This window comes from Micromonospora sp. SL4-19, assembly GCF_047921475.1.
Classification (GTDB): Bacteria; Actinomycetota; Actinomycetes; order Mycobacteriales; family Micromonosporaceae; genus Micromonospora.
In genome coordinates this window covers 1-56,406 of sequence record NZ_JBLROB010000035.1, presented here as the reverse complement: position 1 = coordinate 56,406, position 56,406 = coordinate 1, and the positions used below count along the sequence as shown (strand labels likewise).

The window sequence follows — 56,406 nt, the reverse complement described above, 5'->3', positions numbered from 1 at the left end:
GTCTGATGCGGGTGGATCGTTCACTGCTCGTTCCTCTGTGGAGCACGGTGATGCCCTCGTTCGTTGGTTGATCGCTTGCACGCTCGCCTCCGACACCCCAGTCGGCAGAAGGAGCAAGTACGACGACGGCACGCACGTGGCGTTCCTCAACCGATATCCGACCCTGCGCGGCTGTGCGCTCGTCGTTCCGCGCCGGCACGTCGAAGACGTGGTACGTGATCTCACGTCCGAGGAGTATCTGCGGCTGCAGGCCGTGGTGCACAGGGTCGCCCGCGCGATCGGCGAGGTGACCCGACCCGAGCGCACGTACCTGCTCTCGCTGGGCAGCATGCAGGGCAATTCGCATGTGCACTGGCACATCGCGCCGCTGCCGCCAGGCGTGCCGTACGAGGAGCAGCAGTACCGTGCCCTCATGGCCGAGCACGGCATCGTGCGGCAGACGCCGCAACAGATTGCCGACCTTGGCGCGCGGATCCGCTTCGCCCTGTCGCGGGTTGGCTGACGTTCGAGACGGGAAGCCGCTATCGGACCGGGCGAGCCTCGGGTTGGCAGGTGGTGCAGAACCGGGCCGACGGACGGCGCGCCAGGTCTTCGATGGGGATGTCGCACTGGCAGCCCTCGCAGGTCCCGTAGCGACCCTGTTCCAGGTAGTGCAACGCCCGGGCGATATCGCCCAGGGCCCGTCGTGACGCGGCGGTCAAGGCCGAAGCGGCCCCGAGGTCGGCCCCGTCAGCGGGCAGCTTGCGGGCCTGCCGGGCCAGCAGTGCCAGCTGGGTGCTGTGCCGCTCGTACTGCTCCTCCAGCACGATCCGCAGCACACCCAGCTCGTCCTGCCTGCTCACGACGTGCACGATCGGGGTTTCCTTCCTGCTCACAAAAGCCAGCGGGCGGAGCGCTGTCGCGCTCCGCCCGCTGGTGCCGCTCAGATGGATGTCGGCCGTTGTGACGGCGGGCGGCGCCGGCTGGGCTGCCGCCGGGTCGGCGCGGCGACAATCAGCGCGGCACGGCCCCGGCGACCGCGAGCGACCGCCGTCCCGACGAGGTGTTGCGTCAGCGCAGTGGGTTGAAGGGCTGCAGTTCCGCGGGCTGCCGGCCGGTGGTGATCTGCTCGGCGAGCAGGGTGCCGGTGAGCGGGCCGAGGGTGATGCCCCACATGCCGTGGCCGCCGGCCGCGAAGACCCGCGACGACCTGGTCGCGCCGATCAGCGGCAGACCGTCGGGGGTGCAGGGCCGCGACCCGACCCACTCGTCGACGCGGGCGTCCAGGTCCGCGCCCCGCAGCAGCGGTCGGGCGGCCTCGGCGATGGCCAGGATGCGGCGCCGGTCCAGCGGGGCCTCCGCGCTGCGGAACTCCATCATTCCGGCGACGCGCAGCCGGTCGCCCAGCGGCGTGCACGCGACGCGCTGCGCCGGGAAGTACACCGGGCCCGACGGCACGTGCTCCATCGCCACGCTGAAGCTGTATCCGCGCCCGGCCTGTACGACCGTCCGGACGCCGAAGCGCCGGCCCAGCTCACCGAGCCACGTGCCGGTCGCCAGCACCACCGCGTCGTAGCGCTCGTCCGCGCCGGCGGAGGTCACCACGCGCACGCCGGTCCCCTCGTCGCGGACATCCACGACGTCCGCCCCGGTCACCAGCGACGCTCCCCGGGCGAGCACGGCGTCCGCGAGCGAGTGCACGTACTCGCCAGGGTTGATGAACCGCTGACCGTGCAGGCGGATGGCCGCACCGATGTTGTCCGACAGCGAGGGCTCCACCCCGCGTGCCTCGGCCCCGGTGAGGACGTCGAACTCGATCTCCTGCCCGGCGGAGTGGATGTGCCCCAGCTCGTCCAGCAGGACCGACCGCTCGGCCTCGGTCCGGTACGCCGCGATGAACGACTTCGCCTCGTGCGTCATCGCCGAGACCCCACCGGCCCGCAACGCGTCGAACGCCTCGAAGGCGCGGCGGTTCATCGGGATGTAGGCCCGCATCGCGGTCCGCCACTTCGCGGCGGTGCTGTGCCGCGTGAAGCCCGCCAGGAACCGCAGCAGCCGAGCGTCCGCGCGCGGCGGCACGTACACCGGCGACGACGGGCTCAGGACGGCGCGCAGCCCGTAGCGGAGCACCGCCGGCTCCGGCAGGGGAGTGGTGATGCCGGGGGTGAGCCAGCCCGCGTTGCCCCACGACGCGCCCGCCGCCACGCCCGTGCGGTCGAGCACCGTGACCTGCACCCCCCGTTCCTGCAGGAACCAGGCGGTGGCCAGCCCCACCATCCCCGCGCCGATGACGGCGACGCGCTGGGGGGCGGGCACGGACTCGATGGCAGGCATCCGTTCTCTCCTTCAGAAGCAACTGAGATCGGGGCCAATCCTGTCCCCACCAGGCCGGGACGTCATTGTTCGGTCAGGCCAATCATGCTCTCTGCGATTGGTCGAACCGCACAACGTCGAGGCATAATCGGGGCATGATCACGGTGGCTGGAGTAGTGGACGCCGTCGGCGCCGCGCTGCTCAAGATCGTCGTCGCGGCCCAAGAGGCGGAGGTTCGCGATGTGACCCTCGCCGAACTCGACGAGGCATCGACCGGCCAGAGCGGGGACCTCGCCCTCGGCGCGGGCATCGCCACACCCGATCAGGCGCTCGCCGTCATCGAGCGCTGCGCGGATGCCGCGGCGGCCGGCCTCGTCCTCAAGCCTCCGCTGGCCTCGCATCCCGACGTGGCGGCGTCCGCCGCCGCCCGCGGCCTGACCCTGGTCGAGCTGCAGAGCCATGGGTCGTGGGCACAGCTTGTCTGGCTGCTCCGCGGCGTGATCGACAGGGCTGCCGCGCCCGGTTCGCCGGAGACCGGCGAGACCGGGGTGTACGACGAACTGTTCGCCCTCGCCGACGCGACCGCCACCATCGTCGACGCGCCGGTGACGATCGAGGATGCCCAGTACCGGGTGCTCGCCTACTCCTCGCGTCAGGACCGCACCGACCCGGCGCGCGTCTCGACGATCGTCGGACGACGCGTCCCCGGCGACGTGATCGCGCACTTCCGTTCCCGTGGCGTCTTCCGCAAGCTTGCGAAGGGCAGCGAGCTGGTCTTCGTGCCGCAGGGCCCGGACGGGACGTTGCCCCGGCTCGTGATCCCGATCCGTGCCGGAGGTGAGCTGCTCGGCTCGATCTGGGCCGTCGTCGAGGGGCCGGTGCCGGAGGGGCGCCTGCGGGACCTCCAGGGCGCGGCGTCCGTGCTGGCACTCCACCTGCTCCGCCTCCGGGTGCAGGCTGATGTCGCGCGGCGGGTGTCGGCCGACCGCCTGCGGGCCGCCCTGCGGGCCCCCGGCCGGACGGTCCCGGAGGAGCTGGGCCTACCCAAGGGTCCGTGGCGGGTGGTCGCCCTCGGGGCGCACGGTGGAACCGCGGAGATCGTGCACGACCTGGCCCTGTGGGAGTCGATCACCAGACGCCACGGCTGGCGCCAGCCGCTGATCGCGGACGTCGGAGACGTCCTGTTCGCCGTCGTGGTCGACGAGGGTGAACTGCCCGGCTCCTGGCTCTGGATGGAGCGGCTGATCCACGACATCGCCGTGCACGACCCGGGGCTGTGCGCCGCGTCCGGCGGTGTCGCCCTGGATCTGGCCGACCTGCCGCGATCGCGCGCCGAGGCGGCGGAGCTCCTCGCGCTGCAGAGCTCGGCCCGGCAGCGAGGTCCCGTGCTGCGGTTCGAGGACGTCTGGGCCGAGGTGGTCGTACACCGCGTGGTCACCGGGGTGCCGCAGATCGACCTGCTGGTCGGCGGACCGCTGCCCGAGCTCGTCGCCCATGACCGGACGCACGGCACCGACTACGTCGCCACGGTCGCCGCCTGGCTCGAGCAGCAGGGCGACCCGAGGCAGGCTGCCCGGCAGTTGCACGTGCACCCCAACACGCTCCGGCACCGCATGCGCCGCCTCGCCGAGGTCGTCCACATCGATCTCGAGTCGCCGCGAACACGGCTGGCGCTGCAGATCCAGCTCGCGGCGCTGCGTCCCGGGTCCTGACGTCTGACAGGCGCACCGCCGCCGCTCGCTGACCCGTGTCGGGCGCGCTTGGCGTCCAGCAGGTGCGCGGCCAGGCGGCAGGGGTCCGTTCCAGGAAACGGCCGGGTTCACCGCAGCCGAGGCTGCCGGGCGTGGCCGGTCGAGGGCGGGTCGGCGGGCGCTTCACATCCCGGCTCCCGGTTTAGGAGGAGCCAGCGGATCTTCAGACGTGGGAGCATTTCAATTCGGCACCAGAATGTTATCGTTAACGTCGCAACGGGGGAAAGGAGTTCTGTGGCCGACTCGACCATGAAGGTAGCCAGGCTGCACCGGCCGGGCGATGTCCGGCTGCACGATGAGCGCCGGCCCGTCGCGGATGGAGTCGACCACTCGCTGGTGGAGTTGACCTCCGTCGGCCTCTGCGGCTCCGACCTGCACTGGTTCGACGAGGGCTCGATCGGCGATGCCGTCCTGGATCGCCCGCTCGTGCTCGGCCACGAGATGGCCGGGGTGATCCGGGGCGGCCCGGCCGACGGCACCCGCGTGGCGATCGATCCCGCCATCCCCTGCGACGCGTGCGACGTCTGCCGCGCCGGCCATCGCAATCTGTGTCCCGAGGTGGTGTTCGCCGGCCACGGCGGCTGCGACGGCGGCCTGCGCGAGTTCATCTCGTATCCCACTCGCCTGCTCCACCCGTACCCTGATTCGCTCTCCGACGACGAGGGAGCGCTGCTCGAACCGCTCGGTGTGGCGCTGCACGCCGTCGACCTGGGGCATCTGCGCACCGGGTGGTCGGTGGGTGTCGTCGGATGCGGTCCGATCGGGCTCATGATCGTGCAGTTGGCCCGACTCTCCGGTGCCTCGCGGGTCGTCGTGCGCGAACCCTTGGCGCGTCGACTCGAGACGGCGGTCGAGTTCGGCGCCGAGGTGGCGGACGATCCGGGCGCGGCCGACTCGGCCGACGTCGTGTTCGAGGTCGCCGGGACCGACGACGGTGTGGACGAGGCGCTGCGAATGGCCAGGCCGGGTGCCCGGGTCGTGCTCGTCGGCATCCCGGCCGGCGACCGGACCACGTTCACCGCTTCCCTGGCCCGCCGCAAGGGGCTGACGCTGGTCATGTCCCGGCGGATGGGCGAGGTCTATCCGCGGGCCATCGAGCTGGCCGCCCGCCGGAAGGTCCACCTGGCGCCGCTCGTGTCGGCGGCCTTTCCGCTGGCCCGAGCGGGCGAGGCGATGGCGGCGGCAGCGGCGCGGGACGGGCTCAAGGTCGTTGTCCACCCGGGGCGAGGGGGACGATGAGCGCGCCGCGGCAATCGAGGATGATGAGTTCAAAAACGGTTAAGGAGCCATCGAGAGTGAGCGTGGCAAAGAGCCGCCGTTTGCCGGTCATGGGGGATGTCGCACGCCTGGCGGGCGTGTCGCACATGACCGTGTCCCGCGTCCTCAACGAGCCCGAGTCGGTGCGTCCGGAGACCCGCGAGCGGGTCCTCCTGGCCATCGAGCAGCTCGGCTACCGGCGGAACAGCGCCGCGCGGAGCCTGGTCACTCGACGTTCGCAGACGCTCGGCGTGGTCTGTTTCGACACCACGCTCTACGGGCCGGCATCGATGCTCAACGGCATCGAGCACGCCACCGAGGAGGCCGGCTACGCGGTCAGCGTGGCAAGCCTGCGTCGACCCACGGCCGAGGCGGCGACCCAGGCCGTCCAGCGCCTTGTCGACCAGTCGGTGGACGGGCTGGTCCTGATCGCTCCGCAGGCCGCCGAGGCAATGGCGTTCGTCCGCGCGCTGCCGACCAACGTGCCGGTGGTCGCCGTCGAGAACGCGCTGCCGAACGTCACCAGCGTGTCGGTCGACCAGGTGCTGGGTGCCCGGATGCTCACCGAGCACCTGCTGTCCCTGGGCCACGAGACCGTTCACCACGTGCGCGGGCGCTCGGACTGGAGCGAGGCGAACGGGCGCGTCGAAGGCTGGTTGGCCGCACTGGAGGAGAACGGCCGGACGGCGCCGCGCGAACTCGTCGGTGACTGGAGCGCCAAGTCCGGGTATCTTGCCGGTCAGAGGCTGGCCCGGGATCGCCGGGTCACGGCGGTGTTCGCGGCGAACGACTCGATGGCCCTGGGCGTGCTGCGGGCGCTGCACGAGGCCGGGGTGCGGGTGCCGGAGGACGTCAGCGTGGTGGGCTTTGACGACATCCCCGAAGCGGCGTTCATGACGCCGCCGCTGACCACTGCGTGCCAGCCGTTCCGGGATGTCGGGCGGCGCAGCATCGAGATCCTGCTGGGCGAGATCGAGGGGGGCGAGGAGCGCGGCGCTTCGTCGGTCATCCCCCCGGAGTTGGTAATTCGTAACAGCACGTCCGGCAGTCACCGGTAAGGGCACCCCGCGAGGACCTCGCGCAACCCGGCCGAAACAATCTCTTCTTCAAGTCTTGACGCCACTCTAGTTAACGCTAACATCGTCTGTGACTCCGCTAACACTCGCGCGCCGAGATCAGGCGCACCTGCTTGGAGGAACACTCGATGTCGCCGCGTTCCGTTACCGCTCACGCCTCCGGGTACGCGGTGGGTGTCGACTTTGGCACGTTGTCCGGCCGGGCCGTCGTGGTCCGCGTCTCCGACGGTGCGGTGATCGGCTCCGCCGTCCACGAGTACGCGCACGGCGTGATGGACGAGTTCCTGGCCGCCACCGGTGAGCGGCTGCCGCCCGACTGGGCGCTGCAGGTTCCCCAGGACTACGTCGACGTGCTGCGCCACGCCGTGCCCGAGGCGGTCGGCGCGGCCGGCATCGCCCCGGACGAGGTCATCGGCATCGGCACCGACTTCACGGCCTGCACGGTGCTGCCCACCCTCGCGGACGGCACGCCGCTGTGCGAGCTGCCTGAGCTGACGGGCCGGCCGCACGCGTACGTCAAGCTCTGGAAGCACCACGCGGCCCAGCGCCACGCCGACCGGATCAACCAGCTGGCCCATGAGCGCGGCGAGTCCTGGATCAGCCGCTACGGCGGCCGGATCTCCTCCGAGTGGGAGTTCGCCAAGGGCCTCCAACTCCTGGAGGAGGACCCCGAGGTCTACGGACGGACCGACCGCTGGGTCGAGGCCGCGGACTGGATCGTCTGGCAGCTGACCGGTACGTACGTCCGCAACGCCTGCGCGACCGGTTACAAGGCGATCTACCAGGACGGCCGGTATCCGTCGGAGGACTTCCTCGGGGCGCTCCACCCGGACTTCACCGACTTCGTGAGCCGCAGGCTCGCCGGCCCGATCGCGGCCCTCGGCACGCTGGCCGGCACCCTGACGCCCGCCGCCGCGGCGCTGACCGGCCTGCCGGCGGGAATCGCCGTCTGCGCCGGCAATGTCGACGCTCACGTGACGGTGCCCGCAACCGGTGCCGTCGATCCCGGCCAGCTCGTCGCCATCATGGGCACCTCGACCTGCCACGTGGTCAGCTCCGACGTGCTGACCGAGGTGCCCGGCATCTGCGGGGTGGTCCACGGCGGCATCCTCGAGGGCCTCTGGGGTTACGAGGCCGGCCAGAGCGGGGTCGGCGACATCTTCGCCTGGTTCACCGAGCGGAACACCCCGCCGGCCTACGTCGACGAGGCGCACGCCCGAGGCATCTCGGTCCACGACCTGCTCACCGAGAAGGCAGCCCTGCAGCCGGTCGGTGGGCACGGCCTGGTCGCGCTCGACTGGCACAGCGGGAACCGGTCCGTCCTCGTCGACCACGAGCTCTCCGGGCTCGTCGTCGGGCTGACGCTGGCGACCCGTCCGGAGGACATCTACCGGGCGCTGCTGGAGGCGACCGCGTTCGGCACCCGCGCCATCGTCGACGCGCTGCGCGGGGGACGGGTGCCGGTGACCGAGCTCGTCGTCGCGGGGGGCCTGGTCAAGAACCGGTTCCTGATGCAGCTCTACAGCGACGTGACCAGGCTGCCGATCAGCATCGTGGGTTCGAACCACGCACCCGCCGTCGGCTCGGCGATCCACGCCGCGGTCGCCGCCGGCGCGTACCCGAGCGTGCGGGACGCGGCGGCGGCCATGGGCCGGCGCGACGTCGCGGTCTACGAGCCCGACGAGAAGCGCGCCGCGGCCTACGACGCCCTCTACGCGCAGTACGTGACGCTGCATGACTACTTCGGTCGCGGCGGCAACGACGTGATGCACGAGCTGCGCCGGATCCGGCGGGAAGCGGAGACGCGATGACGACGTACGAGACGGGGCTCGCGGAAGCGGTGCGGACGATCCGGGAGGTGGTCGCCACGCTTCACGGGCACCTGACCACCTACCGCCTGGTGGCCTGGACGGCCGGCAACGTCTCCGGTCGGGTCCCGGGGCACGACCTGATGGTCATCAAGCCGAGCGGCGTGGACTACGCCGACCTGACCGCGGATTCGATCGTCGTCTGCGACCTGAACGGCAACGTGGTCGAGGGTGACTACCACCCGTCGAGCGACACCGCGGCGCACGCGTACGTCTACCGGCACCGGCCGGACGTCGGCGGCGTCGTGCACACCCACTCGACGTACGCCTCGGCGTGGGCGGCTCGCGGGGAGTCCATCCCGTGTGTGCTGACCGCGATGGCCGACGAGTTCGGTGGCGAGATCCCGGTCGGTCCGTTCGCCATGATCGGCGACGACTCCATCGGCCGGGGCATCGTGGAGACGCTCTCCGGGCACCGGTCGCCGGCGGTGCTCATGCGCAACCACGGCGTGTTCACGATCGGGGCGACGCCCCGCGACGCGGTGAAGGCCGCGGTCATGTGCGAGGACGTCGCGCGGACCGTGCACATCGCGCGGCAGCTCGGCACCCCGCTGACGATCGATCCCGTGGACGTGGACCGGCTCTACGCGCGCTACCAGAAGGTGTACGGCCAGCCTGGCCGGTCCGATGGAACGGAGTGACATTCGTGCCGACAGTAGATAAACCGGGAGAGATCTGGTTCCTGACGGGAAGCCAGGCGCTGTACGGCGAGGACGTACTCGAACAGGTCGCGGCGCAGTCGCGCGAGGTGTGCCAGACGCTCGCCAGCGGCCTGCGGGCCGGGCCGCGGCTGGTCTGGAAGCCGGTGCTGACGACCGCCGACGCGATCCGCCGGACCTGCCTGGACGCCACCTCGGACGACGCGGTGGTCGGCGTCATCGCCTGGATGCACACGTTCTCACCGGCGAAGGCATGGATCGCCGGTCTGTCCGCGCTCGGCAAGCCGCTGCTGCACCTGCACACCCAGGCCAACCGGTCGCTGCCCTGGGCCGAGCTGGACATGGACTTCATGAACCTCAACCAGGCCGCACACGGCGACCGCGAGTTCGGGTACGTGCAGTCGCGGCTGGGTGTGGCCCGCAAGACCGTCGCCGGTTTCGCCGGCGATCCGGTGGTGGCGGGCCGGGTCAGCGCCTGGGCCCGCGCGGCGAGCGGCTGGCGGGCGTCCCGGTCGCTCCGGATGGCTCGCTTCGGCGACAACATGCGTGACGTGGCCGTGACCGAAGGCGACAAGGTCGGTGCCCAGGCGACCCTGGGTATCTCGGTCAACGCCTACGGTGTGAACGCGCTCGTCGCGGCCGTCGACGAGACCGCGGACTCCGACGTCGACAAGCTCGTCGTCGAGTACGAGGAGCGCTACGCGGTGGCGCGCGAGCTGCGCCGCGGTGGCGACCGGCACGAGTCGCTGCGCTACGGCGCCCGGATCGAACTCGGCCTCCGTCACTTCCTCGAGGCGGGCAACTTCGACGCCTTCACCACGAACTTCGAGGACCTGGGCGGTCTGCGGCAGCTCCCCGGTCTGGCGGTGCAGCGGCTGATGGCCGACGGCTACGGGTTCGGGGGCGAGGGCGACTGGAAGACCGCGGCGCTCCTGCGCATCCTGAAGGTGGCGGCCGGGGAGGAGCCCGGCGGCACCTCGTTCATGGAGGACTACACCTACCACTGGGGTCCCGGCGAGCCGAAGACCCTCGGCGCGCACATGCTCGAGGTCTGCCCGAGCATCGCCGGCGGTCGACCGAGCCTCGAGATCCACCCGTTGTCGATCGGGAATCGCGAGGACCCGGTGCGCCTGGTCTTCACCGCGGCCCCCGGCCCGGGCCTGGTTGTCGGCCTCGCCGATCTGGGCGGCCGGCTCCGGCTGACCGCCAACGAGATCGACGTGGTGGAGCCGGACGAGCCGCTGCCCCGGCTGCCCGTCGCCCGGGCGGTCTGGAAGCCGCGACCCGATCTCGCCACGTCGGCCGAGTGCTGGCTGCTCGCGGGCGGGCCGCACCACACCGTGCTCAGCACCGCGGTCGGCCGCGAGGCGCTCGCCGACTTCGCCGACATGGCGGGCGTCGAGCTGCTCATGATCGACGCCGCGACCGACCCCCGGTTGTTCGCGAATCACATCCGCTGGAACAGCACCTACTACCGAATGGCGCAGCGACTGTAATCCTGCGCCGCGGTCAGAAGCGGCGCCCGCCTCGCCGGCGGTCGCCGATTCTGACGCCGGACGGCCGACCGGCCGGCCGGACAACGCCCGAGGAACCCCCGATGCCAAACGGGGCCCTCCTCGACAGGGCGTAAGTACACCCAACCCACCACCCGAGAAATTGCAGCTTCGCCGGGACCGCGGTGCGGATCCCTCCGAACGATGAGCCTAGGAGAAGATCATGAGACGAACCTCGCGCGGGCGACTCGGCCTGCGCTCGCTGGCCGGCGTCCTCGTAGCGGCTCTGGCCCTCAGCGCGGCCGCGTGCGGCAAGGACAGCTCGAAGGACAAGGCGACGGTCGAGGCCGGGCCCAACGGCACCGACGACGGCAGTGAGCTGACGCTGTGGACCCGGGCTCCGCTCGAGAAGCAGGCGAAGCTCCTCGTCGAGGCCTACAACGCCAGCCACAAGAACCAGGTCAAGCTGACCGTCGTCCCCAACGACGACTACGTGGCGAAGGTTGGCGCGGCGGCCGGCTCGGGCGGTCTTCCGGACCTCTTCGCCGCCGACATCGTCTACGTGCCGAACTGGGTGCAGCAGGGCCTGTTCAAGGACCTCAGCTCGAACATCAACGGCCTCGCCTACAAGGACTCCATCAACAAGGGGCACCTCGCGGCCGGCACGCGCGACGGCAAGGAGTACGTGCTGCCCTTCGTGCTCGACCTGTCGATGATGTTCTGGAACAAGCAGCTGTTCAAGGACGCCGGGCTGGACCCGGAGAAGGCCCCGGCGACGCTGGAGGAGTACGCCGACGCGGCCAAGAAGATCCAGGCCCTGAAGAAGGACGGCGTCTACGGCACGGCGACCGGTCTGAACTGCGGCGGGTGCCTGGTCTTCACCTGGTTCCCCACCATCTGGGCGAGCAACGGTGAGGTGCTGAGCGAGGACGGCGCCAAGTCCAAGCTCGGCGACGACACCGCCCAGAAGGTCTACAGCACCTGGCGGGACCTGTGGAAGTCCGGCGCGGTGCTCCCGTCCTCGAAGGACGAGGCGGGCCCCACCTGGACGGCCGGGTTCACCCAGGGCAAGGTCGGCCTGATGTTCTACCCGGCGACGCTGCTCTCCTCGACGCCGTTCGACGTCGGGGTGGCCGGTATCCCCGGCCCGGGCGGCGGCGCTTCCACCTTCGTCGGCGGCGACGGCATCGGTGTCTCGAAGGACTCGAAGAAGGCCGCGCAGGCCTGGAACTTCCTGAACTGGATGATGTCCGAGGACGCCCAGGTGGAGGTGCTCGCGAAGGACAAGGACGTGGTGTCGCGTTCCGACCTCGCGAACAACAAGTACGCCGCCCAGGACCCGCGGCTGGTCACCATCAACGAGGTGGCCGGCAAGGGCGACACCCCGGTCGCGTTGAACTTCCAGCAGGCCTTCAACGCGCCGAACAGCCCGTGGCTGACCCTGGTGCGCAACCAGGTGCTGGGTGACGGCGGCAATCTCCAGAAGGACAACGACGAGATCTCTGCCGTGCTCGGGCAGTAGACGTTCGCCGTAGGCGTGTGCCGGGCCGTCGGGCCCGGCACACGCTCGCGACACCACACCGACCCGGGACGCAGCAACGATCTGCCCGCCGGCCGATGAACGAGAGGTTCCCATGAGAGTCAACGCACCCCCACGCGGTGCGGCGATTCGGCGCGCCGCCCGTCGCAGCAGCCGTCGAGCCTGGCTCGGCTGGCTCTACGCAACACCGACCGCGGTCTTCGTGGTGGCGCTGTTCGCTGTTCCGCTGCTGCTCGTGGTCAGGATGTCGGCGTCGAGATGGCCGCTGCTGTCCGGCGACCAGGGAGTCAACTTCCCCGACAACTTCGTGAAGGCGGTGAACCACCGGTTCTTCACCTCCTCGGTGGTGTTCACCGTGAAGTACACGGTGCTCGCCACCGTGCTGCTGCTCCTGCTCGGCTTGGGCCTGGCCATGCTGGTGCAGGAGTCGAGCCGATGGAACAACCTGGTCCGCGCGTCGTTCCTGGTTCCCAGTGCGCTCGGGTTGGCCTCCGCGTCCCTGCTGTTCTACGTGCTCTACTCGCCGTACGCGAGCCCCCTGGCCCCCCTGATGGAGCGCTGGGGCTTCACCTTCCTCGGTTCACCGAACGCGGCGCTCTTCTCGACGCTGTTCCTCATCGTGTGGCGGTACGCCGGCTTCTACATGGTGCTCATGCTCGTCGGCCTGCAGGGAATCTCGGCGGACGTGTACGAGGCTGCCCGGATGGACGGCGCCAGTCGCTGGCAGACCTTCCGGAAGGTCACCCTGCCGCTCCTGCGCCCGACGCTGGCGTTGTGCACCGTGCTCTGCGTTACCGGCTCGCTGCTCGCCTTCGAGCAGTTCTACATCCTCACCAAGGGCGGCCCGGACAACAGCACGATCTCCGTGGTTCAGCTCATCTACTCGGTGGCGTTCCAGGGCCAGAACGACCTGGGCGTGGCGGCGGCCATCTCCATCATCGTGCTGGTGGCCCTGGTCATCATCAACGCGCTGCAGATGCGCGCCTTCCGGTCCGAGGAGAGCTGACGCGATGCCCACCGGTTCCCCGTCCACCTCCACCACGATCAGCGAGCGGCCGCCGACAACCCCGGCAGCCTCTGCCGCACCCGCCGGCTCGGCCGGTACCACCATTGCCGGCGTCGCGCTGCGGACCCCCTACTGGGTCCTCACCGGGGCGTTGGCGTTGATCTTCCTCTTCCCGCTCGTCTGGACGGCCGTCGCTTCGGTCGCGCCGCAGGCCGGCACGAACCAGACGGACGGCTGGGGGTTCGGCAACTACGAGACGCTGACCCACTACCAGGCCGGCATCTGGCGCTATCTCGCGAACTCGGCGTTCGTGTCCGGGCTGACGGTCGCCCTGACGCTGCTGATCTCCCTGCTCGGCGGCTACGCGTTCGCGCGGTTCCGCTTCCCCGGCAAGAACGTGCTGTTCCTGGTCACGCTGGCCATCCTCATGGTGCCGTACGCGACGTTGCTCATCCCGCTGTACGTGCTGCTCAACGAGGTGGGGCTGCAGAACTCCCTCGTCGGCGTGGCGTTCGTGCTCACGGTGTTCCAGCTGCCGTTCTCCACCTTCCTGATGCGGATCTCCTTCGAGGCGGTGCCGCGGGAGCTCGACGAGGCGGCGATGGTCGACGGATGCTCGTCGTTCGGCGCACTCTGGCGGGTGCTCGTGCCGGCGGTGAAGCCGGGCATGATCACCGTCGGGCTCTTCGCGTTCCTCGCCGCGTGGAACGACTTCATGGCGCCGCTGATCCTCATCAACGACTCCGAGCGCATGACCCTGCCCCTTGCCGTGTCCAACCTCCGCGGCCAGGTCCAGGGAGTCGTCGACTACGGCGCGACCGAAGCGGGCGTCGTCGTCCTCGCCCTGCCGTGCATGGTCCTGTTCCTGCTGCTCCAACGACACTACGTGCGCGGCTTCATGTCCGGCGCCCTGAAAGGATGACCATGATCGGCACCGTACCCACGGCCGCACCTGTCATGGCGAGCCGCGGCCGGCTCCGGCCGCTCGGATTGGGTGAAGTCCGGATCACGGACGGATTCTGGGCCGAGCGCCAGTCGGTCAACGCCGCGACGACTCTCGAGCACATCCAGCACTGGCTCGAGCGGGAGGGCTGGCTCGGAAACTTCGACCTTGCCGCCACGAAGGGCGACCTCGCCCGCGAGCGCCGCGGACGCGAGTTCTCCGACTCGGAGATCTACAAGTTCCTCGAGGCGATGGCGTGGGAGATCGGCCGGACGGGCGACGCAGACCTGGAGTCGCGGTTTCGAGCCGTCGTCCGACGGGTGGCCGACGCGCAGGAGCCCGACGGTTACCTCAACACCAAGTTCGGCCGCGCGGGCCAGGAACCCCGCTGGTCCGACCTCGAATGGGGCCACGAGCTCTACTGCCTGGGTCACCTCCTGCAAGCGGCGGTCGCCCGCGCCCGGACCCGTCCGGACGCCGACGACGGGCTGCTCGCCGTCGCCCGCCGCGCCGCCGACAACGCCTGCGAAACGTTCGGACCGGACGGCATCGACAGCGTCTGCGGGCACCCGGAGATCGAGACCGCGCTCGTGGAGCTCGCCCGGGTCACCGGCGACGACCGTTACCTCGCCCAGGCCGCCCTCTTCGTCGAGCGGCGGGGTCACGGCCGGCTCAGCGACATCGAATGGGGCCGCGAGTACTTCCAGGACGACATCCCCGTGCGCGAGGCGACGGTGCTGCGCGGGCACGCGGTGCGGGCGAACTACCTCTCGGCCGGCGCGGTCGACGTCGCCGTGGAGACGGACGACGCCAGCCTGTTGGCGGCGGTACGCCGGCAGTGGAAGAACACGGTGGCGCGGCGCACGTACGTCACCGGTGGGCAGGGCTCGCGCCACCAGGATGAGGCGTTCGGCGACGACTGGGTGCTGCCCCCTGACCGTGCCTACTCGGAGACCTGCGCCGGTGTCGGCTCGGTGATGCTCGCGTGGCGGCTGCTGCTCGCCCACGGCGACCCCGGGTACGCCGACCTCATCGAGCGGACGCTCTTCAACGTGGTGTCGACCTCGCCGTCGACCGACGGGCGAAGCTTCTTCTACACCAACACCCTGCACCGCCGCGAACTCGGCACCGTCCCGGATGCCGATCGGGCCAGCCTTCGCGCCGCGGCCTCGCTCCGGGCGCCGTGGTTCGAGGTGTCCTGCTGCCCGACCAACGTCGCACGCACCATGGCCAGCCTGGCGGCGTACGTCGCCACGGCCGACGACGAGGGCCTCCAGCTCCACCAGTACATGCCCGGCACCGTCGAGCACCGCCTCGCCGACGGACGTGACCTCTGCGTGACCGTCGCGACCGACTACCCCCACGACGGTCACATCCGGGTGCGGATCGACAGCGACGACGACCGCCCCTGGTCGCTGTCGTTGCGGGTGCCCGGCTGGGCGGTCGAGGGTGCGACGCTGACCGTCGACGGAACCACCCGGCCGGTCGGCCCGGGCGTCGTCACCGAGCGACGGACGTGGCGACGCGGCGACAAGGTCGTCCTGGTCCTGCCGATGGCGCCCCGGTTCACGTACCCGGATGCCCGCATCGACGCGGTTCGCGGCTGCGTCGCGGTGGAACGCGGCCCGCTCGTGCTGGCCCTGGAGTCCGTGGACGTCCCCGGCGTCGAGACCGTCGACGAACTCCGTGTCGACACCGGTCAGCCGCCCCGCGTGGTCGACGGCAGGGTCGTCGTGCGCTGCCGGAGCGTGTACCCGCAGGATCACGACTGGCCCTACCGGAGCACCGGGGCCGAGCCGGCACCCGGGACGGGGGAGGAGCTCGACGAGGTGGCCCTGGTGGAATACCACGCCTGGGCCAACCGCGGGCCGTCGACGATGCGCGTCTGGATCCCCACGAACTGACGAGCACCGGATGCCCGAGGGGGAGTCGCCCGCCAAGCGGAGGCTTGCGGACCGCGACGAAGCCGGCCGCGTCGCGACCGTCCCCCTCGGGCACGGCGTCCTCGATGGAAGGCGCGGCTGCGGCCGCGCGCAGGCTCGTGCCGCGAAGTGAACGCTAACGGCGGTGTGTCGGCCGCGCGCGCGTCAGACGGGAAGAGACCAGCGACTGGGCTGGCGAGGTTGGCTTGAGATACCCGTTCCTGCTCGTCCGTTCAGCCGATTCGGAGCGACAAGCGGATCGAGGGGTTGACCTACGTGATGTTAACGCTCACACTCATCACTCAGGTGACCTCGCTCACTGGATCGCAGTTCACCCGGCGGCCGCTACCGGCCGGCCTGATGACCGCCACGGTTCACACGGAGGAAGATCGGTGCTGAGGAGCATCCTGGCCGCAGCCCTGAGCGCGGCCGCGCATTCATCTCCCCCTCCCGCAGCCCCTGTCCCGGCGCCGTTCCCGGTTACCGCCCGCTCGCGCGGCACGTCGTCCGGCACCAGGACGGCTGCCGCTGGGCCGGCGTGACCGGGCAGGCCGGGACGCCCGTCACGTCCGCCGGCAACCGCGTGCAGTTCACACCGAAATCACCACCACCGCAAGGTGCGCTGGGCGCGCCCCCAAGCCCCAGCCGCACCGATATCAAGGAGGTCGAACATGAGCAGTAGACGCGTGAGGAGGGCGCCTGTCTGGGCCGCCCTTACTGCGCTGGTGGTGGGAGGGATGGTCGGCACGCCCTCCGCGGCCCATGCCGCCGGCCCGATCCTGCCGGGCAACGAGGGTGACGTAGGGGTCTACACCAACGGGCAGAACCACGTCATGGAGATCGGGGACCCGGTCTACAACAACGTGGCCGAGGTCGCGGCGCAGCTCAAGCCCGGGGTGCCGTTCACGGCCTCGAACATGCACCAGTCCATCTTCGACAAGGACCTCGCCGCCGGCGGCACGGACTACTACCTCGACCGCGTGCTGGGCGTCCGCGGGACGCTCGGGTCGGCGGTGCTGATGACCAGGGGCCGCTCCCTGTACATGCGCGGCGCGAGCACCAACAACTTCACCACCATGGGCTTCGCCGGCAGCACGTACGTCGGTGGCCCGAACAACCTCGGCAACCTGTACACCGTCACGGTGCCCGGGCAGACCGTCACCGAGGTCAGCGCGAACCGCTTCAACGCGCCGAGCCACGCCAAGGGCCGGTACACGATCGGCACCACCGGAGTCACCGCCGACCTGACGAAGTTCATCACCTACGACAACGTCGCGGTCACCGCCATCGACTTCACCAACCCCGGCGGCTCGCCGGCGACGTTCACCGTCCGCGCCGCGTCGCCGCTGGCCACCCAGGCCGGCAAGGGTGCGGGCGAGCTCACCGGCACCCGCACCATCACCAGCGGCGCCAACAACGGCCTCGTCGACACCCCGTGGAACAGCGTCACGATCGACCTCACCGGTGCGGGCTTCACCCGTAGCGGCACCAACCTCGACCGTGAGATCACGGTGCCCGCCGGCGGCACGGTGTCGCTGTCGGTCGTCGGCGCCGTCTCCTCGGCCACGCTGCCCAAGACGGTCGAGGGCTACAAGGAGTACGCCGCGATGCCGGCGGCCCAGGCCGTGCGTACCGGCATCACCGAGTTCAACCGCCGCTGGGCCCAGGACGTCCCCTACATCAACGTCCCCGACCCCGCGGTCGAGAAGGCCATCGTCTACCGCTGGTGGGGTGAGCGCTACAACAGCCTCGACGCCAACGCCCCCGGCTACGCCTACCAGTACCCGACCACGGTCGAGGGGTCGAACCTCTACCAGAACGCCATCGCGCTGACCCAGCCGATGCACCTGCAGGACACCAAGTGGCTGCGTACGCCCTACCTGCCGTACGGCCAGATCCTCAACATCGGCGAGCTGTCCGGCTCCTCCGCCTTCCTGGACAGCCCCGGTCACACCAGTTGGAACAACCACTACTCGCAGTACATCGGCACCTCGGGGCTCGAGGCCTACAACGTGCACGGTGGTGGCAAGGAGATCGCCGACAAGTTCGCCCACTACTTCGAGGGCGACGGCATCGGCCAGCTCGAGCACTACGACGGCAACAAGAACAAGCTCATCGCGTACGACACCAACTACATGCCGGGCAACGACGCGGACGCCATCTCCTTCGGCTTCCCGAAGTCCAACGCCAGCGCCCCCGGCGCGCGCACGATCGAACGCCCCGAGTCGGCGTACGTGTGGGGCGCGCTCGACGCCGCCCGGCAGCTCTACCAGATCGCCGGGGCCGACCCGGCCAAGGTCAACGAGATGGCGACCGCCGCCGACGGGACCCGCGACGCGATCCTCAGCCAGCTGTGGAGCCCCGACATGCGGATGTTCCTGGCCGGCACGTCGTACGGAGCCACCAGCGCGGCCAGCTCCAACGGCCGGGCCAACCCGCTGCCCGCGTCGGCCCGCAACCTGATCCCGGCGAAGGAGTCGAACCTCTACGACGTCTACGCCGAGAACCTCATTCCGTTCGACCAGTGGCAGAAGTACGTCGACGGGTACCGCTTCCTGACCTACGGCGACAACTTCCCGATCTTCCCGTTCTACACCGCCAACCAGTACGACCGGGCCGCCTACGGGATCGGCGGCTCCAACAACTTCTCCAACATCAACTTCACCGTGCAGTACCGCGGCGTCCGCTCGGCACTGCGCCACTACGACCCGCAGCAGAAGTACATCACTCCGGAGTACGCCAAGCGGCTGCTGGACTGGATGGCCTGGAGCATCTACCCGGGCGCTGACGTTCGTGTCCCGAACCAGTCGGAGTACTACTCCAACTGGAACCCGACCACGAAGACCTACAACCGCAACAACCCGAACCACGTGATGCTCGGGAACATGAACTACATCTATGTCGAGGACATGGCTGGCCTGCAGCCGCGCTCCGACGACAAGATTGAGCTCTGGCCGATCAAGTTCGGCTACGAGCACTTCATGGCCAACAACCTGCGCTACCACGGGCACGACGTCACGATCGTCTGGGACCCCGACGGCAGCAAGTACGGTCTGGGCGCCGGCTACAGCCTGTTCCTGGACGGCGAGAAGAAGGTCAGCACCGACAAGCTCGGCAAGCTCACCTACGACCCGAACACCAACAAGGTCCAGGCCGAGGACGGCGTGACCGTCACCTTCACCGCGACGAACGGGAGCAACTTCCCGAGCGCGGTGAACACCACGATCAAGGACGACCGCGTCGTCGATTACCTCAAGACGGCCGGCATCGACCTCACCGAGAACGCTCCGAACCTGGCGAAGGGCGCCGCCCTGAGCTCGTCGTACACCCAGCAGGGCGCCCGGCCGACCCCGTGGCGGCAGTTCCACACCCCCGGCTGGAGCACCACCTCGATGAACTACACCCCCGGTGCGACCAAGGAGCCCGAGCGTCCGGCGTCGCTGGCCGCCGTGACCGACGGCGTCACCGCCAACGAGCCGTTCTGGGGCAACTACGGCACCACCGAGAAGAACGGCTACATCGAGCTCGATCTGGGTTCGGCCAAGTCCTTCGACAACGTGAAGGTGACCTTCGTCAGCGACCGCCAGGCCGGCGGCTACCACGAGCCCTCGCGCTGGTGGGTCCAGGTGCCCAACGGCAGCGGTGGCTGGAAGGAGGTGCCGGACCAGTTCAAGAACCCGACGGTCCCGGCGGCCAAGTTCAACGAGGCGCTCTTCAAGACCGTGACGTCGAACAAGGTGCGCATCGCGTTCACGAACAGCCCGACCTACTACACGGCGATCGCCGAGGTCCAGGTGTTCAACTCGGGTCGTGACGTGCCGGCCGTCTCGAACCAGGCGCCGGTCGTCACCGCCACCCGCGACGGCTCGGCGGACGGCAACCTGTCCACCAGGCTGGTCGGCACGGCCACCGACGACGGCATCCCCTACGACAACGAGCTCAGCTTCGGCTGGGAGACCGTCTCGGCGCCGCAGGGCGCGGGCGTCATCTTCGCCGACCCGAAGGCGCTGGCCACCCGGGTGACCGGCACGCTCGCCGGTGACTACGTGTTCCGCTTCGTCGCCAACGACGGCGACAAGCGGTCGGAGGCAACCGTGGCGGTGACCCTCACCAAGCGGGCGGTCGCCGCGGAGTTCGGCTCGTCGGCAACGGTCACCACCAGCGGTACCGCGTCGTGGGAGAACCACCAGCGGGTCAACGAAGCCAGCAACCCGAGCAGCTCGAACCCGGGCACCGGCAACGGCTGGGGCAACTGGGGCCAGACGCAGAACGGCACCAGCGTCGCGCAGGCGGCGTGGATCCAGTACGCCTGGACCTCGCCGGTGCGGCTGTCGTCGACCGACATCTACTGGTACGACGACAACGGCGGCACCCGCCGGCCCAACGCCACGACCTACGCCATCGAGACCTCCTCGGACGGCACCACCTGGACGCCGGTCACCCTGACCAAGGGGTCGACGTACGCCAACGGTCTGGCCACCAACACCTACAACCACTTCGACTTCGAACCGATCACGACGAACCGGCTGCGCATCCGCATCTGGGGCGTTCAGGGCACCGGCGCGGGCACGGGCGTGCTGCGCTGGCGCGCGAACGGCGAGACGGTCGACTCGGTGCGTTCGCCGGTGCTGATCCGGACCGGCGTGGGCGACGTGCCCACGCTGCCGAGTGAGCTCGACGGGATCTACGCCAGCGGGGCCCGCGGCAAGGTCGCGTTCAAGTGGCAGCCGATCACGCCCGAGATGGTCGCGGAGACCAACGTCGACCCGTTCGTGGTCTACGGCACCAACGACGCGTACGGCCTGATCGCTGAGGCCCGCGTGTACGTGCGGCCCGAGATGTCCCAGGGTGGCATCTCGATCCAGGGCGCCGAGACGTTCGAGCAGGCCGTGGCGGTGGGCGAGCAGCCCTACCTGCCCAGCAAGGTGGAGGTCTCCTACAACGACGGATCCCGGGACAACCAGGCCATCGGCGTCAACTGGAACTTCGACGAGAACATCGTCAAGACCCCCGGTCGCTACACCATCGTCGGTGACCTGATCCTGCCCGACTACGTCAGCGAGGCCGGCACCACACGGACCACGCTGACCCTCACCGTGGGCAAGGACACCGTGGCCCCGACGACGACCCTGACCTGGTCGCCGGCGGAGCCGAACGGTGACAACGGGTGGTACACGACGGCCCCGTCCTTCACGCTCGAGGCGAAGGACGCGTTCGCCGTGGCCAGCAGCCAGTACCGGCTCAACGGCGGTGAGTGGACGACCTACCCGGGTACGCCGGTCGCGGTCGTCCGGGACGGCACCAACCGGGTGGAGTTCCGCTCGACCGACACCAGCGACAACGTCGAGGAGCCGAAGGAGGCCACGGTCAAGGTCGACACGACCGCGCCGACGGCGACGTTCGCCTCCTCGATCGGCGAGGTGTACTTCGGCTCGGTTCCGCCCGCGCCCACCTGCACCGCGAGCGACGCCCTCTCCGGTCCGGCGGGCTGTGTCGTCAGCGGCTACAGCACCGAGGTCGGCACGCACATCCTGCTCGCGACGGCGACCGACGCCGCCGGCAACGTGGGCACGGCCGTGCAGTCGTACACCGTGCTGCCATGGACGGTGAAGGGCTTCTACAGCCCGATCGGCATGGACGGGGTGTTCAACACGGTCAAGGCCGGCAGCACCGTGCCGATGAAGTTCCAGGTCTTCTCGGGCAAGACGGAGCTGACCAACCCGGCGCTGGTCACGATGAGCGCCACCCAGGTCACGTGCGACTCCGGCGCTCGGATGGAGGAGGTCGACACGGTCAGCAGCGGTGCCACGTCGCTGAGGTACGACCTGAACGGCGGTCAGTTCGTCTACAACTGGAAGACGCCCGCCACACCCGGTGCCTGCTACGCGGTAACGGCCACGACCTCTGACGGGTCGAGCGTCACCGCGAAGTTCAAGCTCCGCTGACAGCAAGGTGAAACACGCGGAGGGGCTGCTTCGGCAGCCCCTCCGCCGCATTTCTGCCCCATACTCGTCGAAGCCTCCCGCCGTCACGACCCGTCCAAGGCGGGCCAGAAAAGTCAGCCGGCGGCCAGGCGTAGCCCGAGGGCGACGAAGGCGACCGCGCAGATCCGATTGATCTGCCGCGACCAGCGGCCGTCGGCCAGTCGGCCGGCGAGCCGCCCGGCACCGGCGCCGAGGGCGATGTCGACGGTGAGCTGCACCGCGACGAACAACCCGCCGAGCAGCACCAGTTGCGCGGTGACGTTGCCCGCCGCCGGCTCGACGAACTGCGGCAGGAACGCGACGCTGAACAGGATCATCTTCGGGTTGAGCAGGTTGGTCACCAGCCCACGCAGGAACGCCCGCTCGGCTCGACCATCGTGACCCGGCGCGGTCGCGCCGGGACCGCTCGAGCCGCACAGCGCCCGCACCCCGAGCACGATCAGGTACGCCGCGCCGGCCCAGCGGATCGCGGTGAAGAGCACCGGCGAGGCGGAGATCGCCGCCGCGAGTCCGAACACGACCGCCGCGACGTGGACCGCCTCCCCGGCGGCGACGCCGAGCGCGGCCACCAACCCGGCGCGGGTGCCGTAGCGGGCGGCGTTGGCGAGGACGAACATCATGTCCGGACCAGGAGTGACCATCAGTACGACGATCGCGGCGAGGTAGCCGGCGAGTGTCGCCACGGAGAGACCGAACATCACTCAGCCCTCCCCGGCACCGTCGAGCAGTGCCCGCCGCAGCGTCAGCCGGTGGTCCCGGCGGATCTCCGCCTCGCGGTACCGGCGCCGGTCACCGTCGGTCTGGGGGAGCAGCGGTGGCACCGGGCGTGGCTGGCCCGCGTCGTCGACCGCCACCATGACCAGATGCGCGGTCGCCACGTCGGTGGGCGGCACCGCCCGGTCCCACCGGTCGGCGGTGACCTTGACCGCCACTTCCATCGAGCTGCGCCCGGCCCAGGTGATCCGGGCGTCGACGTGGACCACGTCGCCGACCCGGACCGCGCGGAGGAAGGCGGTCTCGTCGATGGCCGCGGTGACCGCCGGCCCGTCGGAGTGGCGGGCGGCGACCACTCCGGCGACGGAGTCGATGAGGTTGAGGATCCGGCCGCCGTGGACCGTACCCATCAGGTTGGTGTGGTGCTGGTCCATGATCTGCGAAAGGGTCAGGTGGGATGCCGACGGTGCGCGGCCGGCGATGGTGGTGGTGTCGGGCACTGTGGTTCGTCCGTCCTCGGGAAGCGCGCCGCCGGCTCCGGGGTGCGCACGTCGAGGACACGCCGGACGGCTCACGTACGGCGCATCACCCGCCCGACCCACCCGCGAGGTCGACGGCAGCGCGCACACCTCGTGCGCGCGGCGCGGGCAGGTCTTCGGACTCGCGGGCACGACCGGCGGACCGGTCTCCTACTGGCCGTCGCTTCCCGGGCCGCACGCGGCCCAGTGCTGATGACGGCGGTCGTTCCCACTCACCGCTGCGGGGCAGTCCCGGACTTCCACCGGGTTCCCTCTTACGACGCCCGGGGGTGACCGGGCGAACCAGCGCCGCCGGACAGCATATCCGTCGCCGATCGCTTCTCGGCCGGCGGCGAGGGCCGGCTGTGAGGTATCCCCTGCCCCGGGTGGGGCGGCCGCTCGGGGCGGTTTCACCGCCGTCCCGAGCGGCCGCGGCTCAGAAGTCGTCGTCGAAGGCGACGGTGCCGCTCACCCCGACCTGGTACGCCGACACCCGGCGTTCGAAGAAGTTGGACAGCTCCTGCACGTCCTGCAACTCCATGAAGGCGAACGGGTTGGTCGAGCCGTAGTGGGCGCCGATACCCAGCTGCGCCAGCCGCCGGTCGGCGACGTGCTGGAGGTACTGGCGCATGTCGGCCAGGGTCAGTCCCGGCACACCCTGGCCGACCAGGTCCTCGGCGAACTGCACCTCGCACTCGACGGCCTCGGTGAGCATCTGCCGGACCTGGTCGGCGAGGTCGTCGTCGAACAGGTCCGGCTCCTCCCGCCGTACGGTGTCGACCACGTCGAAGGCGAACGCCATGTGCATCGACTCGTCGCGGAACACCCAGTTGGTGCCGGAGGCGAGGCCGTGCAGCAGGCCGCGGGAGCGCAGGAAGTAGACGTAGGCGAACGCGCCGTAGAAGAACAGGCCCTCGATGCAGGCGGCGAAGCAGATCAGGTTGAGCAGGAACGCCCGCCGGTCCTGCTTCGTCCGCAGCTCCCGCAGATCATGGATGGAGTTGATCCAGCGGAAGCAGAACTCGGCCTTGCGTCGGATCGACGGGATGTTCTCGACGGCGGCGAAGGCGGCGGCGCGTTCGGCCTCGTCGGGCACGTAGGTGTCGAGCAGGTTGAGGTAGAACTGGACGTGCACCGCCTCCTCGAAGAGTTGGCGGGACAGGTAGAGCCGGCCCTCGGGGCTGTTGACGTGCTGGTAGAGGTTGAGCACGAGATTGTTGGCGACGATGGTGTCGCCGGTGGCGAAGAACGCCACGAGCCGGCTGACCAGGTGCCGCTCGGCCGGGGTGAGCCGGTGGAGGTCGGTCAGGTCGGCGTGCAGATCGACCTCCTCGACGGTCCAGGTGTTGCGGATGGCGTCGCGGAAGCGGTCGAAGAAGTGCGGGTAGCGCATCGGGCGGAGGGTGAGGTCCATCCCGGGGTCGAGCAGCATGGCTGTGGTCTCCGTCGTGGTGTCGCTCGGGATGGTCACTGGCAGGCCTCGCACGCCTCGGGGTTCTCCAGCGAGCAGGCCAGCGCCTCCTCGTCGGTCGCCACCGGCGCGATGGCGCCGACGCGGGCCGGCACGGTGGCCTGCTGGATCCGGGTGGCCGGGCGGGAGCGCAGGTAGTAGGTGGTCTTCAGGCCGGCCTTCCAGGCGTACAGGTACATCGAGGAGAGCTTGCCGATGGTCGGCGCGGCCATGAACAGGTTCAACGACTGGGACTGGTCGATGAACGGCGCGCGGGCGGCGGCCAGGTCGATCAACGCCCGCTGCGGCAGCTCCCACGCGGTGCGGAACAGCTCCCGCACCTCCGCCGGCAGTTCTGTGACGTCCTGGACGGACCCGTCGGCGCGCTTGATCGCGGTCCGGATCCGCTCGGTCCACAGCCCGCGAGCCTTGAGTTCCGCGACGAGGGCGGTGTTGACCTGGAGGAACTCCCCGGAGAGCGTCTCCCGCTTGAACAGGTTGGACACCTGCGGCTCGATGCACTCGTAGCAGCCGGCGATCGAGGCGATGGTGGCGGTCGGCGCGACCGCGACCAGCAGCGAGTTGCGCAGCCCGTGCGCGGCCACCCGCTGCCGCAGCGCGTCCCACCGTTGCGCCTGGGTGCCGGCGACGCCCCAGAGGTCCGGCTGCAGCTGGCCGCGCGCGGCCCTGGTCTCGGCGAAGGCCGGATGCGGACCGAACCGCTCGGCGAGGTCGGCGGAGGTCTCCAGGGCGGTCAGGTACAGCTCCTCGCTGATCCGGGTGGACAGCTCGCGGGCGGCCGGAGAGTCGAACGGCAGCCGGAGCGCGAAGAAGGCGTCCTGCAGACCCATCAGCCCGAGGCCGACCGGCCGCCAGCGGGGATTGCTCGCCGCCGCCTGAGGGGTCGGGTAGTAGTTGATGTCGATCACGCGGTCGAGGAAGGTCACCGCGGTGCGTACCGTGGCGCGCAGCCGCTCCCAGTCGATGCCGTCGTCGGACAGGTGGGCGGCGAGGTTGACGGAGCCGAGATTGCACACCGCGGTCTCGGTGTCGCTGGACACCTCGACGATCTCGGTGCACAGGTTGGACAGGTGCACCACGTTGCCCGGCTCGGCGGTCTGGTTGCACAGCCGGTTCGCGGCGTCCTTGAACGTCATCCACCCGTTGCCGGTCTGCGCGAGCGTACGCATCATCCGCCCGTACAGTTCGCGGGCGTTGACCTGCCGGACATGGCGGCCCTGCGCCTCGGCCGCCCGGTACGCGGTGTCGAACTCCGCCCCCCACAGGTCCGGCAGCTCGGGCACCTCGTCCGGGTCGAACAGCGACCACATCCCGTCCGTCTCCACCCGGCGCATGAACTCGTCCGGGATCCAGTTGGCCAGGTTGAGGTTGTGGGTCCGCCGGGCATCCTCGCCGGTGTTGTCCCGCAGCTGGAGGAACTCCTCGATGTCCGGGTGCCACGGCTCCAGGTAGACGCAGGCCGCGCCCTTGCGCCGGCCGCCCTGGTTCACCGCGGCGACGCTCGCGTCGAGCGTACGCAGCCACGGCACGATGCCGTTGGACTGCCCGTTCGTGCCCCGGATGAGTGCGCCCCGTGCGCGAACCCGGGAGAAGGCGATGCCGATCCCACCGGCGAACTTGGACAGGTTGGCCACCTGCCCGTACCGCTGGTAGATCGAGTCGAGCTCGTCGCGGGGGGAGTCGACCAGGTAGCAGGAGGACATCTGGGTGTGCCGGGTGCCGGAGTTGAACAGCGTCGGCGAGCTCGGCAGGTATGCCAGGCTGGACATCAGCCGGTAGAAGTCGATGGCCTCGCCCGGGGTGCGCGACAGCCCGCAGGCCACCCGCAGCAGCCAGTACTGGGGCGTCTCCAGCACCAGCCGGCTGGTCGGGTGGCGCAGCAGGTACCGGTCGTAGACGGTGCGCAGGCCGAAGTATTCGAACCGCAGGTCACCGTCGGGGTCGACGGCGTCGTCGAGCTTGCGCGCGTTGGTGGCGACGAAGTCGGCGGTCGCGTCGCCGATGAGCCCCTCCGCGTGGCCGAGCCGGATCGCCTGGCTGAACGAGGCGATGCCCTGCCCGCGTACCTCCTTGTCGACGTAGCCGGCGAGCAGGCGGGCGGCGAGGCGGGAGTACTGCGGCTCCTCGCCGATCAACTCGGCCGCGGTCTGGATCGACAGCCGGTCCAGCTCGTCGGTGGTCGCGCCGTCGTACAACCCGCTGATGGTGCGGGTCGCCACGCGTAAGGGGTCGACGTCGGTGAGGTCCCCGGCCCATCGTTCGACCGCCCGGACGATCTTGTTGACGTCGACCGGCTCGGTGCTGCCGTTGCGCTTGCGGACGTGCATCTGCACCCGGCGTTGCCCGGGCGGGGCCTCGTTGTCCGGCGCCGCGTCGATAGACGGATTGACCTCGGTGACTGTCACTACTCACTCCTCGCGAGCTCGAGACCGGGTCGGCCTCGGCGCGTGGGAGCAGACACCTGGGGACATGCCGCATGACGGTGTCCCGTGGCGTCGGCCGTCCCACGCGGCCTCGGACCGTCGCACGCCCCAGGGTGGACGTGCGGCGCGCTGGCAGGTCTTCGGACTCGCGGGCGGGACCGGGTTCGCCGGTCTCCTACTGGCCGTCGCTTCCCAGGCTGTTGGTGGCCCAGTGCTGATGACGGCGGTCGTTCCCACTTACCGCTGCGGGGCAGTCCCGGATTCCCACCGGGTTCCCTCTTGCCTCGGCCGCCTTGGAGAAGCGGCCGAACCAGCTGCGTCAGACACCATATATGGCGCTCCCATCATCCGGGCAACACCAGATGTCGCGTCGGTGTGTCAGGTGCGTCTCAGCTGCCGGGGCGGGTGGTGCCGCGCCACCGGTACAGGTGCTCCGGGCGTCCGGCTGATCCGTACCGCAGGCTCAGCTCCAGTTTGCCGTTGTGGGCGAGGTCGGCCAGGTAGCGCTGGGCGGTCGCGCGGGAAACCCCGGTCGCGTCGGCGATCTCCACCGCGGTCATCGGGGCGACCGCATCCCGGACGGCGATGAGGATCCGCTGCGCGGTCACGGCGGAGCGGCCCTTCGGCAGTCCGGCGGCGGGAGCGTCCGCGTCGTGCAGCAACGCCATCGCCCGGTCGATCTCCTCCTGCCCGAGGCCGCGTTCGCCGGCCAACTGGCTGCGGTACCGGGCGTACGCGAGCAGCCGCTCCCCGAGCTGAGCGGGCGTGAACGGCTTGACCAGGTAGTTCAGCGCGCCGGCGGAGAGGGCCGCGCGGACGGTGACCGAGTCGTCGGCGGCGGTCAGCATGATGACGTCGGCGGCGAGGTCACGTACCACCGAGGTGCCCAGGCCGTCGGGCAGGTACTGGTCCAGCAGGACGAGGTCGGGCTTGAGGTCGGCGGAGGCCGCCACGGCGCCTTCCGCGGTGTGCGCGACACCGATGGAGGCGAAGCCCGCCACCTGGCTGACGAAGGACGAGTGCAACGCGGCCACCCGGAAGTCGTCGTCCACCACGAGTACCCGGATCATTCAGCGCCCTCCCAGGCGAGTGCGGCGGCGGGGCTCAGCACCCCGGGCAGTGCGGCGACGAACACCGCGCCCTGGCCGGGGGCGACCGGGCCCATCCGGACGTCCCCGCCGTGGTTGCGGGCGGTGCGGCGAGCCAGCGCGAGCCCCAGCCCCCGGCCGGCTTCCTCCTTGGTGGACGCCCCGGGCACGAAGGGGTCCGCCAGGGCGACCCCGTCACCGCTGTCCACCACGTAGACGTGCAGGTCGCGCTCCTCCGCCAGGAGGCTCACCTCGACCCACGCGGGTCGGTGTTCCCCCGACGCAGCCGCGCGGATCGCGTTGTCCACCAGGTTGCCCAACACGGTGAACACGTCCAGCGGGCGGGTCAGCCGCCCGGGCATCCAGGTGTCCTCACCCAGGCGCAGGGTCACCCCGGCCTCGGAGGCCACCGCCGTCTTGGCCGCCAGCAGGCCGTCCAGGTACGGGTCACCGATCCGCCCCGGCGGCGCGCTGACCGATGTGGTGGCGGTCAGCTCTCGCAGGTACGCCTGCGCGCGGCCGGTGTGGCCGAGGTGCAGCAGCCCGCTCAGGGCGTGCAGCCGGTTGGTGTGCTCGTGCGCCTGCGCGCGCAGCGCGTCGGTGAGGGCCCGGGTCGACTCCAGTTCGCGCGCCATGTCGTCGAGGTTGGTGTGGTCGCGCAGGGTCAGCACGATGCCGAGGTCCTGGCCGTTGCGGCGGACCGGCCGGCGGGTGACCGCCACGACGCGCTCGCCGAGCAGCCGTAGGCCACTGGTGAGTGGGGTGCGGTCCTCGAGCAGGCCGAGCACCTCCTCGGTGGCCGGTGCGCCGGGCGTCACCGGCTGGGTCAGCAGGCGTGCCGCCTGCTCCGTGCAGACGCTCACCCGTCCCCCCCGCGTCCACCGCCAGCACTCCGTCGCGCACGCCCTCCAGCACCGCGACCTGTTCGCGGACCAGGTCGGCGAGGTCCGTGGGTTCCAGGCCGAGAGTGCGCCGTTTGAGGCGGACGGCGAGCAGCGCCGCTCCGCCGATGCCGACGCCGAGGGCCAGGGCCGTGAAGACCTCCGCGGCCGGCAGCAGCTCCTGGAGGCGATGATCGATCTCGTCGGCATCGATACCTACGCTGACCTCCCCGACGACGGCCCCGGATGGATCGCGCAGCGGCACCTTGCCGCGGGCGGAGAGCCCGAGCGTGCCGCGCTCGACGTTGGCCACCTCGCGGCCGGCGAGCGGCCCGGAGGGGTCGGTGCTGACGTGTTCGCCGATCAGCCGTGCGTCGGTGTGCGAGAAGCGGATGCCGTGGTCGTCGGTGATCACGACGAACGACGCATCCGTCGCAGCGCGCACCTGCTCGGCGTACCGCTGCACCTCTCCACCGGCCGACGGTGTGCCGGCGCGGACCGCCTCGGCGAGCCCCGGACGCTGGGCGACCGAGCGGGCGACGGCCAGCGCCCGTTGCTCGTACTGCTGCTCCAGTTCGTTGCGGAGCAGCAGCGTGGCGAGCGTGAATCCGGCGGCGGCCACGACCGCGACGACGACCACGCACAGCAGCATCGTCTGCGTGGCCAAGCGGAGGGGGCGTCGCTTCACGCATGCCACGCTACCTGCGCAAACATGGCGAGCAGAACGCGCAAAAAGGGATCTACGCGAGTTGGCCGCGCAATGGACGAAACCGCGCGGAAACCTCTCCGCCACAGTTACGGTCTGCCGCTATGACCCAGAGCACACCCGCCATCCGGCTGGATCGGGCGACCAAGATCTTCCCGGCCACGAACGGCGGTTCCTTTACGGCGATGCGGGAGGTCACGCTCGACGTGGCGCCCGGGGAGTTCGTCACCGTGGTCGGTCCCACCGGCTGCGGCAAGTCGACCACCCTGTCGCTGATCTCCGGCCTCGAGCCGGCGAGCGCGGGAACGGTAGCCGTCGGCGGAACCCCGGTCACCGGGATCCCCCGCACCGTCGGATACATGTTCCAGCAGGACGCGACGCTGCCGTGGCGAACGGTCAGCGACAACATCGCCCTCGGCCTGCGCTACCGCGGGGTGTCGAAGGCCGACTCCCGCGCCCGGGCGCAGAAGTGGATCGACGCCGTCGGCCTCGCCGGTTTCGAGAAGTACTACCCCCACCAGCTCTCGGGCGGCATGCGCAAGCGCGTGGCGATGGCGCAGACCCTGATCACCGAGCCCGAGATCATCCTTATGGACGAGCCGTTCGGCGCGCTCGACGTGCAGACCCGGGAACTCATGCAGGGCGAGTTGCTGCGGCTGTGGGCGGGCACCGGCGCGGCGGTCGTCTTCGTCACCCATGACCTGACCGAGGCGATCGCCCTGGCCGACCGGGTCGTCGTCATGACCGCGGCACCGGCCACCGTCAAGACGGTCGTCCCGGTGGATCTGCCCCGGCCCCGCAACGTCGACGAGATCCGCCTCGACCCGCACTTCCTCGACCTCTATCGCAAGGTCTGGGAACCGTTGCGCGACGAGGTCGAGATCGCCCGCAAGAAGGGAGCCTCCCGTGGCTGACATCGCCCTGGCCGAATCCCCGGCCCAGGTCGAGACCCCCGTCCTCGCGTCGGCGCGGCGCAAGATCCGCTGGGGCATCCTGGCGGCGCGCCTGGCGCTGGTCGCCCTGTGGCTCGGCTCCTGGGAACTCGCCGCGACCTACTGGATCGACCCGTTCTTCTACTCCTCGCCCAGCGCCATCTGGCAGAAGCTGATCGTCTGGTTCACCGAGGGCACCGCCGTCGGCTCCATCTGGACCCAGATCTCCTACACCCTGCAGGAGGCCGTCTTCGGCTTCGCGCTCGGCGCCGTGGCCGGCGTGGCGATGGGCGTGGTCCTCGGGCGGGCCCGATTTCTCGCCGACGTCCTCGCGCCGTTCATCAAGGCCGCCAACGCCATCCCGCGCATCGTGCTCGCCTCGCTCTTCGTCATCTGGTTCGGCCTGGGCATGAACTCGAAGGTGGCCACCGCGTTCGTGCTGGTCTTCTTCGGCGTCTTCTTCAACGCGTTCCAGGGCGCCCGCGAGGTGTCGAAGGTCATCGACGACAACGCCCGCATCCTCGGGGCCTCCCGCTCGCAGTTGATGCGTACCGTCGTGCTGCCCAGCGCGACCACCTGGATCCTGGCCAGCCTGCACACGGCCTTCGGCTTCGCCCTCATCGGCGCGATCGTCGGCGAGTACGCCGGTGCCGACAAGGGCCTCGGCCTGCTCATCTCGCAATCCCAGGGCACGTTCGACGCGGCTGGCATCTACGCCGCCATGATCATCACCACGGTCCTGGCGCTGCTCGCGGAGGCCGTGCTCACGGCCGTCGAGCGCCGCCTGACCAAGTGGCAGCCCCGCTGATTCCCCCCATCACCCCTAGGAGAGTTGCACATGCGTAAGTCAATTGCGCTGCTGGCGATCCCCGCCCTGGCGCTCGGTCTGACGGCCTGTCGCGGCCAGTCGCCCTCGGCCAGCGCCGGTGGCGAGCAGCCGACCACGATCAAGATCATGGTTGGCGGCCTGGACAAGGTCATCTACCTGCCGGCGAAGCTCACCGAGCAGCTCGGCTACTTCAAGGACGCCGGCGTCGACGTGCAGCTGCTCAGCGAGCCGTCCGGGGCCCAGGCGGAGAACGTCATGCTCGCCGGCCAGGTCGACGGCGTCGTGGGCTTCTACGACCACACCGTCGACCTGCAGGCCAAGGGCAAGTGCGTGGAGAGCGTCGTGCAGTTCGCCGACGTGCCCGGCGAGGCCGAGGTCGTCGCGACCGGCAAGGCCGGTGCCGTCACCTCACCGAAGGACTTTGCGGGCAAGAAGCTCGGTGTCACCAGCCCCGGCTCCTCCACCGACATGATCACCCGGGCGCTGGCCGTCCGCAGCGGCGTCGACCCCTCGAAGTACACGACGGTCAAGGCCGGGGCCGGTCCGACCTTCATCGCCGCCATCGACAACGGTGGCATCGACGCCGGCATGACCACCGACCCGACGATCGCCAAGCTGACCAGCTCCGGCAAGGCGAAGGTCTTCATCGAGATGCGGACGGAGGAGGGCACCAGGGCGGCGCTCGGCGGCCTGTACCCCGGTGCCTCCCTCTACATGCCGTGCGACTACGTCTCCGCGCACAAGCAGACCATCCAGAAGATGGTCAACGCGTTCGTCAAGACCCTGAAGTTCATCGACACGCACAGCGCCGCGGAGATCGCCGCGAAGATGCCGGCCGACTACGCCGGCTCCGACCCGAAGCTCTACGAGCAGTCGATCAACGACTCCAAGAGCATGTTCACCGCCGACGGCGTGATGCCGGCCGACGGCCCGCAGACCGTACTCGATGTCCTGAAGCCGTCGAACGAGGCGGTAAGGGCGAAGGCTGACCAGATCGATCTGGGCAGGACCTACACGACCGAGTTCGTGAAGGCCGCCAGCTGAGCTGCACCCGCCGGGTCGTTCGCAGCGGGCCCGGCGGGACCATCCGAGACAGGGTGACGCCCCTACCGATCCCCGGGTCAGACGTGGTCTGGCCCGGGGATCGGTTGTGCGAAACAGTAGGGGAACGCGGACGGGGACGGATGCCCGCGCGGGCGGCAACGGGGGAGACAGACGATGCGGGTGTTCGAGAGGGCCGTGGGTTGGCCAGGCTGGTGCGGCGCCGCGGGAGCCGTGACCCTGCTGGTCCTCTCGGCACCGACCTCGGCGGCGGGATCTCCGCCTGCCGCCACCCCGCCCAAGCCCGGTACGCCCGTGTGCCGGGTGCAGGACGACCGGCTGAACGAGATATCCGGAATGGTCGCCACCGATGCCGGGTTTGTCGTGGTCAACGACAGTGCCGACGAGGAGCCGCGCCGACGGATCTTCTTTCTGGACGCCGACTGCGCGGTGGTACGGACGGTGCGCTATCCCAGCCGGCCACGGGATACCGAGGACCTGGCCATCGGTGCGGACGGCACGGTCTGGGTGGCTGACATCGGGGACAATGACCGCTCCCGCCAGACCGTGGCGGTGTGGAAGCTGCCGAAAGGGGCGGACCGCCCAGTTCTGTATCGCATGACGTATCCGGACGGCCCGCATGACGCCGAGGCGTTGCTGATCACCGGTGACGGTCGGCCCGTCATCGTGACCAAACAGGGCGGTGCTGCCGGTCTCTACAGTCCGTCCACCTCGCTGCGGGCGCAGGCGACGGTCCCGCTGACGCGGGTGGGCGAGGTGCGCCTGCCGGCCACCACGACCAGCAACCCCTTCTCCTTTGTCGGGCGGGGTCTGGTCACCGGCGGTGCGACCGCCCCGGACGGACGCCGGGTGGTACTGCGCACCTACGCCGACGCGTTCGAGTTCGACGTCACCGGCGGCGACGTGGTCGCCGCCCTCACCACGGGGGCGCCGCGGGTGATTCCGTTGCCCGACGAACCCCAGGGCGAGTCGATCACCTACAGCCGCGACGGCCGCTTCCTGCTCACCGTGTCCGAAACCGCCGATCAACCGCCGGGCACGAAGCCCACGATCCTGCGCTATCCGGTCGCGGCACCGCCATCGCCGACCCCCCGCCAGAGCGTCTCCGCTCCGGCCGCCCACGCCACGAACCAACCGAACCAACGCCGCGACAACGTCACGGAACTCCGCTCCCTCGTGGCGGCCGTCGGGGCCCTCGGACTGGGTCTGCTCGTCGTGGGGCTGGTCGGGATGACCTGGCTACGCGGTAAGCGACGCTGAAACCGCAGCCGGCAACGCCCGGTAGCGGGCGCGAGTACGGCAGAAAGTAACTGAGCGAACGCATTCAGCTACTTTTCAGGTTGGGTGGGTAGGTTTCCCGCCCAACGGCATCCATTATGGACGCCGTCGATCGCCTTACTGGGCAGGGGTTTCGACTGGAGTCCCATGCCGCTGGCGGCGCACGTCCGATTGTCGTCGAGGGAGACGTTCGTGGTGTTCAAGAAGATGCTGGGCGCGTTCGGGGTGGGCGGGCCCAGCGTCGACACGGTCCTTTCCAATACGAACACCCGGCCGGGGTTGACGCTGGGCGGCCACGTGAACCTGGTCGGCGGCAGCCATGATGTGGACATCGACCACATCACCGTCGGCCTCGTCACCCGGGTGGAGACGGCGGGCGCGGGGGAGGAGTACGACGCGTTCGTCGAGTTCCACCGCGTCCCCGTCGCCGGCGGCCTGCACCTGCGCGAAGGACAGCACCTCTCGCTGCCGGTGCAGATCGCGGTGCCGTGGGAGACCCCGGTGACCAGCGTGTACGGGCAGCACCTGCACGGCATGACGATGGGCCTGCGCACCGAGGTCGCCATCCGGGGCGCGGTGGACAAGGGCGACCTCGACGCCGTGCACGTGCACCCGCTGCCGGTCCAGGAGCGCATCCTGGACGCCTTCGGTCGGCTCGGCTTCCAGTTCAAGGGCGCCGACCTGGAGCGTGGACACGTCGCCGGCCTGCACCAGAGCCTGCCGTTCTACCAGGAGATCGAGTACTTCCCGGCGCCGCAGTACGCCCACGGCATCAACGAGGTCGAGCTCACCTTCGTGGCCAACGAGCACGGGGTGGATGTCGTGCTGGAGTTCGACAAGCGCGGTGGCCTCTTCACCGGCGGCCACGACTCCTACGGCCGCTACCACGCCACCCACGCCGACGCCGACCGGGTGGACTGGACCGCCCAGGTCGACGCCTGGATCCGCCAGGCCCTCAACCAGTACCAGAGCATGCCCGCCAGCCACGGCTACGGCCAGCCCGCCTACGGACACCACGGCGGCCACTACGGCGACCACCACGAGCGGCGCGGGCCCGGCATGGGTGCTGTCGCCGCCGGTGCGCTCGGTGGTGCGGCGCTCGGCTTCGCCGGCGGCATGATCGCCGAGGAGGTCTTCGACTCGTTCGGCGACGACGACGGAGGCGACGAAGAGGGCTGAGCCACTACCCGCGTGGCCACTTGCGGGGAAGGGCGATGATCGGGCTGGACGACACCCCTTGGAAGGACGGCTCTCGTGGAAGTCACCGGCATCTTCAGCGCGATCGTCATCGGCCTGATCATCGGTGCGCTGGGCCGCCTGGTCGTACCGGGTAGGCAGGCCATCCCGATCTGGCTCACGCTGGTCATCGGCGTGGTCGCCGCGATCCTCGGCACGGCCGTCGCCAGCGTCCTCGGCGTGGCCGAGACCGCGGGCATCGATTGGATCGAGCTGTTCATCCAGGTCGGCTTCGCCGCGATCGGCGTCGTGATCGCCGCCGGCGCCTACGGCCGCCGTCGCATCCACTGACAGTGCGGGGCCGGGGGCGTCCACCGCCCCCGGCACCCGTACGTGGTGATCCTCCCTGCCGGTGAGCTCTCAGCCGAGCGGGCCGACCTCCCGCTCGATCGCCGCGCGCAGCTCGGGGCCGCGCACCACCTCACAGGCGGCCTCCATCAGCGGGGCGAGGAACACGTCCGGCCCCGGCTCGCCCACCACGTCACCGAGGGCGGCCAGCGCGGCCCGGCCGGCCGGCGACGGGGTCAGCGGGGCACGGAGCTGGAGCCCGCGTACGGCGGCCAGCAGCTCCACCGCGAGCAGGCTGGTCAGGTTGTCCAGCACGGTGCGCAGCTTCTTGGTCGCCGCCCAGCCCATCGAGACGTGGTCCTCCTGCATGCCGCTGGTGGGCAGCGAGTCGACCGAGGCGGGAGCGGCCAGCCGCCGGTTCTCGGCGACGATCCCGGCCGCCGTGTACTGGGCGATCATCAGCCCGGAGTTGACCCCGGCGTCGGGGGAGAGGAACGCGGGCAGGTCCCGGGACCGGGTGACGTCGAGCAGCCGGTCGACCCGACGCTCGGCGATGGCACCCACCTCAGCGGCGGCGATGGCCAGGTAGTCGGCGGCGAAGCCGAGCGGCGCGCCGTGGAAGTTTCCGGTCGACTCGACCCGCCCGTCCGGCAGCACCACCGGGTTGTCCACCACGGACAGCAGCTCCCGCCCAGCCACGGTCTCGACGAAGTCGAGGGTGTCCCGGGCGGCGCCGGCCACCTGCGGCGCACAGCGCATCGAGTACGCGTCCTGCACCGCGTGGGAGAGGTCGTCGCGGTGCGAGTCCATCACCGCCGAGGCCTGGAGCAGCTTGTGGATGTTCGCCGCCGAGACGGCCTGCCCCGGGTGCGGCCGGATGGCGTGCAGCTCGGGCAGGAACGGCCGCTCCGAGCCGAGCATCGCCTCGATCGCCAGGGCGGCGGTGACGTCCGCCATGGCGAACAGGTGCCGGGCGTCGCGGATGGCCATCAGCAGCATGCCGAGCATGCCGTCGGTGCCGTTGATCAGCGCCAGCCCCTCCTTGGCGGCCAGCTCGATCGGCTGCAGGCCGACCCGGCGCAGCGCCTCGCCGCCGGGGATGCGTTCCCCGGCCGGGCCGAGCACCCAGCCCTCGCCGAGCAGCACCAGCGCGCAGTGCGCCAGCGGCGCCAGGTCACCGGAGGCGCCGAGCGAGCCGTGCTCCGGCACCCAGGGGGTGACCTCGTGGTTGAGCAGGTCGACCAGGGCCTCGGCGACCAGCGGCCGGACCCCGGAGCGGCCGAGGGCGAGCGAGCGGACCCGCAGCAGCATCATCGCGCGGACCACCTCGCGGGGCATCGGCGCGCCCACCCCGGCGGCGTGCGAGCGGATCAGCGCGTGCTGGAGTTCGGCGCGCCGCTCCGGCGCCACGAAGGTGTTGGCCAGTGCCCCGAAGCCGGTGGAGACGCCGTAGACGGGCCGGCCGGCCGCCTCGATGCCGTCCACGATGGACCGGCTGGTCGCCATCGCGTCCACGGCGGCGGGGTCGAGGACGACCTTGGCGGTGCCGCGGGCCACGGTGAGCACGTCGGTGGGGGAGATCCCGGTGGGCTGGATGGTGACGGTCATTGCGGCGCTCCGTTGTGCAGAACCTGGCGGATCAAGGGAACACCGGGCCGGTAGGCCAGGTGCAGGTGGGAAGGGGCGTCGAGGATCATGAGGTCGGCCCGGGCGCCCGGGCGCAGTCGACCGACGTCGCTGCGGCGCAGCGCCGCCGCCCCGCCGGCGGTCGCGGCCCACACCGCCTCCGCCGGGGTCATCCGCATCTCGCGTACGGCGAGGGCGATGCAGAACGGCATCGACGACGTGTACGACGACCCGGGGTTGCAGTCGGTGGCCAGCGCCACGGTCACCCCCGCGTCGAGCAGCCGTCGGGCGTCCGGGTACGGCGACCGGGTGGAGAATTCCGCCCCGGGCAGCAGGGTGGCGACGGTGTTGGTGTGCCCGCCCTCGGCGCACATGCAGTCGATCCGGTGCGCGGCGAGCGCGTCGACGTCGGCGTCGGACAGATGGGTGCAGTGGTCGACGCTGGCCGCACCGAGCTCCACCCCGAGCTGCACCCCGGGTCCGGGGCCGAGCTGGTTGGCGTGCACCCGCACGCCCAGCCCGACCGCCTGCCCGCAGGCGAGGATCGCCCGCGCGTGGTCCACGTCGAAGGCGCCCCGCTCGCAGAACACGTCGATCCAGCGGGCGTACGGGGCGGCGGCGGCCAGCATCGGCCCGCACACCATGCCCACGTAGTCGTCGGGGCGGGCGGCGTACTCGGCGGGGACGACGTGCGCGCCGAGGAAGGTGGTGTCCTCGCTGAACTCGGCGGCGATCCGCAGCGAGCGGGCTTCGTCGGCGACGGTGAGCCCGTACCCGCTCTTGATCTCGATGGTGGTGGTGCCCTGCCGCATCGCCTCGGCGCGCAGCCGGCGGACGGTGGCCCGCAGCTCGTCGTCGGAGGCGGCGCGGGTGGCGCCGACGGTGGTGCGGATGCCGCCCCCGGTGTACGGCTCGCCGGCCATCCGGGCGGCGAACTCGGCGGCCCGGTCGCCGGCGAACACCAGGTGGGCGTGGCTGTCCACGAAGCCGGGCAGCACCGCCGCCCCCGCGGCGTCGATCCGCCGATCGGCGGCCGGGGCGTCCCGGGCCGGCCCGATCCAGGCGACGAGGCCGTCCTCGACCAGCAGCGCGACGTTGCGGCGTAGGCCTAGCGGCCCGCCGGCGCCGCCGGGGGAGTTGGTGACCAGCTCCCCGATGTTGTCCACCAGCAGGCTGCCGGTGCTGCGCATGGTCCGCCGCGTCGGGCCGTCCGGACGGACCGGGAAGCTGGTCATGAGGTCACCTCCGAGATCGCGGCGTGCAGCTCGGCCGGCACGTCGACGGTCAGGTGGCGGCCGTCGGCGACCACCTGACGCCCGTCGACCACCACGTGGGTGACGTCGGCGGCACCGGCCGCGAAGAACGCCCCTACCGGCGGCACCCCCGCAGTCCGGGCGCTGTCCAGCCGTACCGTGACCAGGTCGGCCCGGTCGCCGACCGACAGTCGGCCGGCATCCCCCCAGCCCAGCGCGGCGTGCCCGGCGACCGTGGCGGCGGTGACCAGCTCGGCTGCGGTGAAGTGCCCCCGCTTGCGGGTGCGCAGCCGCTCGTCCAGCTCCACCGCGCGGGCCTCCTCGAAGAGGTCGACCACCGCGTGGCTGTCGCTGCCGAGGCTGAGCGGGCTGCCCGCCTGGGCCATCCGGTGGGCCGGTCCGATCCCGTCGGCCAGGTCCCGCTCCGTGGTGGGGCAGAGGCAGACCCCGGTCCGGTTGTCCCCGAGCAGCGTGATGTCGGCGCTGGTCGGGTGGGTGGCGTGCACCGCGGTGGTGTGCGCGCCGAGCACGCCGTGATCGGCCAGCAGCCGGGTCGGGGTGCAACCGTGCACGGCCCGGCAGGCGTCGTTCTCGGCCGGCTGCTCGGACAGGTGCACGTGCAGCGGCACCCCGCCGCGGTCCGCCCAGCCGGCCACCGTGGCGAGCTGTTCCGCCGGCACCGCTCGGACCGAGTGGATCGCCGCACCGACTCGCGCGTGGTCGTTCTCCGGGGTGAAGCCGCTGACCCGCTCGGCCCAGCGCAGCGCGTCCCCGTCGCCGAACCGCCGCTGCGGCCCGGCCAGCGGCGCGCCGTCCACGCCGGCGGTCAGGTACGCGGTGTCCAGCAGCGTGATCCGGATCCCGGCGTGCGCGGCCGCCTCCACCAGCGCCGCGGACATCGCGTTCGGGTCGGCGTACGCGGTGCCGTCCGGGCCGTGGTGCAGGTAGTGGAACTCGCCGACGCAGGTGATCCCGGCGAGCGCCATCTCCGCGTACGCGGCCCGGGCAAGAGCCAGGTACGAGTCCGGGTCGAGCCGGGCGGCCACGTCGTACATCACGTCCCGCCAGCTCCAGAAGTCCCCCCGCCCGCCGTGGGTACGCCCGCGCAGCGCCCGGTGGAAGGCGTGCGAGTGGGCGTTGGCCAGGCCGGGCAGGGTGAGCCCGGGCAGCCGTACCGCGTCGCGCAGCACCTCCACACCGGCGGTCGGCGTACCCCCGCCGACCAGCGGCGTGACCGCCGTGATCCGGCCCTCCTCGGCCTCGATCAGCACGTCGGCGGTGGGTTCGGCGTGGTCGGGCAGCCAGGCGTACTCGGCCAGCCAGCGGTTCAGCGGCATGTCAGCTCCTCGAGCACCCGGGCCAGGGCGGCCACCCCGGCGGCGCAGTCGGCGTCGGTGGCGGACTCGGCGGGGGAGTGCGACACCCCGCTCGGGTTGCGGACGAAGAGCATCGCGGTGGGCAGGTGTGCGGCGAGCACCCCCGCGTCGTGCCCCGCTCCGGTGGGCAGCACCGGCGCGTCCAGCAGCCGGGCCAGCCGGTCGGCCAGCCCGCCGTCGAACGCCACCAGCGGGGTGGCCGACTCCTCGGTGCAGGTCAGGTCGGTGCCGTCCCGCTTCGCCCGCTCGCCGGCCTTGGCCCGCACCGCCTCGACCAGCCCGTGCAGCGTCTCCGGCTCGGCCGCCCGGGCGTCCAGCCAGCCCGTCACCCGCGACGGGATCGCGTTCGTGGCGTTCGGCTCCACCGAAACCCGGCCCACGGTGGCGTGCGCGTCGCGCAGCCGGGCCTCCTTGTTCGCCGCGAGCACCGTGAACGCGTACGTGAGCATCGGGTCGCGGCGGTCGGCCATCCGGGTCGTACCCGCGTGGTTGCCCTCGCCCTGGAAGTCGAAGCGCCAGCGGCCGTGCGGCCAGATCGCGCTCGCCACCGCGACCGGCGCACCGTGGTCGACCAGCGCGCGGCCCTGCTCCACGTGCAGCTCCACGAAGGCCGCGAAGCGGCCGAGCAGCGCCGGGTCGGCGCCCGCCGGCCGCTCACCCAGCGCCTCGGCGAAGCTCACCCCGGCCGCGTCGCGCAGCCCGGCCGCGCGCTCCACCGCGATCTCCCCGGTGAGCAGCCGCGACCCCAGGCAGGGTACGCCGAACCGGCCGCCCTCCTCCTCCACGAACGCGGCCACCGCCACCGGCCGGACCGGGGCGAGGCCGGCGGCCCGCAGCTCGTCCACCGCGAGGAACGCGCTGACGATGCCGAGCGGTCCGTCGTACGCCCCGCCGTGCGGCACCGAGTCGAAGTGGCTGCCGGTCAGCACCGCGTGGCCCGCCTCCGGATCACCCCACCAGGCGAACAGGTTGCCGTTGCCGTCCTCGGCCACCGGCATGCCGCGCCGGTCGGCCTGCTCGCGGAACCAGGCGCGCAGCGTGAGTTCCGGCTCGGTCAGCGCGTACCGCAGGTAGCCGCCGCTGCCCGCGTCCCGCCCGACCGGCGCCAGCTCGTTCCACAGCTCCCGGAACCTCTTGGGAAGGGTCCCTTCCGCCACCGAATGCGTTGACAAGGGGCCCTTCCTCACGCCTCGGCCATCGGGACGCGGACGCCGGTGCGCTCGGCGACCTCGCGGGCGTCGTCGTAGCCGGCGTCGACGTGCCGGATGACGCCCATCGCCGGGTCGTTGGTGAGCACCCGCTCGATCTTCTGCCCCGCGAGGGCGCTGCCGTCGGCGACGCAGACCTGCCCGGCGTGGATCGACCGGCCGATGCCCACCCCGCCACCGTGGTGGATCGACACCCAGGACGCGCCGCTGGCCGTGTTGACCAGCGCGTTCAGCAGCGGCCAGTCGGCGATCGCGTCGGAGCCGTCGGCCATCGCCTCGGTCTCCCGGTACGGGCTGGCCACGCTGCCGCAGTCCAGGTGGTCCCGGCCGATCACCACCGGCGCGCTCAGTTCGCCGGAGGCGACCATCTCGTTGAACCGGACCCCGGCCTTGTCCCGCTCGCCGTAGCCGAGCCAGCAGATCCGCGCCGGCAGGCCCTGGAAGGCGACCCGCTCGCCGGCCATCCGGATCCACCGGGCCAGGGACTCGTTCTCCGGGAAGAGGTCGAGGATGGCCCGGTCGGTGGCGGCGATGTCGGCCGGGTCGCCGGAGAGCGCCGCCCAGCGGAACGGGCCCTTGCCCTCACAGAACAGCGGCCGGATGTACGCCGGCACGAAGCCGGGAAAGTCGAACGCGCGCTCGTAGCCGCCGAGCTTCGCCTCGCCGCGGATCGAGTTGCCGTAGTCGAAGACCTCCGCCCCGGCGTCGAGGAAGCCCACCATCGCCTCGACGTGCTTCGCCATCGAGACCCGGGCCCGGTCGGTGAACTCGGCCGGCTTCGCCGCCGCGTAGTCCCGGGCGTCGGCCAGCTCCACCCCCTCGGGCACGTACGACAGCGGGTCGTGCGCGCTGGTCTGGTCGGTGACGATGTCGATGGCGACGCCCCGGCGCAGCAGCTCCGGGAAGACCGTCGCGGCGTTGCCGACCACGCCGACGCTCAGCGCGCGCCGGTCCCGCTTCGCGGCGAGCACCCGCTCGACCGCGTCGTCCAGCGAGTCGGCGATCTCGTCGAGGTAGCGGTCGTGCGCCCGGCGCTCCAGGCGGCTGCGGTCCACATCCACGATCAGGCAGGTGCCGCCGTTCATGGTGACCGCCAGCGGCTGGGCCCCGCCCATCCCGCCGCAGCCGCCGGTCAGCGTGAGCGTGCCGGCCAGCGAGCCGCCGAACCGCTTGGCCGCGACGGCGGCGAACGTCTCGTACGTGCCCTGGAGGATGCCCTGGGTGCCGATGTAGATCCAGGAGCCGGCGGTCATCTGCCCGTACATGGTCAGGCCGAGCTGCTCCAGGCGGCGGAACTCCGGCCAGGTGGCCCAGTCGCCGACCAGGTTGGAGTTGGCCAGCAGCACCCGGGGCGCCCACTCGTGGGTGCGCATGACACCGACCGGGCGGCCGGACTGCACCAGCATCGTCTCGTCGTCGCGCAGCTCGGTCAGCGTCCGCACCAGGGCGTGGTACGACGGCCAGTCCCGGGCGGCCTTGCCGGTGCCGCCGTAGACCACCAGGTCCTCGGGGCGCTCGGCCACCTCCGGGTCGAGGTTGTTCATCAGCATCCGCAGCGCGGCCTCCTGCGGCCACCCCTTCGCGGTGCGTGTCGTGCCGCGGGCGGCGCGGACGGTCTGGTGCATCTCGTACTCCTCTCAGCTGAGGAACAACTGGCGGCGGGCGGCGGACGACTCGAACGCCTCGAGCCGGGCCTGGGTCTCGGCCGGGGTGGCGTCGCAGATCGCCTGGAGCACCACCATGGCCAGGGTCATCGGGGCGGTGTGCAGGTCGAAGACCAGGTCGGTGCCGACGGCGGCGGGGAGCACCACCTCGGCGTGGTCGGTGGCCGGGCTCACCGGGGAGTCGGTGATCGCCACCACCGTCAGCCCGGCGTCCCGGGCCTCACGCAGCGCGTCCAGGGTCTCCCGGGGGTAGCGGGGCAGTACGAAGGCGAGCAACGCGGTCGCCCCGGCGGCGACGGCCTGGTCGAGCCGGTCGGCCAGCAGGCTGCCGCCGTCGTCGAGCACCCGCACGTCCGGGTGCACCTTCGCCGCGAAGTACGCGAAGTACGCGGCCAGCGGCGCGGCGGCGCGCAGCCCGAGCACCGGCAGCGGGCGGCTGGTCGCGAGCAGCTTCCCCACCTCGGTGATCCGGTCGGCGTCGGCGAGCTGGGTGGCGAGCCGGTCGAGGTTGCCCATTTCGGCATGGACCGCCCGCTGGAGGGCGTTGCCGCCGTCGGCCGCGTCGGCGGCGCCGGTGGCGGTCAGTTCCCGCAGCCGGCGACGCAGGGCGGGGTAGCCGTCGTGCCCGAGCGCCATCGCGAACCGGGTCACCGACGGCTGGCTCACCCCCGCCAGCTCGGCGACCTCCGCCGCGGACAGGTACGCCGCCGCGCCCGCGTGCTGCACCAGGCAGTGCGCGATCCGGCGCTGGGTCGGGGTGAGCCGTACGCCGTGGAACAGGTCGAGCAGGCGGTCGGTGGGTGCCGCACCGCTTTCATTCATGACATGACTCTATGCATAAAAACTTTCAGCACGCAAGGTGGTGCGTGCCGCCGGCGGGTGGGCCGATCGGTGTCCCGGTGCCGCCGGCCGGTCAGAAGTGACAGGCGGTCGGACGGTTCTGGCCGGGTGTCGGGTGACTGACGCCATCGCGGCCAACGTCCTGCCCGGCCCCGCCGTGGATCGCACCACCCTGAACTGCGGCGCAGCTTCGCGCACGCCGGCTCCACATCGGCCTGTCGGCCCGGCCGGCGGCCGGATAGCTGGGCGTGCTCTCTGTACTATCCGCACGGCGGGTGAGCAGAGGAGTGGGACATGCAGCCGGACGGTCCGTACAGGTTCACCGAGACGCTGGGTGAATGCCAGGTCGGCAGAGCCTGGGCGGCTCTCGACGGGCAGGATCGGCCGGTGACCGTGGCCGTTCTCGAGGGCGCCGCGGCCGCCGACGAGCGGTGGCGGGAGGCGTTCACCAACGCGGCGAACGTGTTGGCGCAGGCACCCGGCGGTCACCGCTACGTCAATTCCGACTTCACCGCCGCCCAACCCTGGGTCGCTTACCTGTCCGAAGAGGAGGGAGCAGCCGCGCGGCTGTTCGAGAGCCTCGGGATGGAATACCAGCCCACACCGACCGCCGAGATGCTCCCGCCGCCACCGCCGGTCTCCGTCCTGCCTCAGCCCATCTCGGGCCCGCCCCAGCCGCCCTGGGCTTCGCAGCCGTGGGCGATGGCCGCGCAGCCGATCTCCGGCGTGCCGGTGTCACCGCCCGCTGCCCCGGCGATGCCCGCTGCTCCGACGGCGTCCGCCACTCCGGCGGCGCCCGCCACTCCGGATCCGCTCGCCTCGGCCGAGACTCGGCGGATCGAGCCGTCGCGGCCGCAGTCGAAGCGGCGCGACTGGGTCTCGGTCGCCGTTGCGCTGGTGCTCACCCTGGTCGCCGGCACCGCCGGGTTCTTCCTCGGCGGGGGCGGTGACAAGGGGGCCAAGCCCTCGCCATCGGCCAGCCCCACCCTCCCGCCGTACGAGGCGACGCAGTACACCATCAACAAGTCCAAGTTCGAGGGCGCTCTGGCGCCCCTGGCCGAGCCCTGGCTGACCAGGATCGGTGGCTGCGTGACCTACAACGAGGCCGGCGCCCCGAAGCTGCCGGCCGACGAGAAGCAGCACATGTTCTGCCAGTACAGCGGTGCCTGGCTGCACTTCGTGCTCTACCCCGAAACGAAGCAGAAGGACACGGCGCGCGACTTCCGCGAGAAGCTGAACCTCGCCGGCGGCGCGATGGCACCGGGGCTGCGCGAGGCGACCCGGACGACCGGCGGCGTGACCGGCGCGACCGGCAGCTACGTCGAGTACGCCTTCAAGGGCGAGGATGGCCGGCCGATCTGCGGCGTCTGGTGGAACCGGGACGACATCGACGGCGCCTTCTACATCGAGACGCTCTGTGAGGAAGGCGTCGCCGGCAACTGGGACGCCCTGCGGGACCTGTGGCGCCGAGGCAGTTGATGGTGGACCGTGGGCCTGGTGGCCGCAGGGCGGGGTGGGTGGCCTCGGTCATCCCTTGCTGATCAGGACGACCGGCTCCACTCCGTCAGTGACCTGTTCGACCCGGAAGTCGGCAAGCACCCGCCGCCAGGCGTCCAGTTCGTCGCCGACGACATGCGTGCGGATCAGCCAGACGCGCGCGTTGCCGCCGCGCCGGCCCGCCAGCTCCAGCGCCTGTCGAAGGTCGGCGCGGATGGCTGCCGCATCCTGGCCGGCGACCACGACGTCTGGCCGGTGGGGCATCCCGACCCACCAACCCACCGTGTTGCCGTACGGCGCGACCAGTTCGATCGCGTCGTGCTTCGAGTAGAAGGCGAAGCCGTACCAGGCCATGCGGTTCACGACGACGACGTCATTCGTCGAGCGGTGCGCGGCCACGTACTCGGTCGCTGACCGGACATCCGTCACGGAGATCGCGGTGTAGTAGAGCCCTGGCTCGTTTCCGTCGAACCGGTACCAGCGGCCGTTGTTGACCGCGTACACCCCGAGCAGGATCGCGCAGAGAGCCGCGGTCACGATGGTGGGCCGCGCACGGGAGAACTCCCGGCGGGCGTGCTCGGCCGCCAGGTTCGCCAGGCCGGCGACCCCGATGCCGGCCACCGCCGCCGCCGTCACGAGCAGGAAGTGTGACGTACGGAGTTCCAACAGTGGATAGATCCTCGCGACCCCCAGCGTCGTCGCCGCCACTGGCAGCAGGATCACCGCGATCGCGCAGGCGAGGCGATCCTGCTTGATGAGGGTCAGCGTGCCGGCGACGAGCAGGCCGGCAACGACCAGCGCGGGCGCGCCGACCAACGGCGCCAGAGTGTTTATCTGCCGCGACAGGTAGCCCGGCAGCTCGGTCAGTCGGGGAAAGTTGGCGACCCAGTACTGCTGCATCGCCTCGTTCCGGCCGTGCACGGAGATACCGAAATAGACGGCCGCGATGATCAGCCCGGAGTTGAGCGCGGCCAGGGCCACCTCGACGAGCCGGCGCCACTGCCGCCGGATCGCGGTCGTCAGCACCAACGCGCCGAACACGCACGGGGCGACCATCGCGGTCAGGTGGCTGACGAGTATTCCCACGGCGACCGCGGCCGTCATCACCCCGAGCCGCCGACGGGACCATGTCTGTTCGGTCCACGAGAGCAGGACGAGCAGACCCACCGTGACGGCGGCGTCCGCGGTGTACTGCTTGAGGTCATGGCGGACCTGTTGGGCAGGCAGGAGCAGGACCGCCGCCGCGCAGGCGACGCCCGCCACGAGGCCCCGGCCCGGTGTTGGCCACTTCAGCGACCGGCCGAACGCGTACGCCGCCACGACCGCGAGCCCGTGGAACGCGAGCGGAACCACCCGCAGGTAGTCGCTGTCAGGAACCAGCCGTAGCAGGAAGCTCCATCCGAGCGGGCTCGACGACGTGGTCAACGGCAGATCGCCGAGCGGGAAACGCACCGAGAGGGCCACCCACGCCTCGTCGACCCAGTACGGCGCCGTCAGCATGGTCTTGACATCGTGGACGACCGGGATGAGCTCCAGCAGAACGGCGATGACGATGGCGTCCAGCACGATCGGGCGAGGCCGCGTCGCGGCGACCACTGCTGTGTCGGTTCTGCCAACGTCCGCTGGTTCGAGCTGTGCAACCACGCAGATCCCTATCCGACTGCCGTCCGGCCGGGCGTCCCTGACGCACGGGTTAGGTGGAACCTACAGGAGTCCGAAGTAGCCGCGCGGCCCCCGGCGCGGATTGCCGTCCCGCCCTTGCGAGCACGCCGCTTCCGGCGTGGAGACCGGTCGCCCACAGATGCCCGGCGCTACGTACGATCGCACGGTGCGAGTGTTGATTGACAAGATCAAGGTCGGGTCGCGCGGGGCGCGCTACCTCAGCGCTGGTCTTGTCGTGCTGGCGGCCGGATTCCTGCTGGCGGGCAGGTGGGAGTTCGCGGTCGCCGTCGGCGTCGGCGCCCTGCTCGGTTGGGTGCTCATGGAATCGGTTCGGATCACCTGGGCCATCTTCGCCATCGCCTTCGTGATCCCGGTGACCATCGACTTCGACTACCCGACCAACCCCTCGTACACACTGCTGCTGATCCTCTTCATCCTCGCCGTCTGGGGGCGCGTGCTTCGCGCCGAACGCGACGGGTGGCAGCCGAAGTTGATCGGAGCGGCGCTCCTGCTTCCCGCGTGCGCGGTGCTCGCCGGGGTTGTCCACTGGCACGGGGCCAAGCCGGTGGTCGTCGGTGTTGCGCCCCTGTTGTGTTTCGGCGTGCTGGGTTGGCACCTTGTCGAGGAAGCGCGCCGCGATCGACGACAGATCGTTCGGATCGCCGAGGCCTTTACCTGGTTGGGCGTCGCCGTTGCCGGTTTCGCCAAGTATCAGACCCTGTCCCACACCTGGCCGATCTTCGATCAACTCGCGTACGACTGGACCTACACCTCCGCATTCGACGCGACCCGAGCAGTGGGTGTCTCGGGGCATCCCATCATCTACGGCACCTTCGCCATGGCGATGGCGCTTGTCGCGCTGACCCTTCGGGGTCGCTACTGGTATGTCCCCTTCACCGCCAACATCGTGGGACTGGTGCTCTCGGGCACGCGGAGCGCCTGGGTCGGCATGGTTCTCGCCCTCGGGTGCTGGCTGTGGTTCCAGTGGCGGAAGGTCTCCTGGCGCGGCGTAGGCAGCGCGATCGCCATCGGCGCGGTCGCCTTCGCGGTCGTGGCGGTCAACCCGTCGATCCTCATACCTGCCGCTCCCGCGTCGGCGCCGGTCGAGGTCGCTGCGCCGACCGGGGCCGGCCCCACCCCGAATGTGGCCGATCCCGCGCCGGGCTCCGCCGATCCTGCGCCGCCTTCCGCTGATCCCGCCCCGCCGGGTTCCGCCGATCCTGCGCCGGGTTCCGCCGATCCCGCCCCGCCGGGTTCCGCCGATCCCGCGCCGCCCTCCGCCGCTCCTGTCCCGAGCTCGGGTGCTCCCGTCCCGGGCGACGCCGTCCCCACCCTGAATGAGATCGGCTCCGTCGATGTGCCGGGGTCACGGATCTCCGACACGGCCAGCGCAGACGCCCGCTTCACCCGGATCCGCGTCGTCTGGGACGGCATCACGCAAGACTGGTCCACGGTCATCTTCGGCAACGGGCCTGAATCGAACGTGCGCTACCTGGAGCACGTCAGTATCGGCGACGGAGAGGCACAGGTTTTCGACAACACCTACCTGACGTTCTGGTACAACTTCGGTTTGATCGGGCTGGCCTGCCTGCTGGCGCTCCTGGCGGTTCTGTACTGGCGCCTTCGGTCGCTGCCAGCCCGACTCCTCGTGGTGAGCATCGCGGCTCAGATCTTCTTCTTCGACGTATGGCTGTGGCTGGGGGCGGTCGCCGTGTTGCTCCTGGCGGTTGCGCTCGGCGCCGCCGACAACCCGTCCTGGTCGGTGCGGCCACGACCGGCACCCGGTCCACGGCGCCCCCGGACCGCAGCCGGCGCCCGAGAGGACAAGGCAGTCCTGGCGGCAGACTCAGACCGAGCCTGAAGGCATCGCCGCAAGAGCGAGAAGCGGTGTGGGCGTCAACCAGCAGTTGGTGCGACAGCCGGATCCGCGCCGATTTTCGGTGCTCGGATGCGACCTGGGGGCACGGCGGCGCCCACGTCGGATACGTCCTCGGTCGGGCCACCACCACTTCGCGATGCCGGATCATCGGGTCGCTCGCGCAGCGCGGCTGGCGTCCAGTGCTTGAACCGCAGCGCCGGCTTCTCGACCAGGTGCCAGGAGAGCATCGCGAGTCCGACGCTGAGCAGAGCGCTGGCCAGGAAGAAGCCGACGACGCCGATCGCCTGCACGCCGGCTTTGGCCATGACCTGTTGCACCACGAATGAGTAGATGTACACCCCGTACGAGTAGTCGTTCTTGTTGCCGACCCGATGCAGCGCCTTCGGCAGCCGCACCGCGAGCCAGAGGATGACATACGCGTAGGCGAGCAGCCCCGGGCCGAAGAAACTCCCACTGACGGTGAACCAGCCGGCGACCATGAGTGCGAGCACACCGAGTAGGTCGTTGATCGGCAAACGGTCGCTGTAGAGCTCGGCGACCCCGCCGACCAGGAACATGAAGCCGTACCAGAGGAGATAGTTCTCTTGCAGCGCGCCCAACAGCGGCAGCGGACCGATCGCGCCCGTCGACCAGATCCCCTGCCTACCGGCGCCGTACTCGAAGTAGTTCCAGCAGAGAACCCCGAACACCGCGGTCGCGGCCAGCAGTGGAATCCAGCGGAGCTGCCGGCGCAGGATGGTGAGAGCAGCCAGGACGGCTACCAACAGGTAGCAGTAGATCTCGTAGGCGAGAGTCCACAGTGACCCGTTCAGCGTGGTCCCGCCCTGCCATCGCCAGTACGGCGTATCGCCCTGCAGCAGGTCGGCGATGCCGAGCTGCCGGAGGCCACCCCACCAGTTCTGCCGCAGGTAGTCGAGCACGCCCCCCGGGCTTCGCCACAGTCCGTCGAGCGTGCCGTGCCGCTGGAGGTAGAGCAGGGGTGCGACAACCAGCCCCGTGAACAGGAGGCAGACCCACAGGCCGGGCCAGATCCGCAGGGCCCGATGCCACAGGAAGCGGGGTGTCGAGCTGCGCCGGGCGGAACGGACGATGAGGAACCCGGAAATCGTGAAGAAGCCGGCCACTGCCAGGGCGCCCAGGTCGACGCGCTGCATGAGCGGACGCCCGAAGCCGAGTGCGGCCGTGTGGGACAGCACCACGGCGAGCGCGAATACGAGCCGGAGGGCCCCGAAACTGTTTGCGCGCCCGTTGTAGGCCGTGGCTATCGGCTCGGACGACGTTGTTCTCCGAACCGCGCCCTGTAGGAGAGAGAGCAAGGAAGACCGCCTATCTGTCTGCTGGCTGGCCGGTCCACTAGAGGGCCGCCGGCGGGGCTGGTGTGGGCACTGCCTCGTCCCTACCCGGGTGCGCGGACACCCGAGATCCGATCAGGCGCGCGGCGTGGCGGTGTCGTCGGGAGGCCGGCGGCAGCCCGATCAGGAACTCGGGAAACATGCCGAAGAAGGCCCTGGCGCTCTGCAACTCCAGCGTGTGCGCCTTGGACCACCGGAAGGAGTTCGTCGCGCGGGCCCAGTGGTGGGTCCATCGGACGTCGCCGAGCACCGCGACGGGAAGGCCGTGCCGCCACGCGCGCAACCCGAGCTCGTGGTCCTCGTAGTAGAGGAAGAACCGCTCGTTCCACCCACCCAGCTCGATGACATCCCTGGTGCGTGCGGCGACCGCCGCGCCCATGACCCAGGCAACGTAGTAGGCCTCACCCGGATTCGCCACCACTCGGTACGACCCGTGCAGCCGTGACAACGGCCAGACCTTGCGGTTGCCCAGCTTGGCGGTGGCGTAGGGGAATCCCCGACCGTTCGCCTGGGGCACTCCCTCTGACGAGAGGAGTTGGGGAGCGACCAGGCCGCCGTGCGCGTCGAGGTGGCGCTGGAGCACGTCGAGGCCGTCCGGACGGACCTCGAGGTCCGGGTTGGCGAACAGGACGTACTCACCCGCCGCCTGGCGTATCCCGACGTTGTTGGCCCGGGAGAAGCCGACGTTCTCCGGCAGCCGGATGACCCGGGCGCCCAGCCCCTCCGCGACCTCGACCGAGTCGTCGACCGAGCAGTTGTCCACGACGATCCACTCGTACGGCCTGGTCTCGCCGCGCCAGCACCGACGGAGGGTGTCCGCCGAGTTGTAGGTGACCGTTACGACACTCCACCGGTGTCCCGTCATCACGCTCTCCGAACTGTCAGGTAGCTGAGCAGGGATGCGAAGCCGAACCGCTTGCCCTTCCACTGCCGGCGGGCGGCGGGCCCCTCCAGCAGGCCGCGTCCCACTCCGCGCAGGAACGGTCGCAGCAGGCCCTGACGCACCCGTCGGGCGGCCAGCGCGACGTGCGCCAACGCGAGGATCGGCAGCACGACGAGCAGCAGCGGCCAGGTGAAGGCCCGAGCCGCCACCAGGAGCCGATTGCGGGCCAGAAGGAAGGCCCGGAATCCCTGGAGCTTGTTGTCGCCCTCCACGCTGTGGCCGCCAGCATGCGGCAGCACGAGATCCAGCCCGCGGGTACGCAGGCCCGAGGCGTAGAGCCGGAAGGCGAGGTCGGCGTCCTCACCCCAGGCGAACAGGTGCTCGTAGAACCCCCCGAACCGGCGGAACAACTCGGTCGGGAAGACCGCCGCGCCGCCCGACGGACCGAGCGGTGCTCGCGACACCGCCGCCGACCGGTCGATGAAGAGCGAGACCGGGTTCAGGTCGATGCCCACGTACTCGCCACCGTGCATGGCCAGGCCGACCGCGACGGGTGTGCCGGGGTCCTCCGCGACCGCGCCGCAGATTCGGGCCAGCGCGTCGTCGGGCAGCCAGACATCCGGATTCAGCAGCAGGACATGGCTCGTCGTCGCGGCCGCGACCGCCCGGTTGCAGCCCGCCGCGAAGCCCGGGTTCGCCGAGTCGGGCAGGTAGTCGTACCGGTCGTCGTCCAGGAAGCCGGCGATGACCTTCGCGGACCCGTCCTGCGGCCAGTTGTCGGCGAAGATGAACCGCACCGGGAGCCCGCCGGCACTGCGTACCCATGTCGGGAGCGTCTCGGCGAGCATCTCGCTGGACCGGTAGAGCACCGTGACGATCGTCAGCTCTTGCGCCACTGGGCACCACTTTCAATCCGTTGGCTGATCAGGTGACGTGCGTCCGCCCAGGAAAAGACCTGATGGTCACAGCAGCGACCGGTACAGGCTCTGCCATCGCGTGACGCACCGGTCGAAGGCGTACTCCTCGGCGTACCAGTCGGCCATCCGCGTCCGCTCGACTGTGGACCCGACGCGGCCGACCGCCTCCCGGACGGCCCCGGCCAGCGCGGTGGGCGTGAGGTCCGCCCGGAACGCCAAGGTGCCGGTGGCGTGCCGGGTGACCTCGGCCAGGCCGCCGGCTCCGGTGTGCACCACGGGTACGCCGAGGGAGAGCGCCTCGAGCGCGCTGAGCCCGAACGACTCGACGCGGGACGGCACCAGGAGGCAGTCGATCTGCTGGAGGAACTCCGCCGCGGCGACCCGGCCGACGAGTTCGAGGTTCGGCCGGGCGTCGATCGGCAGCGAGCCAGCACCGGCGACCTTGAAGGCCACGTCCGGCAGGCACGAGGCGATCTCGGGCAGCAGATCCGCCCCCTTCTCCTTCTCCAGCCGGCCGAGGTACCCGACCACCGGCCGCCGGTCGGGTGCCCCCGAACCCGCGAATTTCGGCCTGGGCCAGGTGGCCGGCAGCGGGTTCGGGATCAGGTGGATGTTCCTGACGCGGCCGCGGTCGCGCAGTTCGGCGGCCTCGAACTCGGACACCGCGACCGTCGCGTGCGGCCGGAGACGGCGCATTGCCAGGTCCAGCGTGATGTTGGATTGAATGGCGGCCTTCTGCTGGAGCGATTCGGCGGTGTCACGGTACTGCCAGAGGCTGTTGTGCAACGTGACCACGAGCGGGGTCCGGTCCATGCTCAGCGCGGCCCGCGAGTGCATCGCCGCCGACAGCAGGTGAGCGCAGACCACGTCCGGCTTCACCTCGCGGACGAGGCGACGGATCTCCCGCGCGTAGGCCAGGTCGATCCGACTGGTCGCGCTGAGCCCGATCCAGGGCACCGCGGCCTCGCGCAGGGCCCTGCCCACCTCATCGTCAGAGGTGGCGGCGATGACCTCGACGCCCATCCGGGCGTGGGCCGGGATGAGCTCCGTCAGGATGCGTTCCGCACCACCGAGTTGCCGCCGTCCGGAGCCACCCGTGGTGCAGACGAACATCACCTTCACGAGGCACGCAGTCCCTCGACGGCGCCGCGCGCGATCGCGCGGCGAACGGAGTTTCCGCCCACCGCCGCCCGGAGCAGCACCCCGCAGACGTACGCCGTCGCGGCGACGCGGCCGCGCCGGCCGCCCATGTCCCGGCTCGCCCGGATGAACTCGCGGGTACGCCGTTGGGAGATCTCCTCCTCGGACCAGCGGCGTTTGGCCGTCGCGTCGTCCTCGTGCATGATCACGGCTTCCGGCAGGTACGCCAGCCGCAAGCCCTGCTGGCGTACGGCCCAGCACAGCCGCATGTCCTCCGAGTAGAAGAAGGACGTCTCGTCGACCCCGCCGACGGCGTCGAACGTGCTTCGGCGCAGGGCGACGAAGGGCCCGGTCAGCCAGTCCGCCTCTTGCGGCGGTGCGACGATCCGCAGGCGCGGCACCACCAGGCTCAGCCCGGTGGCGTGGGCTAGCCCGACCCCCATGGTCAGGAACCGCCCGCCCTCCGTCTGCGGCACGCCCTCCGGAGTCACCACAGCGGGGAAGGCCGCACCCACCGCGGGATCCTCGAGGGCGGCCAGCAGACGTGCCACGGCATCGCCGTGGACGATGATGTCGTTGTTGGAGAGGACGACATTCGCCCGGCTCGTGTGGCGCACGCCGAGGTTCATCCCCTTGGCGTACCCCAGATTCGAGCCGGATTGGACGTACGTGACGCCCTGCTGGGCGCAGAACTCGCTCAACGCCTGCCGGATGTGCTCCGAGCTGCCGTTGTCCACCACAACGATCTCTGCCTCGCGTGGCAGCGACAGGACGCATGCGCGGGTCCGCTCAAAGTCCTCCCAGGCGAGGACCACAATCGAGACATCCATGTCAAACCGTCCCATGATTCGGTGGCTGCGCCCGTCGCAGGCTCGCTCTCGACGCGAAGGCGTGCACGGCGTAGGCGAGCGTGGAGGCGACCGCCGCCCCGATCACACCCGCCCAGGGAATGATCCCGAAGTACGCGGGAATCGCGACCGCCGCCGTGACGATGGCGACCACGGTGGTCGCCTTCTCGCCCCGCCTCTTCAACAGCTGCGCGCTCCAGCTCTTGCCGGCCGCGGTGGCCAGCGAGCCGGGCAGGAGGAAGAGACCGAGGATCCACGCGTGCCGGTACTCCGGCTGCAGAAAGCCCAGCACGGCGAGCCCGACCACGGCGGCCAGGGCGATCGGCAGGGCCGCGATGACCACGGCCTTCGTCGGGTCCGGGCCTTCCTTGCTGTCGCGATCGGCGAGGATCCGCTGCGCGCGCACCACGGCACCGGCCTGCGCGAACTCCAACGCCGCGACCGCCAGGGCGTAGACGCCGAGCGGGCCGGCACCGACGAACCGGGCCACCAGGATCTGGTTGAACCGGAGCGTCATCATCTGCGCGAAGATGCCGACGTGCAGGTTCCCGATCGCGAGCATGTCGGCGCGGTAGTCCGGCCCGGTGGCGGTGGACGCCGGGGCGGACCCGAGCCGCGACACCATTCGCAGCACCAGGCCACACACGGCCAGCGCGCTGAGCCACTGCACCGCGAGCCAGACCAGGCTCCACAGACCGCCGTCGAACTGCCCGGCTGCATAGAGGGCGGCGTAACCGCCGACCAGGACCGCCCCGCTCGCCGCCCGCATCGCATAGACGGTCCGGAAGCTCTTCCGGCGCAACGCGAATGACGAGACCGTGTTGAAGACGGTCAGACCCGCGGCGGAACCGACGCCGACCAGGTAACTGCCGACTCCGGCCGCAGCGGTGAAGAGTGCGGCGGCGACGCCGGAGAGGAGAACCGAGATCCCGAGGATCGCGAGGACCCATGCCCGACCCCGGGAGAAGACCCAACCGCCGGGGCGGGACAGCAGGAAGGTGTCCAGCGACAGCCCGCCGACCGCCGCGCCCAGCGTCGCGCTCACCATGTTGGCGGAGAGCTCGCCGCGCTCGGCCGCGGGCAGCGCCACTGACACGACCGCCGCCAGGCCGGTCAGACCGAGGGCGGCGATGTAGAGACGTTCGGGCGCGACGAGCAGCCGGAGCAGATCGGACGCCCGGTGCCGGGCGGGAGGTTTGGTGCCGGGGTCCGCCGACGACTGAGCAGCGTTGACCAACGAAACGCCCTTCACTCGTCTCCCCCAAACGGTGCGGCACGCGCGCAGCTACGACGAGTTGCACGTCGCTGGCATTTTCTACCGGAACGATTCTCCACCCGCAATCGCCCTTCGGTCCTACCCGAGGCCCTGGAACCTGTGCGCCGGCCGTCGGGTTGGGCGGCTACCGCCCGGGAGACGAGGACTCCGCACCCGAGCTCAGGCCGGCCGTGAATGCGCTGCAGCGGGCATAGTCCGGCAACAGTCCCGACTCGCGCGCCGCGGCGAGGCTCGGCGCGGCCGCGTCCCGGGCCGACAGCAGCGGCGTCTCGGCCGGCCAGTCGATCGCCAACTCCGGGTCGAGGGGGTGCAGGGTGTGCTCACCGACCGGGTTGTAGGTGGCGGAGCAGAGGTAGCTCAGGGTGGCATCATCGGTCAGGGCGCAGAAGCCGTGTCCCAGCCCCTCACCGAGGTAGACGGCGCGGCGGTCGATCTCGTCGAGGCGGACGGCCTCCCACCGGCCGAAGGTCGGCGAGCCGACCCGGACGTCCACCACCAGGTCGAGGACGGCTCCGCGTACGCAGGTCACGTACTTGGCCTGGCCGGGTGGGACGTCGGCGAAGTGGATGCCGCGGACCACGCCCCGCGCGGAGACGGAGAGGTTTCCCTGGGCGAGCCGGAGCGGGTGTCCGACCGCCTCGGCGAGCCGGTCGAAGCGGTACCACTCCAGGAACAGGCCGCGGCTGTCGCCGTGCTGCTGCGGGGTCACCTCCCAGGCGCCCTCGATGCTCAGGGGTCGGATCTGCATCGGTCCTTCTCGCTGTGCGGCTGCTCGGCGAGCAGGCTGAGCAGGTAGGTGCCGTATCCGCTCTTGGACAGCGGCTGGGCCAGTGCCCGCAGCTGCTCGTCGCCGATCAGGCCGGCCCGCCAGGCGACCTCCTCAATGCACCCGATCTTCATGCCCTGGCGTTCCTCGATGACCCGGACGAATTCGGCGGCCTGCATCATCGAGGTGAAGGTGCCGGTGTCCAGCCAGGCGGTGCCCCGGTCCAGCACCGTCACGGAGAGCTCTCCCCACTCCCGGTAGGTCTCGTTGACCGCCGTGATCTCCAACTCGCCTCGGCCACTGGGGGTGAGCTTGCGGGCGATGTCGACCACCCGGTTGTCGTAGAAGTAGAGGCCGGGGACCGCGTAGCGGGACTTCGGCTGCGCCGGCTTCTCCTCGATCGACAGCACGCGCCCGGCCGCGTCGAAGTCGACCACCCCGTACTCGCCCGGGTTGGCCACCGGGTACGCGAAGACCCGGCCGCCGGCCGGGTCGCCGTGGCCGGCGAGCTGCCGGCCGAGGCCGACGCCGTGGAAGATGTTGTCGCCGAGAATCAGCGCCACCGACTGATCGCCGATGAAGTCCGCGCCCAGCAGGAACGCCTGGGCGATGCCCTCCGGGCGGGCCTGCGTGACGTACTCCAACCGCAGGCCCCACTGGCTGCCGTCACCGAGCAGCCGCCGGAACTGGTCCTGATCCTCCGGCGTGGTGATTATCAGGATCTCCCGCACCCCGGCCATGACGAGCGTGGAGAGTGGGTAGTAGACCATCGGCTTGTCGAACACCGGCATGAGCTGCTTGGACACCGCCCGGGTGATGGGCCAGAGCCGGGAGCCGGTGCCACCCGCGAGAAGGATTCCACGCACCTGCGGAGACTACCCGCACCGTCGGGAACCTGGGGGTCCGGTCGCCGTCCCCCGGCCGTGCTGCTGATTCGCGTAAACTTCTCGACCTGTGAGGATCCTTGTCACCGGCGGTGCCGGATTCATCGGGTCGGAGTAT

Annotated in this window: 43 protein-coding genes, 1 pseudogene and 2 riboswitches; of the genes and pseudogenes, 20 read left to right on the top strand and 24 right to left on the bottom strand. The window is 70.8% G+C overall.

What is annotated here, in order from left to right:
- Window positions 1-502 (top strand): HIT family protein (locus ACNAVT_RS27880; RefSeq protein WP_416300470.1); only part of this gene is annotated, 502 nt, incomplete at its 5' end.
- Between the two features lie 19 nt (window positions 503-521).
- On the opposite strand, the gene ACNAVT_RS27875 is transcribed toward ACNAVT_RS27880, so the two are convergent.
- Together ACNAVT_RS27875 and ACNAVT_RS27870 are read right to left on the bottom strand one after the other, a co-directional pair.
- On the bottom strand, window positions 522-842 hold the full coding sequence (locus ACNAVT_RS27875; protein WP_416300468.1) for a TraR/DksA family transcriptional regulator: 321 nt from the start codon (window positions 840-842) through the stop codon (window positions 522-524).
- 208 nt (window positions 843-1,050) lie between these two features.
- Window positions 1,051-2,313, bottom strand: a complete 1,263-nt coding sequence (locus tag ACNAVT_RS27870; protein WP_416300467.1) for an NAD(P)/FAD-dependent oxidoreductase — start codon at window positions 2,311-2,313, stop codon at window positions 1,051-1,053.
- Between the two features lie 134 nt (window positions 2,314-2,447).
- Here ACNAVT_RS27870 and ACNAVT_RS27865 point away from each other — a divergent pair, with 134 nt between their 5' ends.
- The 11 genes from ACNAVT_RS27865 to ACNAVT_RS27815 all read left to right on the top strand — a co-directional run bounded on the left by ACNAVT_RS27865 (window position 2,448) and on the right by ACNAVT_RS27815 (window position 21,752).
- On the top strand, window positions 2,448-4,004 hold the full coding sequence (locus tag ACNAVT_RS27865; protein WP_416300466.1) for a PucR family transcriptional regulator: 1,557 nt from the start codon (window positions 2,448-2,450) through the stop codon (window positions 4,002-4,004).
- 273 nt (window positions 4,005-4,277) lie between these two features.
- Window positions 4,278-5,282 (top strand): zinc-dependent alcohol dehydrogenase, encoded by a 1,005-nt coding sequence (locus tag ACNAVT_RS27860; protein ID WP_416300465.1) that lies wholly within the window; start codon window positions 4,278-4,280, stop codon window positions 5,280-5,282.
- Window positions 5,279-6,358 (top strand): LacI family DNA-binding transcriptional regulator, encoded by a 1,080-nt coding sequence (locus ACNAVT_RS27855; RefSeq protein ID WP_416300464.1) that lies wholly within the window; start codon window positions 5,279-5,281, stop codon window positions 6,356-6,358. The genes ACNAVT_RS27860 and ACNAVT_RS27855 overlap by 4 nt, the downstream gene beginning before the upstream one ends.
- 146 nt (window positions 6,359-6,504) lie before the next feature.
- Complete coding sequence (gene araB, locus ACNAVT_RS27850; RefSeq protein WP_416300463.1) at window positions 6,505-8,187, top strand: ribulokinase; 1,683 nt, start codon at window positions 6,505-6,507, stop codon at window positions 8,185-8,187.
- The gene (locus ACNAVT_RS27845) at window positions 8,184-8,885 is read left to right on the top strand and encodes an L-ribulose-5-phosphate 4-epimerase (RefSeq protein ID WP_416300462.1); all 702 of its coding nucleotides are present in this window, start codon (window positions 8,184-8,186) and stop codon (window positions 8,883-8,885) included. Before araB ends, ACNAVT_RS27845 begins: the two co-directional genes overlap by 4 nt.
- Window positions 8,886-8,890: 5 nt before the next feature.
- Window positions 8,891-10,399, top strand: coding sequence for an L-arabinose isomerase (gene araA / locus ACNAVT_RS27840; RefSeq protein WP_416300461.1), 1,509 nt, complete (start codon window positions 8,891-8,893; stop codon window positions 10,397-10,399).
- Between the two features lie 220 nt (window positions 10,400-10,619).
- On the top strand, window positions 10,620-11,918 hold the full coding sequence (locus ACNAVT_RS27835) for an ABC transporter substrate-binding protein (protein WP_416300460.1): 1,299 nt from the start codon (window positions 10,620-10,622) through the stop codon (window positions 11,916-11,918).
- A gap of 112 nt (window positions 11,919-12,030) precedes the next feature.
- Window positions 12,031-12,942, top strand: coding sequence for a carbohydrate ABC transporter permease (locus tag ACNAVT_RS27830; protein WP_416300459.1), 912 nt, complete (start codon window positions 12,031-12,033; stop codon window positions 12,940-12,942).
- A gap of 4 nt (window positions 12,943-12,946) precedes the next feature.
- Window positions 12,947-13,864: a carbohydrate ABC transporter permease gene (locus tag ACNAVT_RS27825; protein ID WP_416300458.1), complete on the top strand. Its 918-nt coding sequence runs from the start codon at window positions 12,947-12,949 to the stop codon at window positions 13,862-13,864.
- A 2-nt stretch (window positions 13,865-13,866) separates the two neighbouring features.
- The gene (locus tag ACNAVT_RS27820; RefSeq protein WP_416300456.1) at window positions 13,867-15,789 is read left to right on the top strand and encodes a glycoside hydrolase family 127 protein; all 1,923 of its coding nucleotides are present in this window, start codon (window positions 13,867-13,869) and stop codon (window positions 15,787-15,789) included.
- 689 nt (window positions 15,790-16,478) lie between these two features.
- Window positions 16,479-21,752 carry a PxKF domain-containing protein gene (locus ACNAVT_RS27815; protein WP_416300454.1) on the top strand — a complete coding sequence of 1,758 codons (5,274 nt, stop codon included), beginning with the start codon at window positions 16,479-16,481 and terminating at the stop codon, window positions 21,750-21,752.
- A gap of 113 nt (window positions 21,753-21,865) precedes the next feature.
- Here ACNAVT_RS27815 and ACNAVT_RS27810 read toward each other — a convergent pair whose 3' ends face one another.
- The 7 genes and pseudogenes from ACNAVT_RS27810 to ACNAVT_RS27780 all read right to left on the bottom strand — a co-directional run.
- Window positions 21,866-22,489: a LysE family translocator gene (locus ACNAVT_RS27810; RefSeq protein WP_416300480.1), complete on the bottom strand. Its 624-nt coding sequence runs from the start codon at window positions 22,487-22,489 to the stop codon at window positions 21,866-21,868.
- A gap of 3 nt (window positions 22,490-22,492) precedes the next feature.
- Window positions 22,493-23,005: an acyl-CoA thioesterase gene (locus ACNAVT_RS27805; protein ID WP_416300452.1), complete on the bottom strand. Its 513-nt coding sequence runs from the start codon at window positions 23,003-23,005 to the stop codon at window positions 22,493-22,495.
- A gap of 149 nt (window positions 23,006-23,154) precedes the next feature.
- Window positions 23,155-23,301: riboswitch (cobalamin riboswitch) on the bottom strand.
- Between the two features lie 158 nt (window positions 23,302-23,459).
- Window positions 23,460-24,455, bottom strand: a complete 996-nt coding sequence (locus ACNAVT_RS27800) for a ribonucleotide-diphosphate reductase subunit beta (RefSeq protein WP_416300478.1) — start codon at window positions 24,453-24,455, stop codon at window positions 23,460-23,462.
- 35 nt (window positions 24,456-24,490) lie between these two features.
- The gene (locus tag ACNAVT_RS27795; RefSeq protein WP_416300476.1) at window positions 24,491-26,821 is read right to left on the bottom strand and encodes a ribonucleoside-diphosphate reductase subunit alpha; all 2,331 of its coding nucleotides are present in this window, start codon (window positions 26,819-26,821) and stop codon (window positions 24,491-24,493) included.
- A 209-nt stretch (window positions 26,822-27,030) separates the two neighbouring features.
- Window positions 27,031-27,247, bottom strand: a riboswitch (cobalamin riboswitch).
- Window positions 27,248-27,306: 59 nt separating this feature from the next.
- Window positions 27,307-27,987 (bottom strand): response regulator, encoded by a 681-nt coding sequence (locus tag ACNAVT_RS27790; protein ID WP_416300450.1) that lies wholly within the window; start codon window positions 27,985-27,987, stop codon window positions 27,307-27,309.
- Entirely contained in the window at window positions 27,984-28,868 is an 885-nt protein-coding gene (locus ACNAVT_RS27785; protein WP_416300449.1) for a sensor histidine kinase, read from the bottom strand. The genes ACNAVT_RS27790 and ACNAVT_RS27785 overlap by 4 nt, the downstream gene beginning before the upstream one ends.
- Window positions 28,869-29,118: 250 nt before the next feature.
- Window positions 29,119-29,538 (bottom strand): annotated as a pseudogene (locus ACNAVT_RS27780) (sensor histidine kinase); the annotation flags it as partial.
- Between the two features lie 158 nt (window positions 29,539-29,696).
- On the opposite strand from ACNAVT_RS27780, the gene ACNAVT_RS27775 reads away from it, so the two are divergent.
- The 6 genes from ACNAVT_RS27775 to ACNAVT_RS27750 all read left to right on the top strand — a co-directional run bounded on the left by ACNAVT_RS27775 (window position 29,697) and on the right by ACNAVT_RS27750 (window position 35,220).
- Window positions 29,697-30,506, top strand: coding sequence for an ABC transporter ATP-binding protein (locus tag ACNAVT_RS27775; RefSeq protein WP_416300447.1), 810 nt, complete (start codon window positions 29,697-29,699; stop codon window positions 30,504-30,506).
- A complete protein-coding gene (locus tag ACNAVT_RS27770; protein ID WP_416300445.1) occupies window positions 30,499-31,332 on the top strand; it encodes an ABC transporter permease in 834 nt (277 codons plus the stop codon). The genes ACNAVT_RS27775 and ACNAVT_RS27770 overlap by 8 nt, the downstream gene beginning before the upstream one ends.
- Window positions 31,333-31,362: 30 nt before the next feature.
- Window positions 31,363-32,397, top strand: a complete 1,035-nt coding sequence (locus ACNAVT_RS27765) for an ABC transporter substrate-binding protein (protein WP_416300443.1) — start codon at window positions 31,363-31,365, stop codon at window positions 32,395-32,397.
- Window positions 32,398-32,571: 174 nt separating this feature from the next.
- The gene (locus ACNAVT_RS27760) at window positions 32,572-33,675 is read left to right on the top strand and encodes a hypothetical protein (RefSeq protein ID WP_416300441.1); all 1,104 of its coding nucleotides are present in this window, start codon (window positions 32,572-32,574) and stop codon (window positions 33,673-33,675) included.
- A gap of 210 nt (window positions 33,676-33,885) precedes the next feature.
- Entirely contained in the window at window positions 33,886-34,872 is a 987-nt protein-coding gene (locus ACNAVT_RS27755) for a sporulation protein (protein WP_416300440.1), read from the top strand.
- 75 nt (window positions 34,873-34,947) lie between these two features.
- Window positions 34,948-35,220 carry a GlsB/YeaQ/YmgE family stress response membrane protein gene (locus ACNAVT_RS27750; protein ID WP_416300438.1) on the top strand — a complete coding sequence of 91 codons (273 nt, stop codon included), beginning with the start codon at window positions 34,948-34,950 and terminating at the stop codon, window positions 35,218-35,220.
- Between the two features lie 69 nt (window positions 35,221-35,289).
- Here the strand turns inward: ACNAVT_RS27750 and hutH are convergent, their stop codons facing one another.
- The 6 genes from hutH to ACNAVT_RS27720 are packed head-to-tail and all read right to left on the bottom strand — an operon-like array spanning window position 35,290 to window position 43,166.
- A complete protein-coding gene (gene hutH, locus ACNAVT_RS27745) occupies window positions 35,290-36,825 on the bottom strand; it encodes a histidine ammonia-lyase (protein ID WP_416300437.1) in 1,536 nt (511 codons plus the stop codon).
- Window positions 36,822-38,033 (bottom strand): imidazolonepropionase, encoded by a 1,212-nt coding sequence (hutI, locus tag ACNAVT_RS27740; protein WP_416300474.1) that lies wholly within the window; start codon window positions 38,031-38,033, stop codon window positions 36,822-36,824. The genes hutH and hutI overlap by 4 nt, the downstream gene beginning before the upstream one ends.
- Window positions 38,034-38,074: 41 nt before the next feature.
- Window positions 38,075-39,427 carry a formimidoylglutamate deiminase gene (locus ACNAVT_RS27735; protein ID WP_416300473.1) on the bottom strand — a complete coding sequence of 451 codons (1,353 nt, stop codon included), beginning with the start codon at window positions 39,425-39,427 and terminating at the stop codon, window positions 38,075-38,077.
- A complete protein-coding gene (locus ACNAVT_RS27730; RefSeq protein WP_416300436.1) occupies window positions 39,424-40,644 on the bottom strand; it encodes an allantoate amidohydrolase in 1,221 nt (406 codons plus the stop codon). The genes ACNAVT_RS27735 and ACNAVT_RS27730 overlap by 4 nt, the downstream gene beginning before the upstream one ends.
- 11 nt (window positions 40,645-40,655) lie before the next feature.
- Window positions 40,656-42,305, bottom strand: coding sequence for a urocanate hydratase (gene hutU / locus ACNAVT_RS27725; RefSeq protein WP_416300435.1), 1,650 nt, complete (start codon window positions 42,303-42,305; stop codon window positions 40,656-40,658).
- Between the two features lie 12 nt (window positions 42,306-42,317).
- Complete coding sequence (locus ACNAVT_RS27720; RefSeq protein ID WP_416300434.1) at window positions 42,318-43,166, bottom strand: MurR/RpiR family transcriptional regulator; 849 nt, start codon at window positions 43,164-43,166, stop codon at window positions 42,318-42,320.
- A gap of 405 nt (window positions 43,167-43,571) precedes the next feature.
- Here ACNAVT_RS27720 and ACNAVT_RS27715 point away from each other — a divergent pair, with 405 nt between their 5' ends.
- Complete coding sequence (locus ACNAVT_RS27715) at window positions 43,572-44,663, top strand: hypothetical protein (protein WP_416300433.1); 1,092 nt, start codon at window positions 43,572-43,574, stop codon at window positions 44,661-44,663.
- 48 nt (window positions 44,664-44,711) lie between these two features.
- Here ACNAVT_RS27715 and ACNAVT_RS27710 read toward each other — a convergent pair whose 3' ends face one another.
- A complete protein-coding gene (locus ACNAVT_RS27710) occupies window positions 44,712-46,277 on the bottom strand; it encodes a hypothetical protein (protein WP_416300431.1) in 1,566 nt (521 codons plus the stop codon).
- A gap of 232 nt (window positions 46,278-46,509) precedes the next feature.
- Here ACNAVT_RS27710 and ACNAVT_RS27705 point away from each other — a divergent pair, with 232 nt between their 5' ends.
- Window positions 46,510-48,204 (top strand): hypothetical protein, encoded by a 1,695-nt coding sequence (locus ACNAVT_RS27705; RefSeq protein ID WP_416300430.1) that lies wholly within the window; start codon window positions 46,510-46,512, stop codon window positions 48,202-48,204.
- Window positions 48,205-48,239: 35 nt separating this feature from the next.
- On the opposite strand, the gene ACNAVT_RS27700 is transcribed toward ACNAVT_RS27705, so the two are convergent.
- From ACNAVT_RS27700 to rfbA, 8 genes are all read right to left on the bottom strand, one after another.
- On the bottom strand, window positions 48,240-49,538 hold the full coding sequence (locus ACNAVT_RS27700; RefSeq protein WP_416300429.1) for an acyltransferase family protein: 1,299 nt from the start codon (window positions 49,536-49,538) through the stop codon (window positions 48,240-48,242).
- 37 nt (window positions 49,539-49,575) lie between these two features.
- Entirely contained in the window at window positions 49,576-50,439 is an 864-nt protein-coding gene (locus tag ACNAVT_RS27695; RefSeq protein WP_416300428.1) for a glycosyltransferase family 2 protein, read from the bottom strand.
- Window positions 50,439-51,353, bottom strand: coding sequence for a glycosyltransferase family 2 protein (locus tag ACNAVT_RS27690; protein ID WP_416300427.1), 915 nt, complete (start codon window positions 51,351-51,353; stop codon window positions 50,439-50,441). The genes ACNAVT_RS27695 and ACNAVT_RS27690 overlap by 1 nt, the downstream gene beginning before the upstream one ends.
- 66 nt (window positions 51,354-51,419) lie before the next feature.
- A complete protein-coding gene (locus ACNAVT_RS27685; protein WP_416300471.1) occupies window positions 51,420-52,487 on the bottom strand; it encodes a glycosyltransferase family 4 protein in 1,068 nt (355 codons plus the stop codon).
- A 5-nt stretch (window positions 52,488-52,492) separates the two neighbouring features.
- Window positions 52,493-53,344, bottom strand: a complete 852-nt coding sequence (locus ACNAVT_RS27680; protein WP_416300426.1) for a glycosyltransferase — start codon at window positions 53,342-53,344, stop codon at window positions 52,493-52,495.
- A gap of 1 nt (window position 53,345) precedes the next feature.
- Window positions 53,346-54,614 (bottom strand): hypothetical protein, encoded by a 1,269-nt coding sequence (locus ACNAVT_RS27675; protein ID WP_416300425.1) that lies wholly within the window; start codon window positions 54,612-54,614, stop codon window positions 53,346-53,348.
- Between the two features lie 148 nt (window positions 54,615-54,762).
- Window positions 54,763-55,386, bottom strand: coding sequence for a dTDP-4-dehydrorhamnose 3,5-epimerase family protein (locus ACNAVT_RS27670; RefSeq protein WP_416300424.1), 624 nt, complete (start codon window positions 55,384-55,386; stop codon window positions 54,763-54,765).
- Window positions 55,368-56,270, bottom strand: coding sequence for a glucose-1-phosphate thymidylyltransferase RfbA (gene rfbA, locus ACNAVT_RS27665; protein WP_416300423.1), 903 nt, complete (start codon window positions 56,268-56,270; stop codon window positions 55,368-55,370). Before rfbA ends, ACNAVT_RS27670 begins: the two co-directional genes overlap by 19 nt.
- Window positions 56,271-56,406: the final 136 nt, after the last annotated feature.

Excerpts from the sequence above, each read along its gene's own strand:
- hutU (WP_416300435.1), bottom strand. The coding sequence starts at position 42,305 with ATGCACCAGACCGTCCGCGCCGCCCGCGGCACGACACGCACCGCGAAG.
- ACNAVT_RS27760 (WP_416300441.1), top strand. The coding sequence starts at position 32,572 with ATGCGGGTGTTCGAGAGGGCCGTGGGTTGGCCAGGCTGGTGCGGCGCC.
- ACNAVT_RS27720 (WP_416300434.1), bottom strand. The coding sequence starts at position 43,166 with ATGAATGAAAGCGGTGCGGCACCCACCGACCGCCTGCTCGACCTGTTC.
- ACNAVT_RS27845 (WP_416300462.1), top strand. The coding sequence starts at position 8,184 with ATGACGACGTACGAGACGGGGCTCGCGGAAGCGGTGCGGACGATCCGG.
- ACNAVT_RS27855 (WP_416300464.1), top strand. The coding sequence starts at position 5,279 with ATGAGCGCGCCGCGGCAATCGAGGATGATGAGTTCAAAAACGGTTAAG.
- ACNAVT_RS27775 (WP_416300447.1), top strand. The coding sequence starts at position 29,697 with ATGACCCAGAGCACACCCGCCATCCGGCTGGATCGGGCGACCAAGATC.
- ACNAVT_RS27820 (WP_416300456.1), top strand. The coding sequence starts at position 13,867 with ATGATCGGCACCGTACCCACGGCCGCACCTGTCATGGCGAGCCGCGGC.
- ACNAVT_RS27830 (WP_416300459.1), top strand. The coding sequence starts at position 12,031 with ATGAGAGTCAACGCACCCCCACGCGGTGCGGCGATTCGGCGCGCCGCC.
- ACNAVT_RS27685 (WP_416300471.1), bottom strand. The coding sequence starts at position 52,487 with ATGTTCGTCTGCACCACGGGTGGCTCCGGACGGCGGCAACTCGGTGGT.
- ACNAVT_RS27790 (WP_416300450.1), bottom strand. The coding sequence starts at position 27,987 with ATGATCCGGGTACTCGTGGTGGACGACGACTTCCGGGTGGCCGCGTTG.
- ACNAVT_RS27815 (WP_416300454.1), top strand. The coding sequence starts at position 16,479 with ATGAGCAGTAGACGCGTGAGGAGGGCGCCTGTCTGGGCCGCCCTTACT.
- ACNAVT_RS27870 (WP_416300467.1), bottom strand. The coding sequence starts at position 2,313 with ATGCCTGCCATCGAGTCCGTGCCCGCCCCCCAGCGCGTCGCCGTCATC.
- ACNAVT_RS27865 (WP_416300466.1), top strand. The coding sequence starts at position 2,448 with ATGATCACGGTGGCTGGAGTAGTGGACGCCGTCGGCGCCGCGCTGCTC.
- hutI (WP_416300474.1), bottom strand. The coding sequence starts at position 38,033 with ATGCGCAGCACCGGCAGCCTGCTGGTGGACAACATCGGGGAGCTGGTC.
- hutH (WP_416300437.1), bottom strand. The coding sequence starts at position 36,825 with ATGACCGTCACCATCCAGCCCACCGGGATCTCCCCCACCGACGTGCTC.
- ACNAVT_RS27695 (WP_416300428.1), bottom strand. The coding sequence starts at position 50,439 with ATGACGGGACACCGGTGGAGTGTCGTAACGGTCACCTACAACTCGGCG.
- ACNAVT_RS27795 (WP_416300476.1), bottom strand. The coding sequence starts at position 26,821 with ATGCACGTCCGCAAGCGCAACGGCAGCACCGAGCCGGTCGACGTCAAC.
- ACNAVT_RS27810 (WP_416300480.1), bottom strand. The coding sequence starts at position 22,489 with ATGTTCGGTCTCTCCGTGGCGACACTCGCCGGCTACCTCGCCGCGATC.
- ACNAVT_RS27765 (WP_416300443.1), top strand. The coding sequence starts at position 31,363 with ATGCGTAAGTCAATTGCGCTGCTGGCGATCCCCGCCCTGGCGCTCGGT.
- ACNAVT_RS27680 (WP_416300426.1), bottom strand. The coding sequence starts at position 53,344 with ATGGATGTCTCGATTGTGGTCCTCGCCTGGGAGGACTTTGAGCGGACC.
- ACNAVT_RS27835 (WP_416300460.1), top strand. The coding sequence starts at position 10,620 with ATGAGACGAACCTCGCGCGGGCGACTCGGCCTGCGCTCGCTGGCCGGC.
- ACNAVT_RS27800 (WP_416300478.1), bottom strand. The coding sequence starts at position 24,455 with ATGCTGCTCGACCCCGGGATGGACCTCACCCTCCGCCCGATGCGCTAC.
- ACNAVT_RS27825 (WP_416300458.1), top strand. The coding sequence starts at position 12,947 with ATGCCCACCGGTTCCCCGTCCACCTCCACCACGATCAGCGAGCGGCCG.
- ACNAVT_RS27670 (WP_416300424.1), bottom strand. The coding sequence starts at position 55,386 with ATGCAGATCCGACCCCTGAGCATCGAGGGCGCCTGGGAGGTGACCCCG.
- araB (WP_416300463.1), top strand. The coding sequence starts at position 6,505 with ATGTCGCCGCGTTCCGTTACCGCTCACGCCTCCGGGTACGCGGTGGGT.